Genomic DNA, 47,348 nt, shown 5'->3' with positions numbered 1-47,348 from the left:
TAGTTGCCGACTGGGGGCTGTCGGTGATGGGTCGCCCGTATGGTTGCCCTTGTTGGGGCCCCCCCTCTGTGGGGCGGCACCACGCTTCTTGGCGTTCTCGGCCGCTCCGTCGGGGCGCGGAGTACGGCTCAGGCGTCGGGGAGGGGCGGCAGGGCCCGGCACAGCGCGTCGAGTGCGGGTCGGTAACGGTGCTCGGGGGGCGTGGCGTAGCCGACGACCAGCCCGTCCTGGTGAGGTTCGGGGGCGTCGGGGTGGCGGAAGCCGGCGAGGCCGTCGAGTGCGACGCCCATCCACGTGGCCGCCTTGACGGTGGAGGCCTCGGTGCCCGGCGGCAGGCGCAGGACGGCGTGCAGTCCGGCCGCCACGCCGGTCACCGCGATGTGCGGGGCGTGCTCGGCCAGCGCTGCGACGAGTTGGTTGCGGCGGGCGCGGTAGCGTTGCCGCATACGGCGGATGTGCTTGTCGTACTGTCCGGATTCGATGAACTCCGCGAGGGCGAGCTGGTCGGTGACGCCCGTCCACGCCTCACGCAGCCCCTTGGCCGTGAGTACGTCGTCGACCAGGTGCGGCGGCAGCACCAGCCAGCCGAGCCGGATCGCCGGGGACAGGCTCTTGCTGGCCGAGCCCATGTAGACGACGTGGCCGGGATCGAGTCCCTGCACGGCGCCCACGGGTTCGCGGTCGTAGCGGAACTCGCCGTCGTAGTCGTCCTCCAGCACCACGCCGCCCCGAGCCCGCGCCCAGTCGACGGCCGCGGCACGGCGCGTCGCGTGCAGGGGGCCTCCGGTGGGGAACTGGTGGGCGGCGGTGAGCAGAACGGCACGTGCGCCGTGCCGTGACGAGGTGCCCGGATGCGTCGCCAGCCGGTCGGTCCTGGCACCTTTCGCGTCCAGCCCCATGGGGATGGTGCGCACTCGGGCGTCGGCCAGGATGCCGCGGTGGAACGGCAGCCCGTACGGCTCGACGGCGAGGGGTCCGGACAGCACACCGCCACCGAACAGCAGGCGCAGCCCGTGCGCGAACCCGGCGCAGACGACGATCTGCTCCGGTGAAGCGCACACCCCGCGGGCCCGGGCGAGGTAATCGGCCAGCGCGCGCCGGAGTTCGGGACGGCCCTGGGGGTGTGCGGGGCCGAAGGCGTCGTGCGGTGCGGCGGTCACCGCCCGGCGGACGGCCGCTGCCCACGCGGCGCGGGGGAAGGACGTCGCGTCGGGCTGCCCCTGCCGGAGGTTGTGGGGGGCGCCCGACTCGTCGCCCGGGGCCTTCTTGGGGACGCGCTGGGCCTTGGCGGCGACCCGCTCGGCGACCCGGGTGCCGGAGCCCTGCCGGGCGGTCAGCCACCCTTCGGCGACCAGTTCGGCGTACGCGTCCGCCACCGTGTTGCGGGCCACCCCCAGGTCGACGGCGAGCGAGCGGTACGGCGGCAGCCGGGTGCCCGGCGTGAGCCGCCCGGTCCGCACCGCCTCACGCAGGGCCGCCGCCACCGCCGCGCGGCGGGGTCCTGCGGGCGACAGCTCAAGATGCAGGTCCGAGCCTGCCTCGTGGGCGGAATTGACCCGGGATTCCGGCACCTTACTGCACCCTTCTGTCGGTCTCTCGGGCACCTAGGCTAATCGCATGACGAACGGCACCGCGGTCTCCCGCCCCTTCCGAGTCGACTTCGCGACCTCCGCGCCGCAGGTGTTCAAAGCCCTCGTCGGGTTCGACGCCGCCGCACGCGACGGCCTGGATCCCGCACTGGTCGAACTGGTCCAGATCCGCGCCTCGCAGCTCAACGGCTGCGCGTACTGCCTCCATATGCACACGTCCGACGCGCGCAAGGCGGGCGAGAGCGAAGAACGCCTGCACATGGTGCAGGTGTGGCGGGACGCGGCGCACTTCTTCGCCCCCGAAGAGCGGGCGGCGCTGGCCTTGACCGAAGCCGTCACCCGGATCGCCGACGGCGTGCCCGACGACGTCTACCGCCGTGCCGCCGAGCACTTCGACGACACCGAACTGGCCCGGCTCATCGCCCTGATCCTGACGATCAACACATGGAACCGTATCGCCCTCACGACCGCCAAGGCCCGGGGCACCGACGAACTCCGCTGACCCACCGCCCGGCCGGACGCACATGCGGGGCCGTACTTTCCGGCGCCCTCGGCGCGTTCAGCGACGGTCGTCGAGCCAGTGACCCGGAATCAGGTCTCTGGATGACGGGGGCTTCCAGGAACTCCTCCAGGGTCCCCGGCCGGGGCAACGGCGGCCAGGGCAGCGGCGTCGACTGCCGCCATGCCCCGTACGCGGTAGGCCCGTTCGCCCGCGGGTACGGCAGCCGTGACGGTGACGAGGCCGGAGCGACGGGCGGGCGGCGAGGCCGAGAACGTCCAGGCGGCGATTCCCGAGCGCTCCAGGGCGAGGACACTCGGCGATCCGCGCGTGGAGTCGATCACCGTACGCGGTGCCCGGGCCCTGGCTCTGCGCTGCGCCACGTCGACCGCCGGCCGTCGGCTGCGGCGACCGCAGTGGAGCGGCGTGCGTCGGATCAGGCCGCCCCGTGCCGGGCAGGACGGCCGGATATCGTCACGGGGCGATGGGCAGCCGGCGCTTGTGGTCGGTGAGGCGGTAGCGGTGGAGGATCGTTTCGAAGACACGCTCGTCCACCGGCTTGCCCTCCAGGAAGTCGTCGATGTCGTCGTAGGTGACGCCGAGCGCGTCCTCGTCGGCCTTGCCCGGGTCGAGGGTCTCCAGGTCGGCCGTCGGTGTCTTCCACACCAGCTCCGCGGGCGCGCCGAGGGCGTCCGCGACCGCGCGCACCCGGCGCTTGGTCAGGCCGGTCAGCGGGACCAGGTCGGCGGCGCCGTCACCGAACTTGGTGAAGAAGCCGGAGACCGCCTCGGCGGCGTGGTCGGTGCCGACGACCAGGCCGTCGTGCGCGCCGGCCACCGCGTACTGGGCGATCATGCGCTGCCGGGCCTTGATGTTGCCGTGTACGAAGTCCTGGTGGCGGGCGTCGCGGAAGCTCACGCCGGCGGCCAGCGAGGCCTCGAGCGCGGCGTCGCTCGCGGGCTTGATGTCGACGGTCAGCACGTGGTCGGCCTGGATGAAGGAGAGCGCGAGCTGGGCGTCGTGCTCGTCGGCCTGGACCCCGTAGGGCAGCCGCATCGCGTAGAACCGGGCCTCGTGCCCGGCGGCCCGGGCCCGCTCGACGGCGAGCTGGCACAGCCGGCCGGTGGTGGTGGAGTCGACGCCGCCGCTGATGCCGAGCACGAGGGAGCGCAGACCGGTGGACGTCAGCCGCTCGGCGAGGAAGGCCACCCGGCGCTCGATCTCCCGCTCGGCGTCGAAGGCCTCGGCGACCTCCAGTTCCCGGGCGATCTCCTGCTGCAGGGCTATGGACGCCGGCTCGCTCACGTCTGCTCCTTGTTCCGGTTCACGGTGAGGTGTCGCGCCCAGCCTACCCAGGGGGTGTCCGGTGAGTCCGGGGCGGACGGCCCCGGGCGGCCGGCCCACTCCGTCCGCTCAGCCGAGCACGAGCGGGACCTTCACGGCCAGCCCGCCCAGCGCGGCCTTCTCGGCGGCCGTCGGAGCGCGACGCCCGGTCCCGACCAGCAGGGCGTCCTTGTCGGAGAACGACGCCGGAACCGGTGCCCCGGCGATCTTTTCCAGCGCCGCGCGGGCGGCCGCGAGGGTCTCGGCGGGCGGGTCGGCGGCCGAGGGCAGGTGCGCGATCAGGTCGAGATGGTGCAGCGTCCATTCCATGACGTACGCCGACAGGTAGTCGCCGACCGTCAGGACCTCGTCGCGGGTGCCCACGCGCGCGCCCGGGTCGGCGAGTTCGGCGGCGCGCCCGGCGGCGGAGCCCACGTCGTCGAAGTGGAACTTGAGCCACCTAGGCTCGCCGTACGCCGCGGCCAGCCGGGGAATCAGCGCGTCGAGCGGGTCCTCGCCCGTCGGGGGCTCGACGAGCTCCCAGTAGGTGACCGAGTCCACGGTCGGTTCGGTTTCGGCGGGCGTGACGAGTGTGATCAGGACGTCCTGGGCGTCAATGATCAGGTGGCACACCAGGTCCCTCACGAGCCAGCCGGTACAGCCGGACGGCCGTTCCCAGTCCTGGTCGGACAGTTCGTCGACCGCCGTGCGCAACGCCGTCCAGGAGCGTGAGAAGAGGTCCACTCGGGCACGGTAGTGCCTCACGGGAACGGCGGACAAGCGCATACCGAGGGCGCCGGCCCGCACGCCCGCCCGCTGCTCGTGCCGCCGATCGCCCGGCCGATGCGGGTGCCGCACCGGGCGTGCACCCACGCATGCGTACGCGTTCCTCGGTGCGAACCGCTGCCGGAGGGGGCTGCTGCGTTCCGACGGCCGGACTCAGAGTGTCGCTCCGGCGGTGCGGCGGCCGTACACCGGAACGAGGCCACATCGATCGCACGCTCCCTGCCGGCGGTTCCGACCAGCGTCCTGCACCCCGTGAAGCCGCCGACGGCACCGGTCACTCAGCCGGTCGGCCGAGTCCGGCGAGCGCGGCGGGCTCCGTGCCCCGGCGGCGTCAGTCGCCGCCAGTCACCTTGTCCATGAGGCCGCTGTAGGCGAGTTGCAGCGCGTCGGCCCCGGCCACGGAGGCCGTGACGGCCAGGACGGACCGGGTCGCCCGGGGCCACAGGAAGCGCCCCGCGGTCAAGGTGGTGCTCACCCACATGCTCATGCAGAACGGGCAGGTCAGCAGCTCACCGATGGTGTGCCTCAGCCCGTGGCGCGGTCGTTCGCTGACCTCGGCCGGCCCCTGCGTGCCCTCGTACGTGGTGAAGGGCGTCCGCAGCGGGCTGGTGACCGCACCCTTCGTCAGGAGACGGCTGATCCGGAAGGTGGCGATCGCGGTGAGGGCGATGTCCTGTACGTCATGCCGCTCCGGGGGGGATCCGTAGCGTCGGATCAAGGCGGCCAATCCTCCGGCGTAGGCGGCGTAACCCGCCAACGCCATCGCGTAACCGCTCATCGGCCGCTCGTCGGCTTCATCATCGGTCATCGGTACGTCCTCGTGCTCGCCCACCGGCACCCCTCTCGTCGTTCGGTCGGCGAGTGCCCCCTATGGGAGGCGGTCAATCAGCCACGCTGCCATCCAATGTGCCGGCAGCGCGCACATGGGCTGTCCGGGTGAGCGGCACGCCGTATCCGAGAGGCCTCCGCGCCACTGTGGAAGGCATGGACGCGGGGCGCCGTCATATGCGCCCCGTTTCCGGGCATCGGCCGGCGTCAGCACCCTCACGGGCCATGGTGAAGGAAGCAGTACCGATGCGCATCCCGCCAACGGCTCGTGCAGTGGACGGACCGCGGGGCACCGGCGTACGGCGACCAGCACGGTGAACCGAACCCTGAATGGAACGGAAGGGAGCCCCCAAGATGGGCCACGGAGGAAACGTCATCGAGGAGCTGACAGCGGACCACCGCGAGGTGGACGCCCTGTTCGCGCAGATCGAAGCGCACCCCGCCGACGACCCCGAGCGCCGGGTCCTCGCCGACCGGCTCACCATGGAGCTGATCCGGCACGCGGTCGCCGAGGAGGAGCATCTGTACCCGGTGGTCCGCCGGTACGTGGACGGTGGTGACGACCTGGCGGACAAGGAGATCGCCGACCACAGCGAGGTGGAGCGCCTCCTGAAGGACCTGGAGGGCTGCCGGCCCGGTGATGCGCGGTTCGACACCCTGGTCACCCGGCTGAAGTCGTCGGTCACCGAACACGTCCGGGACGAAGAAGACCGCCTCTTCCATCTGCTGGCCGAGGTGTGCCCGGCCGGGATGCTCGATGAGCTGGGCGAAAAGGTGCGGCGGGCCAAAGAGACCGCGCCGACCCGCCCGCACCCCTCCGCTCCCGACACCCCGCCGCTCAACAAGATCCTGGCGCCGGGAACCGGGATGGTCGACCGGGTCCGCGACATGCTCACCGGGCGCGGCAAGCGGGCCTGAGACGCGGGTCCACCCCTGGGCCCGGGCCGGCCAAGAGGGCCGGCCAAGAGGGGAGCCTGAGCAGCCCCTCGCTCAGATGAGTGATTTTGGGTTTGAGTGGCTGATGTGAGGAAACACGGCCGGTGTGCCGCGGTGCCCGCCTCCGGTCGTGAGGAGCACGGGGAGAGCGCCGCGTCGGCTGGAGACGCCGACCGCGCCATGACGCCGCGGCGCACCATGCCCGACCGCTCGACGCGGTCGGCCCGTCGTACGACGCCCACCGCACCGCCGCACCCGGCACGGTGCGACGGTCGGACGACGCATCGCGCGCTGCGGCGTCGGCCCCGGCCGTCGACTCCTGCAACGCCGTCTCCGTCCGGCACGGCCTGCCCGCCGACGCGCCTTCGCCCCGGACCACGTCACCGGCGACGCGGCATCCGCCCCGCGCACGGCGACGAGCCCTTCACGCCACTCGGCGAACCCGACACCATCGAGAACCCCGGTCCCGGCGAATTCGTCGACGCCGACACCATCGGCGTCCTCATCCGCCACTGGAACCACCGCGACGCACTACCTCACCTTCTCGGTGAGTTCCCTCAGGGCGATGTTCAGCCGCAGGACGTTGACCCGGGGCTCGCCCATGAAGCCCGGGATCCGTCCTTCGACGTGGTCCTCGACCAGTTGCTCCACCGCCCGGACGTCGAGGTGGTTCCGTTCGGCGACGCGATGGACTTGGAGCCTGGCGTACTCGGGGGAGATATGAGGGTCGAGTCCGGAGGCGGACGAGGTGACGGCGTCGGCCGGCACGTCCGAGGGCTTCACCTCGTAGCCCTTGGCCCGGTTGTCCTCGATGACCGCCTTCTTGGCGTCCTCGACCCACTGGAGCAGTTCGTCGTTGTCACCGGACCGGTTGGTCGCGCCGGAGAGGATCAGCGTGTACTGCGTGTTGACGGTGTTGGTGCCGAGGCCGTTGGACGGACGCGGCTGGAACCACCTGAGGTCGGGAGACGGCGTCTCCTCCCCCGCCTTCCGTGGCAGGTCGTAGCGCTGGCCGACGAGTTCGGAGCCGACGACCTCGCCATCGCTCGTGATCTCCGAGCCGTTGGCCTTGTCGTGGAAGAGACCCTGGGCGACTCCCGTCACGGCGAGCGGGTGGATCACACCGCACACGAGCGTCAGCACCAGGAGGGCACGCAGCCCCGCCCCGACCAACCGGGCAGTGTTTCCGATGGAGTTGTTCATGGCAGGTCAGCCGATTCCCGGGAGAGAGGAGAGGATCAGGTCAATGATCTTGATGCCGATGAAAGGGGCGACCAGTCCGCCCAGGCCGAAGACCCCGAGGTTGCGCCGGAGCATCCGGTCGGCGCTCATCGGCCGGTACGTCACCCCCTTCAGGGCGAGCGGTACGAGCGCGATGATGATCAACGCGTTGAAGATCACCGCGGAGAGGATCGCGGACTGCGGAGAGGCCAGACCCATGATGTTGAGCTTGTCCAGGCCGGGATGGGCCACGGCGAACATCGCGGGGATGATCGCGAAGTACTTCGCCACGTCATTGGCGACGGAGAACGTGGTGAGCGCGCCCCGGGTGATGAGAAGTTGCTTGCCGATCTCGACGATCTCGATGAGCTTGGTCGGGTCGGAGTCGAGGTCGACCATGTTCCCGGCCTCCTTGGCGGCCGAGGTGCCGGTGTTCATCGCCACTCCCACGTCGGCCTGGGCCAGGGCGGGGGCGTCGTTCGTACCGTCACCGGTCATCGCGACGAGCTTCCCGCCGGCCTGCTCCCGCTTGATGAGCGCCATCTTGTCCTCGGGCGTCGCCTCGGCGAGGAAGTCGTCGACCCCGGCCTCGTCCGCGATGGCCTTGGCAGTGAGCGGGTTGTCACCCGTGATCATGACGGTCTTGATGCCCATGCGGCGCAGTTCGTCGAACCGCTCACGCATGCCGTCCTTGACGACGTCCTTCAGGTGGATGACGCCCAGGACGCGCGCGCCCTCACCGTCCTCCACAGCCACCAGCAGCGGCGTGCCACCAGCCTGTGAAATCCGGTCCGTGAGCGCCTGCGCGTCCTCGGCGACACGTCCGCCCCGCTCCTTCACCCACGCCGCGACCGAACCGGCCGCTCCCTTGCGTACCTTGCGCCCGTCGACGTCCACGCCCGACATCCGGGTCCGGGCCGTGAACGGCACCCACTCCGCGTGGGTCAATTCCCCCCGGTGGCGCCCGCGCAGGCCGTACTGCTCCTTGGCGAGGACGACGACCGAGCGGCCCTCGGGGGTCTCGTCGGCCAGCGACGACAGCTGGGCGGCGTCGGCGAGCTCGGCCGCAGTGGTGCCCTTGACCGGGACGAACTCGGCGGCCTGCCGGTTGCCGAGGGTAATGGTGCCGGTCTTGTCGAGCAGCAGCGTGGAGACGTCGCCGGCGGCCTCGACCGCCCGCCCCGACATCGCGAGGACGTTGCGCTGGACGAGCCGGTCCATGCCCGCGATGCCGATCGCGGACAGCAGCGCGCCGATGGTGGTCGGGATGAGGCAGACCAGCAGGGCGATCAGCACGATCATCCTCTGCCCGGCGCCCGCGTAGGTCGCGAAGGGTTGCAGGGTGACGACGGCGAGCAGGAAGACGATGGTCAGCGAGGCGAGCAGGATGTTGAGCGCGATCTCGTTCGGCGTCTTCTGCCGGGCCGCGCCCTCCACCAGGTCGATCATGCGGTCGATGAAGGTCTCACCGGGCCTCGTCGTGATCCTCACGACGATCCGGTCCGAGAGCACCTTCGTACCGCCGGTGACCGCGGACCGGTCACCGCCGGACTCGCGGATGACCGGCGCCGACTCGCCCGTGATGGCCGACTCGTCGACCGAGGCGACACCCTCGACGACGTCACCGTCACCCGGAATGATGTCACCGGCCACACAGACCACCAGGTCGCCGAGGCGCAGCTCGGTGCCCGGCACCTGTTCCTCGGCCCCGTCCACCAGTCGGCGGGCGACCGTGTCGGTCTTGGCCCTGCGCAGGGTGTCGGCCTGCGCCTTGCCCCGGCCCTCGGCCACCGCCTCGGCCAGGTTGGCGAAGATCGTGGTCAGCCACAGCCAGCCGGTGATGGCCCAGCCGAACCAGTCGGTCGGGTCGGTGATGGCGAGAGCGGTGGTCAGCACCGAGCCGACCAGTACCACGAACATCACCGGTGAGGTGACCATCACCCGCGGGTCGAGCTTCCGCAGCGCGCCGGGGAAGGACTTCAGCAGGTGTCGTGGGCTGAACGGGCCGTTCCCGATGTGCCTTTGCCGCGGCTGGTGACCGGTGGGCAGGTCGTGGTGCGGCGCGGAGGCCGTGGTGGCCGTGGGCACGGAGTGGTCCTGGTTCTTCACGTCGATGCTCATGACGCCAGTCCTTCGGCCAGCGGGCCCAGCGCGAGCGCCGGGAAGTAGGTCAGCCCGGTGATGATGACGATCGTGCCGACCAGCAGGCCGGTGAACAGCGGCTTCTCGGTACGCAGGGTTCCCGCGGTCCTCGGTACGGGGGTCTGTTCGGCGAGCGAGCCGGCCAGCGCCAGGACGAACACCATGGGGATGAACCGGCCGAGGAGCATCGCGAGGCCGATGGTGGTGTTGAACCACTGGGTGTCGGCGTCCAGGCCGGCGAAGGCGGAGCCGTTGTTGTTGGCGCCCGAGGTGTAGGCGTACAGGATCTCGGAGAAGCCGTGCGCACCGGAGTTGGTCATCGAGTTCACCGGGGTCGGCAGGGCCATGGCCGCGGCGGTGAAGCAGAGCACGAGCGCCGGGGTGACCAGGAGGTAGCAGGCGGCGAAGGTGATTTCGCGAGTGGAGATCTTCTTGCCGAGGTACTCGGGCGTCCGGCCGACCATCAGACCGGCGATGAACACCGCGATGATCGCCATGATCAGCATCCCGTACAGGCCCGATCCCACACCGCCGGGCGCGATCTCGCCCAGCATCATGCCGAGCATGGTGATTCCGCCGCCCAGGCCGGTGAAGGACGAATGGAAGGCGTCCACCGCGCCGGTCGACGTGAGCGTGGTCGACACGGCGAAGATCGACGACGCCCCGATCCCGAAGCGTGTCTCCTTGCCCTCCATCGCACCGCCCGCGGCTTCGAAGGCCGGGCCGTGGCCGTGGAACTCGGTCGCCCACATCAGCAGGACGAAGCCGGCCCAGATGGCGGCCATCGTCGCGAGGATCGCGTACCCCTGCCGGACGCTGCCGACCATCCGGCCGAAGGTGCGCGTCAGCGAGAACGGGATGAGGAGGATCAGAAGGATCTCGAAGAGGTTGGTGAAGGCGTTGGGATTCTCGAAGGGGTGTGCGGAGTTGGCGTTGAAGTAGCCGCCACCGTTCGTACCCAGCTCCTTGATCACTTCCTGCGAGGCGACCGCGCCGCCGTTCCACGCCTGGGTCCCGCCCGTGAACTGGCCGACCTCGTGGATGCCGGCGAAGTTCTGGATGGTCCCGCACGCGACCAGCACGATCGCGCCGGTGACGGAGAGCGGCAGCAGGATGCGGACGACCCCGCGGACGAGGTCGGCCCAGAAGTTGCCCAGCTCGCCGGTGCGGGACCGGGCGAAGCCGCGTACCAGCGCGATAGCGACGGCCATGCCGACGGCGGCCGAGACGAAGTTCTGCACGGCCAGGCCACCGGTCTGCACGACGTGACCCATGGCCTGCTCGCCGTAGTACGACTGCCAGTTGGTGTTCGACACGAACGACGCCGCCGTGTTGAACGCCTGATCCGGATCGATGGACGCGAAGCCCAGGGAACCGGGCAGCGTCCCCTGGAGCCGCTGCAAGCCGTACAGGAACAGGACACCTACCGCCGAGAAGGCGAGGACACCGCGCAGATAGGCGCTCCAGCGCAGCTCCACGGCGGGATCGGCACCGATGGCCCTGTAGATCCATCTCTCGACACGCAGGTGGCGGTCGGAGGAGTAGACGCGAGCCATGTGGTCGCCCAGGGGACGGTAGGCGAGGGCGAGTGCGGCGATCAGGGCGAGCAGTTGGAGGACGGCCGCAAGGAGGGGGTTCATGTTCGTGCTCAGAACCTCTCCGGCTTGATGAGGGCGAGGATCAGATAACCCAGCAGGGAGACGGCCACGATCAGGCCGACGACGTTCTCGGCAGTCACAGTTTCGCCACCCCCTTGGCGACACGGGCCACGAGCGCGAACACCGCGACCGTGGTGACGACGAAGGCCACATCGGCCATCGCGAACTCCTGAGAGGTTTCGGTGGAAACGGACCTCTAGAGGAAAGCGTGGTTCCGAGCGGTCACGACCGCCCTTGACGGTGCCCTTACGGCCATGGGCGGCAGTTTGATGGACTGCTTACGCCGCACCCGCCGACCTGCGAGAACAGCATCTGGGCGACAGCGACGGCGATGCCGCCGCTGTCGCCCTGCTCGGCACCGGGGCCGACTACTGGTCCCGCCGCCGCACGCCGGTGACGGCGACCGCGGCAGAGACGAGCGCCCACACCGCGTAGACGGTCCAGGCTCCGCCGGTCGTCCAGGGGTACGTCGTCGGGGCGTCGTCGACCGCGACCAGCCGGAGCCATGCCTGGTAGGGCAGGGCGTGCCCGGCGACGGCGGACCAGTGGCGGCCGTCGGTGAGCACCATCGGCAGTACGAGGAGGACCACGACGGAGGCGGTCGTGGTGGCCGCGGTGTGCCGGATGACGGTGCCGAGCGCCAGGCCGGCCAGGGCACAGACCGGGGCGAGGAAGGCGGACGCCAGCACCACGCGCCAGGCACCCGGGTGACCGATCGGGACGCCCACGCCCCTGCCGTCGAGGATCGCCTGGGTCCAGGCGAACGAGGCCCCCGCGACCAAGGCGCCGAAGGCGGTGGCGACCGCCGTGACGACGACGGCCTTGGCCGCCATCACGGAGCCTCGGGCCGGAACGGCCGCGAAGGTCGTGCGGATGGTGCCCGTGCTGTATTCGCCGGTGATGGTGAGGGCGCCGATGGCGCCGAGTGCGAGCATCATGACCATGGCGGCGTTCGAGGTGAAGGCCTCCTGGAGCGGGATGCCGTCCGCGAGGAAGCCGGCCCGCTCGTCCGCGGTCCGTTCCCTCCAGTGGTTGTACGTGTCGTGGGCGGTGCCCGCGTTGAACGCGATGACGGCCAGGGCGGTGGTTCCGTAGGCGACCCAGGTCGAGCGCAGGGAGCGGAGTTTGACCCACTCGGCGGCGACCAGGTCGAGGAAGCGGGCGCGGGGGTCGGTGGGGCGTTCGCCGACGGGCACGTAGGGCAGCAGTGGGGTTCTGGTGGCGGTCATCGGGGTTCTCCTGCGGCGTATTGGACGCTGTCGGCGGTGAGTTCCATGAACGCCTCCTCCAGTGAGGCGGACCGGGTGTCGAGGTGGTGCAGCGGGATGCGGTGGTCCAGGGCGAGCTGGCCGATCCGGTGCGCGGTCAGCCCGTTGACGGTGAGCAGGTCGCCCTCCGCGTGGACGGTGGCGCCTTCGGCGGTCAGCAGGTCCCGCAGGACGGGCGCGGCAGGTGTGCCGACCGTGACGCTCCGGCGAGCGCCGCGGGCGGAGAATTGCGCGAGGCTTTCCGCCGCGATCAGTTCGCCTCGCCCGATGACGATCAACTGGTCGGCCGTGTGCTCCATCTCGGACATCAGGTGGCTGGAGACGAACACGGTGCGGCCCTCGGCGGCGAGCCGTGTGAACAGCTCGCGCACCCACTTCACGCCCTCGGGGTCGAGGCCGTTGAGCGGTTCGTCGAAGAGCAGGACCGGGGGGTCACCCAGGAGGGCGGATGCGATGCCGAGCCGCTGTTTCATGCCGAGTGAGTATCCGCCGATACGGCGCCGCGCGACCTCGGCGAGGCCGACCTCCTCCAGCACCTCCCCCACCCGGCGCTGCGGGATGCGGTTGCCGCGGGCCAGGGCGGACAGCTGTGCCGCCGCGCTGCGCCCGCCGTGCGCATCGTGCGCGTCGAGCAGGGCGCCGACATGGCGCAGGCCGCGTGGGCGGGCGGGGAAGGGCCGGCCGTCGACGGTGACCGTACCGCTGGTCGGTTCCTGCAGCCCGAGGATCATCCGCAGCGTGGTGCTCTTGCCCGCGCCGTTCGGCCCGAGGAACCCGGTCACGTGGCCGGGGTGCACGGTGAAGGTCAGGTCCCTGACGGCAGTCGTGCCGCCGTAGCGCTTGGTGAGCTCGTTGACTTCGATCACGGGGACAACGGTGCCGGTCGGCGGCTCCGCCCGTCGTCGGACCGTCGCCGGCAATCGGTGAGCCCGGGTGTCGACCGTGGTCGTACAACCGTGGGCCGATGACCGGCTCCGCGTGGCCGCATACGATCACGGCATGTCCGTCTCGCCGCCTCCGCCCCTGCTCAAGCGCGTACCCCCGGGCCTGTGGACGGGGTCGGTGTGGTTCACGGCGGCCGTGCACCCCATCGTCGAGTACGTCGTGTTTCCGCCGCGGCGGGAGTACTCCCTCAGTTATCCGCGGCACGGCCTGGACGCGTTCGCCGCCCAGGCGTTGCTCGCTCTCGCCTTCGTGCTGGTCGTGGCCGGTTGTGCGTTGCTGCGCGGCCGGACTTCGGTGGCGTACGGACTGGTCGTCGCCGGCACGATCGTCTCGACGGTGGCCTGGCGACAGGACGAGATCCCGCCGACGCAGTTCCTCGGGGTGGACGTCGCCCTCGGTCACGTGGCGGCCACCCGGTCCCGGCGGTGTTCGCTCGTCGCGGCTGCGGGAGCGCTCGGTGTGCTCGCCGGTTACCTCCTCCTCCGGCAGGCCGCCGGGGACGAATCCGGCACCTCCTCCGAGCCGTACGTGGCCCTGACCGTGGTCATCGCCTGGCTCATCGGGAACTCGGCGCATCAGGCGCGTGCCCATACCGAAGAGCTGCGCACCCGGGCCGCCGCACAGGCCGTCACGGCCGAACGGCTGCGCATCGCCCGCGAGATGCACGACACCGTCGCCCACAGCATCGGCATCATCGCCCTGCAGGCCGGAGCCGCGGCCCGGGTGGTCGAGACCCAGCCGGCCAAGGCCCGCGAGGCGATGCTCACCGTGGAGAAGGCGGGCCGCGAGGCGCTGTCCGGACTGCGCCGGATGCTCGGCGCGCTGCGCCGGGCCGACGAGGACCAGGACGCCGCCGACGAGGACGGTGAAGGTGGACGGGCACCCCTGCGGCCGGCGGCGGGCCTCGCGGACGTGGAGCAGCTCGCCGTGGCCACCGCGTCCGCCGGTGTACGTGTGGAGGTGGTGTGGCGGGGACGGCGCCGCCCGCTGCCCGCGGACGTCGACCTCGCGGCGTTCCGGATCATCCAGGAGTCGGTGACCAATGTCGTACGGCACTCGGGCGCCGATTCCTGCCGGGTCGGCGTCCATTACGGCGAGGAGGAGCTCGCCATCGAGGTCTCCGATCGCGGGAGGGGCCATGGGGGCACCGACACGGACACCGGATACGGTCTGGTCGGCATGCGGGAGCGGTCCGCGCTGATGGACGGCCACTTCACCGCCGGACCGCGACCCGGGGGCGGTTTCCTGGTATCGGTCCGGCTGCCGCTGTCCACGACGACTGCGGCCGAGACGACGACGGGAGCCCGATGACGATCCGTGTGGTACTCGCCGACGACCAGCCGCTGGTCCGTGCCGCCCTGCTGATGGTCATCACCGAGACCGCCGACATCGAGGTCGTGGGCGAGGCCGCGAACGGCGCCGAAGCGGTCCGGCTGACCGAGGAACTCGCGCCCGACGTCGTGGTGATGGACCTGCGAATGCCCGGTACGGACGGAATCGAGGCGACCCGGCTGATCACCACGAGCGGCAACTCCACGCGTGTCGTCGTCCTGACGACCTTCGACGACGACGATTACGTCTACGGCGCGCTGGACGCCGGCGCGTCCGGATTCCTGGTCAAGGACATGGCCCTCAACGACATCCTCGCCGCCGTGCGGATCGTCGCCGCCGGAGACGCGCTGATCGCCCCCGGTGTCACCCGCCGTCTGATCAAGGAATTCACCGCCCGCCGTACGTCGGCGCCTCCGCGCCCGGCTGAACTCGGCGGCATCACCGCCCGGGAGCGCGAGGTGCTCACCCTGGTCGGCAAGGGCCTGTCCAACACCGAAATCGCCGCCGCGCTGTGCATCAGCGTCGCCACCGCCAAGACCTACCTGACCCGGCTTCTCGCCAAACTGGACGCCCGCGACCGGGTGCAGCTCGTGATCCTCGCGTACGAGGTGGGGCTCGTGGCGCCGCCCCGTTGAGTGGCGCACCGGAGCAGGGCGTAACCGGAGCAAGGGCGTACCCGCGACGTCCGAGCACTTCAGTGCCTGGCATGCCCGGTGACAGCCCTTGCCCCCGGGCTGGGCCTCAAGACGCCTGGCGGACGGCAGGGATCGTCGCACGCAGGAAGCCGGCCAGCAGGTCCGTCACCTCAGCAGGCCGTTCGAGACTGGGCAGATGACCGGCCCAGGGCAGTTCGACGTGCCGCGCGTCGGTGAGCACATCCGGCAGCCCGGCCGCGGGCTGCCGGAAGTCCGGCAGGTCCCGGCCGCCCGAGACAGCAAGACAGGGCGCCTCGATCGCTGACAGGTCGAACTCCACCTCGATCCGGCCGGCTCCCTCGGGCGCGGCCAGTTGCACCTCGAAGGCGTGCCGCTGCATCTCGCGCACCTGCTCCCGGACCGCCTCACCGGCGTCGGGCCCCAACCAGGTGTTCACGTTCAGCTCCACGGCCCCGGCGACGTCCCCGTCTTCGAGCAGCGCGTCCTCCCGGGCACCGAACGCACGCAGTTCGTCGGTGGGTTCCTGCCCGGGCAGCCCTGCACACAACAAGGCCACGGCGGTCACCCGCTCCGGACGGCGTGCGGCGATCTCCACCGCGACGCGTCCGCCGTACGAGGAGGCGATCAGCGCCGCCCGGTCGATGCCGAGAGCGTCCAGCAGGTCCAGCACGTCTTCCGCGTCGTTGTGACGCCGGCCGGTCAAGGGGGTCCCGCCGAAGCCCCGGAAGTCGCAACGCACCACCCGGTACCCGGCGTCGGCCAGGGCCGACCACTGCGGATCCCACATCCTCCGGTCGCACACGCCGGAGTGCAGCAGTACCACCGCGGGCCCGTCGCCGGTCACCTCATGAGCAAGTGTCATGCAACCAGACTGTATGCGCTGACTGGTGGTCTCCACGTCCCGGGTCGCCCCCGGCACCGTTGGGCGCTCACGCTCGCAGCAGTAACGCTTCCGGGCCGGAGCCGACGCGGGACCCGCCCCGACCAGCGCTCCCGCTCCGTCGGCCGGGTGAGCGCCGGTGCGTAATACGTCAGGAACAGCGACGTCCCACGTCCTTGGAACCGGCGTGCTCCTCGGGGCCACGGCTTCCATCGCATCCGCCGTGCCAGGCCCCACCGCTCTGGTCGACTGTGCCGCCACCTCGGCCAGTGACCTGACCACCCTCGTCGACCCTTCCTCGATCACCGTCCCCTCCAAGGTGCCCGCGGCCTCCTGCCTGGCGGTCTGACTGTCCGAGGCACGGCTTCCGGGCCATGGGCGGCGGCGCGATCACCGGACCGCCGCCTCCCCGCGCATTCTCAGGGCGGGGGGACGGAGAGCAAGGCCCGGTAGGTGCGGGTGTCCGAGCGTTCGCCCACGGGTCGTCCGTCGGCCTCGACCCAGGCGTGCGCCCTGAACGGGGCCGTACGTGCACCACTGCACCAGGTGGGTCAGGTACCCCATTGGCAGGCAGCGGCCATCTGTCTTCGACCCGGTCGTCGCCGGGCGGGTGGTGCTCGGGCAGCCCCGTGAGGAAGGGCGGCCGCCGGGATCACTTTGGCAACCGACCGGCCAGGGCCGCCCGGACGCATGCGCCGTCACCGGCACGCGCAGCGCCGCGTTGCCTCCACGACGGTGGGCGTCGCCTCGCGGTCCGGAAGACCGTGGCAACTTCTCGCCTCCCGGGCCGCCGAGTTCACCTCTGCCCGGCGGAGGCGCCCGCGTGCTGCGGGTGGGGAGGGCAGGGCACGGGAGGGTGCCCGGGCCGTGATCAGGCCGGCTGGTCGGGGTGCAGACGGCCGAGCAGCTCGTAGAGGTCGCGGCGGCCCTCGTCGTCGAGACGGTTGAAGGCCGCCGAGGTCGCCCGCATATCGGCGCGGATCAGCTGGACGGCCTCCAGGCCCTTCTCCGTCGCGACCACGGTCTTGATCCGACGGTCGGCCGGGTTGGGGTGCCTGGAGACCAGACCATGGGCCTCCAGCCGGTCGACGAGCCCGGTGATGTTGGAGGCGTCGCAGGCGAGCAGTCCGGCGAGGGCGCGCATGGGCAGAGGCTGCCGCAGCAGGATGAGCATCTTGGCCTGCGTCATGGTGAGCCCCTGCACCGCGGCCGCCGCGGCGAGGTCCCGGTAGTAACCGGCGGCGGCACGGGCCAGGCGTTCCAGGAGAGCGTCGTGGGTGGGGTCACCCTCCTGCGGATCAGGGGTTGCGGGGGCCTGCTGCTGGGCCGAGGTGCGGGGCATGCCTCCAGTCTAGGCGAACCTCAACGTTTGACATCCTCAATTATTGACTTTACCGTCGTTCACATTGCTTGACTGCCTCAAGCATCTACCTGTCCGAGCCGAGTTCCGTCCCCCGGCGATCCGGCTCCTCGGCTCGTACCGACTCGCCTCGCACCGAAGAGAGCGCCCGTGCCCCACCCCGTTGCCCCGCCGCCCGGCCGACACCGACGTGAGGTCGCAATCGTCCTCGTCCTCGGTCTCGCCGCCATGGTCGTGTCGATGATGCAGACACTGGTGGTCCCGATCCTCGGGCTGATCGGAAGCAGCCTCGGCAGCAGCGCCGCCGAGGTCAGCTGGGTGACGACCGCCACCCTGCTCTCCGCAGCCGTTTTCACGCCCCTGCTCGGGCGCCTGGGCGACCAGCGCGGGAAGAAGCCGACGCTCATCGGCGTGCTGGGTGTGATGATCGCGGGCTCGGTCCTGGCGGCCACCACCGACTCCTTCCTCTGGCTGATCGTCGGCCGCGTTCTCCAGGGCGCTGCCACGGCGATCTTCCCGCTCGCGCTCTCGGTACTCCGCGAGGAGGTCTCCGCCCACCGGCTGCCGGGGGCGATGTCACTGGTCAGCGGCACCCTGGCGTTCGGCAGCGGATTCGCGCTGGTCACCACCGGCCTGCTCACCCGCGGCGAGAACGCCGACTACCACCCCGTCTTCTGGCTGGCCGCCGGGCTCGCTCTGGTGACGCTCCTCGCCGTCGTCCTCGTCGTACCGGCAAGCCGCGCCGGGACCGGAGGACGCACCGACCTCCTCGGCGCGCTCACCCTCGGGCTCTTCCTGGTCCTGCTCCTGCTGCCGGTCTCCCAGGGCCACGAGTGGGGCTGGACGTCCACCGGCACTCTGGGCGCCTTCACCGGAGCGGCCGTCATGGCCGGTGTCTGGGCCTTCACCCAGACCCGCGTGCGCGAACCACTGGTCGACATGAGGATGTTCCTCCACCGCCCGGTGCTCTTCAGCAACCTCGCCGGCCTCTTCGTCGGCTTCGGGATGTTCGCCCAGTTCCTCGGCGTCTCCTCTCTGGCCCAGACACCGCAGGACGTCGCGGGCTACGGCTTCGGCGCGTCCGTTCTCCGCGCCTCTGTCGAGTACCTGCTCCCCAGCACGATCGCCTCCCTCGTCGCCGCCCAGTTCGGCGGCCTGCTGCTCCGCAGGATCGGCCCACGCCTCACCCTCGCGCTCAGCGCGACGATCGGCATGGCCGGCTTCGCGTGGCTGGCCGGCGCACACTCCTCCACCCCCTCGGTGATCGGCGCCGGGATGGCTGTCGGAGTGGCCATCAGCTTCGGCTACGCCTCGATGCCCGCGCTGATCGTCGCCGGAGTACCGCCCCACCAGACCGGCATCGCCAACGGCATCAACTCCATCTCCCGCTCGGTCGGCAGCGCGATCGGCAGCGCGCTGGTCACGACGCTGCTCGCCTCCCGGACCATCGGGAACCTGCCGGCAGGGGTGCCGCCGCTGCCCGCCGAGAGCCAGTTCACCTTGAGCTTCATCATCGCCGGTGTCGCCTTCGCCTTCGTGCTGACCATCGCACTGGTCGGTCTGAAGCCGGGGCGGAAAGCACCCCGTGCGGAACACCTGTCCGTCACCAAGCCGGTCACCGAGTCCACCGCCGCCACCGCAACCGCCTGACCCCCTCGGTCGGCGTCACCACACAGAAGGAGCACCACCATGAAGGCCATCACCTACCGCACCTACGGCGGCCCGGACGTCCTGGAGTACGGCGACGTCCCGAAGCCGAAGCTCGGCCCGGACACCGTGCTGGTGCGCGTCAGGGCCGCCTCCGTCAACCCGGTCGACTGGAAGATCCAGGCCGGTTACCTGGACGGCGTCATGGACACCGTCTTCCCCGTGATCCCCGGCTGGGACGTGGCGGGCGTGGTCGAGGAGGCCGGAGTCGGGGTCACCGAGTTCGCTGCGGGTGACGAGGTGATCGGCTACGTCCGGGAGGACTTCGTCTCCCGGGGCACCTTCGCCGAGTACGTCGCCGCCCCGATCCGGACGCTCGCCCGCAAGCCCGGCAACCTCTCCTTCGAGGAGGCCGCCGGCATCCCGCTGGCGGGTCTCACCGCGTACCAGGCGCTTACCCGCGCCTTGAACGTCGGCCGCGGTGACACCGTGCTGATACACGCCGCGGCGGGTGGTGTCGGCTCGCTGGCGGTCCAGATCGCCCGAGCGCTCGGCGCCCGCGTCATCGGGACGGCGAGTGAACGCAACCACGACTACCTGCGCGGACTCGGCGCCGACCCGGTCGCCTACGGCGAGGGGCTCACCGACCGCGTCAGCGCCCTGGCGCCCCACGGTGTGAACGCCGTGCTCGACCTGATCGGCGGCGAGGCCCTGAAGACCTCCCCCGGGCTGCTCGCCGAGGGCGGCCGGCTGGCCTCCGTCGCGGACGGCGCCGTCCTGGGCCTCGGAGGCCGGTACGTCTTCGTCCGCCCCGACCGCCAGGACCTCGAAGCGCTCACCGTCCTCGCGGAGCGGGGGCAGCTGCGCGTGGAGGTGGCCGCCACGTTCCCGCTCGAGCAGGCCGCCGAGGCACAGCGGCTCAACAGGGAAGGCCACACCCGCGGCAAGGTGATCGTCACCGTCGCCTGAGCCACACCGCGCGCTGGACTCCGGCAAGCCTCTCGCGATGCCGGGCCACGCCCTCCCCCGCGTCCGGCTCGCACCCCCGCGCGAGGAAGCCGGCCGGCCGTTCCCCGGTGACCGCCCGGCCGGCTTCACCCCTGCCGGAGGCGGCCGGCGCAGCACCCCCGCCCACGTACCGCACCCCCGAGGACACCATGAACCACTCCGCACCCGAGCAGCCCGCCGAACTCGTCGCACGGCTGCGCACCACCTTCCGTACCGGCAGGACCAAGCCCGTGGCATGGCGCACCGGGCAGCTGCACCGGATGCGTGACCTGCTCACCGAGCAGGGGGAGACCTTGGCCGCGGCGCTCCACGCCGACCTGGGAAAGAGCTCCACCGAGGCCTACCGCACGGAGATCGACTTCGTCGTACGCGAGATCGACCACACCGTGGAGCACCTGGACGGATGGCTGCGCCCCGAGCCGGCCCCGGTGCCCGCCTTCCTCGGAGAAGCGCATGCCTGGACGCAGTACGACCCGCTGGGCGTCGTGCTGGTCATCGCCCCCTGGAACTACCCGGCCCAGCTGCTGCTGGCTCCGATGGCGGGTGCCCTCGCCTCGGGCAACGCGGTGGTCGCCAAGCCCAGCGAACTGGCCCCGGCCACGTCCGCCGCCCTGACCCGCCTCCTGCCGCAGTACCTCGACACCGACGCGGTCGCCGTGGTGGAAGGCGGCGTACCGGAGACCACCGCCCTGCTCGAGCAGCGCTTCGACCACATCTTCTACACCGGCAACGGCACGGTCGGACGTATCGTGATGGCCGCGGCCGCCCGGCACCTCACTCCCGTCACCCTCGAACTCGGCGGCAAATCACCGGTGTTCGTGGACCGGGGCACCGATCCGGACACCGTCGCCGCCCGCCTCGCGGCCGGGAAGTTCCTCAACGCCGGTCAGACCTGCGTCGCGCCCGACTACGTCCTCACCGACCCCGAGACCGCGCGCTCTCTGGAGGGGGCACTGGCCAAGGCTGTGGAGGGGCTGTACGGGCCGGACCCCTCCGCCTCCCCCGAGTACGGCCGGATCGTCAACGCACGCCATTTCGACCGGCTGACCGCCCTGCTCTCCTCCGGCCGCACGGTCACCGGCGGCGCGCACGACCGCGCGACGAAGTACATCGCCCCCACCGTCCTGGCCGAGGTGCCCCCGGACGCTCCCGTCATGCGGGAAGAGATCTTCGGCCCCATCCTGCCGATCGTCGAGGTGGCCGGGCTCGACGAGGCCATCGCCTTCATCAACGACCGCGACAAGCCGCTGGCCCTGTACGCGTTCACCGACTCCGCCACCACCCGGGAGCGGATCGCCGCCGAAACCTCCTCGGGCGGCCTGGGGTTCGGCCTTCCGCTGGCCCATCTCACCGTCTCCGACCTGCCGTTCGGCGGCGTCGGGGAGAGCGGCATGGGCAGCTATCACGGCCGCTACTCGATCGAGACCTTCAGCCACCGCAAAGCCGTCCTCTCCCCCGGCCCCCTCGGCTGATCCGCCTCGCGTCCCGCTCGGGGGCGGCAGGCCGACGCGCTCATGCGGCAGGGCTCGGACCGGGCCCAGGGACGTCAGAGGGCTTCGTCACTCCATTGGTCGAGGAGGGCGTCGGCAGACCCGCCGGGTTCCGCCACACCGCCGTCGAGGGATTGTTCGGTCCAGATGACCTTGCCCTCGGGGGTGTAGCGAGTGCCCCAGCGTTCGGCGTACTGGGCGACGAGGAACAGTCCACGACCGCCCTCGTCGGTGGCCTTGGCCCGGCGTAGGTGGGGGGAGGTGCTGCTGCCGTCGGAGACCTCGCAGATCAGGTTGCGGCCGCGCAGAAGCCGGACGGTGATCGGATCGCCGCCGTAGCGGACGGCGTTGGTGATCAGCTCGCTGAGGATGAGTTCGGTGGCGAAGGAGATGTCCTCCAGCCCCCAGTCCGCCAGGCGGCGGGCGCATGCGGTGCGGACCGGGGCCACCGCGGCCGGGTCGCGGGGTACGTCCCACTCGGCGAAGTCCGCGGGGTCGAGGCGGCGCGTGCGGGCCACCAGCAGCACGATGTCGTCGCTCGGCTGGGCGGGCAGCATGGCCTCGACCACCGCGGCACACGTGTCCTCCGGTGTGCGGTCGGCCCCGGTCAGGGCAGTACGCAGGGCTTCCAGCCCGTCGTCGAGGTCGCGGCCGCGGTCCTCGAAGAGCCCGTCGGTGTAGAGCACCAGCTTGGAGCCCTCGGGCGGGGTCAGCTCAGCGCTTTCGAGGGGCAACCCGGCGCCCAGGCCCAGTGGCGGGGCGACCGGCATGCGGGGAAAGGTGACGTTCCCGTCGGGGTGGACGACCGCGGGCCCGGGGTGACCGGCGGTGGCGGCGGCCACCCGCCCGGAGACCGGGTCGTAGACGGCGTACAGACACGTGGCGCCGGTGATCCCCTGACCGTCCTGCTCCTCGGCGGCCTCCTCGTTCGTGTCGATGTGGGCCACCAGCTCGTCCAGGTGGCTCAGCAGTTCGTCGGGGGGCAGGTCCAGGGTGGAGAAGTTGTGCACGGCGGTGCGCAGCCGGCCCATGGTGGCCGCGGCGTGCAGTCCGTGGCCGACGACGTCGCCGACCACCAGTGCCACCCGGGCGCCGGACAGCGGGATGACGTCGAACCAGTCACCGCCCACCCCGGCCCGGGCCGGCAGGTAGCGGTAGGCCGCTTCCAGGGCGTTGTGCTCGGGTATCCCCCGGGGCAGGAGGCTGCGTTGCAGGGTGACCGCCATGGTGTGCTCGCGGGTGTAGCGGCGGGCGTTGTCGATCGCGACGGCCGCCCGGGCCGCCAGTTCCTCGGCGAAGGACTTGTCCTCCTCCTCGAACGGTGGTGAGGCGCTCACCCGCCAGAAGTTCGCCACTCCCAGCAGCACGCCCCGCGCCCGCATCGGCACCGCGACGAGGGAGTGGGGGCCCCGGTCCATCACCCGCGGCGCACGCTCGGGGTCCTGGTCGGCCCGCAAGTCGTCGGAGGCCCTCGGACCGGTCTCCAGGACTGCCCCGCCGCTCACCATCGCGGCGGCGACGGGACCGGTGGGCGCGAAGCGGACCAGCTCGCCGACGGGAAGGGAGCGGCCCCCTTCCGGGCCGTGGACGGCGGTACGGCGCAACTCGGTGCTCGTCCCGGGTGGTGGCTCCTCGCCCCGCAGGACGGCGTCCAGCAGTTCCACGGTGACGACGTCGGCGAACTGGGGTACGGACACCTGTGCCAGTTCCTCGGCGGTGCGCGTCACGTCCAGGGTGGCGCCCACCCGCAGGCCCGCGTCGTACAGCAGCTTCAGCCGCTCCCGCGCGACCTCCGCCCGGCCGGTGACCGTCGCCAGCTCCGTGGTGTCCCGCAGCGTCACCACGCTGCCGGGCCGGCCCCCGTACGGAGCCGTGGGCCGTGTGTTCACCGCCAGCAGCCGGCCCCCGGCCAGACACACCGCGTCCGTGACGGGGTCGCCCGAGGACAGCAGCCGCGCCGTCTCGCCGTCCAGGCCCAGCTCCGTCACCGGGCGCCGCTCCGCGTCGGCCGGCAGGTCCAGCAGCCGCCGCGCCTCGTCGTTCGCCAGCAGCACCCGGCCGTCCGCGCCGGTGATCAGCACGCCTTCCCGCACGGCGTGCAGCACCGCGTCGTGGTGCTCGTACATCCGGGTCATTTCCGCCGGGCCCATGCCGTGCGTCTGCCGCCGCAGCCGTCGTGACACCAGTGCGGTCCCGGCCGTGGAGAGCACCAGCGCGGCCGCGCCGGCGCCGAGGATGAGCGGCAGCTGCCGTTCGACCAGGTCGCTCACGTTCTCCACCGTGATCCCGGCGGACACCAGGCCGACGACGGAGCCGTCGGCACCGACCACCGGGACCACCGCCTGCACGGCCGTGCCGGTGCCCGCGGGCAGTGGCGGCCCGCCGGCCCGCTCGACGACGGTGCGGCCTTCGAGCGCCGGCTGAATGGTGCCGACGAATTTCTTCCCGATCTCCTTCGGGTCGGGGTAGGTGAGGCGGATGCCGTCGGTGGTCATGACGAGGAGGAAGTCGACGCCGGCCGTCTTGCGGGCCGCCTCGGCACGAGGTTGCAGGATGGCCGTCGGATTCCGGCTGTTCAGGGCTTCGGCCGTGCCGGGGGCGTTCGCGAACGACTGGGCCGCCGTCACCGACAGGCGCTCGGCCTCCCTCCCGCTCGCACGGTTGGCCTGGATCACCACGGCCGTCACCGCGGCCGCGACCAGCAGGAGCACGATCACGACCTGCAACAGGAACACCTGCCCGGCGGCGGTGCGCAGGCTCAGCAGGGAGCGCAGCCCTGACGTGGAACCACGACGCGAGCCGTCGGACTCGCGTCGTCCGAAGCGGTCTCGTGACCGATGGTTCGGGCGGAAAGGCCCGTTTCCCTTCCTGGCCAATTGCTCCATCGCTTTCCACACCGGAGGAGAGGTGCCGGCAGACCCGTACCACGGGCGTGGTGCGGTGGCTTCCCCCTTTCCGCCGCCCGCACACGGTCCACGGGCTGCCCGGTCCCGTGCGAAGGCCGCTCCCGCGCCGGCCTCGTCGGCCGGCGCCGTGCCGCACTCATCCATTGTCGGTGACTTCCAGAGCCGATGCGCGAGTACCGCGATCAGGGAGTGGCCGGATTCAGGCGGCGGTGACCGGGAAATGATCGGTTGTGGTCATCCCCGTTCATGACGTGAATCCGGCGCGCCGCGTCCCCTGGGTGACGTACGCGCTGATCGTCGCCAACCTCGTGGTCTTCCTGCGTACCCCCGGCGCGGCCGGTTCGGTGACCGGTGAGAGCGGGCTGGTGCAGTTGTGCCGCCTCGAGGCGTTCCTGGACCAGTGGGCGGCCGTGCCCCGAGAGCTGATCCACGACCGCCTGCCGCACCTGGTACCCACGGGCGGGGTGGGCGTGGGCCCGTCGGGCCCGGGCTGTGTGGTCGGCCCGCCCGCCTACGACAAGTCACCGCCGCTGTCCGCCCTGACCGCGATGTTCCTGCACGGCAGCTGGCTGCATCTGCTCGGCAACATGCTGTTCCTGTGGATCTTCGGAGACAACGTCGAGGACCGCCTCGGCCATGTGCGCTACCTGCTGTTCTACGGCGTCTGCGGTTTCGCCGCCACGTACGGTTACGCGCTGGTCAACGCCGACTCGGGAGCTCCGCTGATCGGCGCGTCGGGTGCGGTCGCCGGTGCCCTGGGCGCCTACCTGGTGCTGTTTCCGAGGGCCAGGGTCTGGGTGCTGGTGCCCTTCCTGATCTTCCTGCCGTTGCGCCTGCCCGCCTGGTCGGTGCTGGGACTCTGGTTCGGCCTTCAAGCGGTGTACTCGTACGGGGCGGCTGTCTCCCAGGCGGGCACCGTGGCGTATGTGGCGCATGTGATCGGTTTTGTGGCGGGCATGCTGATCGCCTGGCCGTTGCGCCGGGGCACGCCGCCGCCACCCGAGCCCCAGGGCATGCTGTGGGGCAGACAGGCGCGGCCGGGCACGCCCTGGGGGGCCGGGTGAGGACCGTCCGTCCCATGATCGCCCAGCTCGCGCGGCGTGGCCTGCCCGCGCCCGTCCGGCTCGGCGACTCGGCGTACAAGGCCCCGCGCCCTGCCGGAGGACGAGGACGTCTGGGCCCTTCGCTCTTCGGCGGAGAGGACGACACCGTGGTGCCCGTCGCCCCGTTGACGACCTGGGCCGGCGGCTCGGAACAGTTGCTCGGGCAGCAGCTGTTCCCGGGCTGTCACTTCTTCTTCCAGGGGCCAGGGGCCTCGTTCGTCGCGTCCGCTGCGGGCGCGCGGGACGGGGCAAGCGGCCCGCTCACCCCGCCCCGTCCAGAGGGCCGTGCCAGTCGAGGCATACCACCAGCGCGTCGTCGTCCAGCGGCGTCTCGCCGTGATAGGTGGCGAGTTCGTGAAGTACGGCGCCCGGTACCTGGGGCGCGGGAAGCAGGCGTGTGGCGGTGAGCGAGCGAGCCAGGGCCCGTTCTCCGTACCGCTCCCCCACCGAGGAGGGCACGTCGTACACCCCGTCGCTGGCGAACAGCAGCCGATCACCGGCTCGCACCGTGAAGTGCTGCGGCGTATACACGCTGTCCTCGAACATGCCCAGCGGCAACTGCCCTTCGAACTGGAGCGGCTGTACCTCGCCCGACCGCATTTGCCACGCCCGGGGTGACCCCGCGTCGACGACCTCGACCTGCCCCGTGGCGAGAGTGAAACGGAGCAGGAGGACCGACACATGGCTGCGGCCCTGGTACTGGGCGTAGATGGCTTGGTCGGCCAGGGTGGCCTGGCCCGCGAGGTCGAGGCCGGCACGGCGTGCGTTGCGCAGTGCGTTGACGGCGAGGTTCGTCAGGAGCGCGGCGTCGATTCCTTCCCCCATGCCGTTCATGATGGTGAGGGTCAGGTGATCGGCGGAGACGGACCAGTCGTAGTTGTCGCCGAGGATGGCATAGGCGGGCTCCAGGTGGGCACCGAGGGAGAACTCCGTGCGGGAGCAGGCGCGCCCCGGCAAGAGCTGCCACTGCATCTCGGCGGCCAGGGTGAGACGGGCGGCGCGCCTGGCCAGTGCGTAGAGATCGGTGTCCCGCTCGGCGACCAGGATCTCGTGGCCGAGCGCCTCGCAGATGTGCTGCATTTCGGGCAGCACGGACTCTACGGCCGGCTCCTCCGGCAGGCTTATCGACAGAACGCCCATCCGGTCGCCGCGGATGGTGACGGGCAGGTGCACGTCGACCTTGCCGGTCGAGCCCTCGGACACGATGTACGGCTCTTGCGACCCGAAGGCACGGCCCTGCGGGCTGTCGTAGATGGACACCGGGTCGGTGGCCCATGGCACCCGCTCGACGGCTTGGAGTGACCGCATGCCGTAGTCGGCCAGTCGCAGCTCCACCCGGTCGGCTCCGTACAGCTCGGTCAACGCGACCGTCACGATCTCGAGAAGGGTGTGAGGCGCGCCGGCCCGCAGGGCCAGGTCGACGGCAGCGATTCTGTCCACGGCTTACCGCTTTCCTCAAGCTCCGGAGCGCCGTTCTGGCCGGGTACGCCCTACCTGGGCCGGCTCTCCTTACTGGTGTCAGCACCAGTCTAGATCCACAGGAACGTCGGTTCTCGGCGCGATCGGCCGGGCGGAGCGGAGCGGAGGAGCAGCCCCCTGAACCGGCACCGGTCCCACGAGACGGGTCGGCGTCGGGATGAGGCGCGAGGGTGGTCTGAAAGCGGTGCGGTGACGACGCCACCGCACCGCCGAGTCAGCGTCTCCGAGCCCGGCCGGCCCAGCCGCTGCCGACGCCGGCCACGTGCAAAGCCAGCAGCCCCAGCCCGATCAGCATGATGTTGCTGGAGGAGAAGACGTCGTTGGTCGTGATCTGCCCAGCATTGATCACGAACGCGATGAAGAACAGTACCGCCGCTGCTATGCCCAGCATGGGTGTCCCTTCCGTAGTAGTGACACCCATGTGCCCCGAACCGTCGGCCGCATACGCGGCGGGGCGGGACACGAGGCCGGTCACCCGCCGTCCTCCGAGCAGCCGCCGCGGCGCGGGCTCGGATTCGGGCTCGGCGGACAGGGCGTTGACCCGCGTAGGCACCGGGCGGCCACGGCCACGGTACGGCGTGGCCGCTATGCCTTGCGCCTTGTGCATTACGCCTTGTGGGAGGGGGACCGCATCGCCCCCCGGGAGTGGCCGCCCTCGTGTGTGTGGTCGGTGAGTCGGGCGGCACGGGTGTTCGCCCAGCGCTCGCGGTGGTCGCTCAGCAGACACAGGGAGGCGATGAGGACGGCGAGGACGAGGAAGGCCGTGGCGAGAGCCAGGGTGGGCGCGATACGGGCGATGTCCATTGAGCCTCCGTGGTTGGTGCACTCCTGCCGGCCGAGTGCGCGGATACCCGTGATTGCTTCGTCGACACGGCCCAGCCGCTGAGCGCCCCATGCCGTCCCCGTATCCCCCTGCGACCTGCCCACTTGACCGGCACGACCGCCCGAGAAGGACATTGACGCCGGACAGACGACCCCGTCGGCCCAGCGCCCGATACGACTAGGTCCACCGCAACAGGGAACAGGAGTACGTCTGCGGGCAAAGCGCCATCGTGCACAAGAGACGGGAGAGTGACATGACCACCGGGCCGCTCAGGGACGACCAGAGCGCGTTTCATCCCGAAGTCGCCGAAGGTCTCACCGCTCGTTTCGACGGGGACATCGGCAATGTCACCGACGCACGACTGGCGGCAGGCCTGTTCCTCGACACGCTCGCGCACTCCGATCCGCCCACGGCACCGGAAAGCCGGGACGACGTCCTGCTGGTCGTCACGGAGCTGGCATCCAACACCATCCAGTACGCTCCGGGGCCCTTCATGGTGCGCGTACGTCGTACCTTCGACGGAGTGCACGTGGCTGTCTGGGACAGTAACCCCGATCCGCCCGCGCCCCAGCCCTGCCGGCCGAGCCAGGGGGCAGGCGGGCTCGGCTGGCACATCGTTCACGCTCTCGCCCGGGAAGTCAGCGTGCTGCCGGAGCGGGGCGGCAAAGAGATCCATGCGTTTCTGCCGTGGTAGATCCGAATGGGCAGCGTGGTACGTCCCGGGCACATCTCCTGCTGACGTCTGCGCGTGGACGCGGATGGCGCGTGCGCGCCGCCTTGCGGCCATCCGCTCCCCAGGCCCCCGGAGACAGGTCGGCGTCGCTCTTCCAAGGCCTCGGCGGCGCTGGCGGGCAGAGCGCCGAGATCCCTTTCGGAGTGTGCCTGGGGCGCCGACGAGCACCGACCGGGACTCCTGTCCGCGGTCGCGGTCGCACCGGTCGGCCGGAGAGTGATCGTGCCGGCCAGGCAGTGATCGTTACTGACGGCCGTGCCAGTCGAGGCAGACGACCATGGCGTCGTCCTGGGCGTCGATCGGCCCTCGGTGTCCGGCGAGTTCCTGGAGCACCGCCCGGGGCACCTGCGAGGGGGGAAGCAGGCGGGTGGCGGTCATGGCACGGGTGAGGGCTCTCTCGCTGTAGCGCTCTCCGGCCGGTGAGGCGACGTCGTAGACCCCGTCGCTGATGAAGAACAGGCGGTCGCCGGGCAGTACGGTGAACGGCTGAGCCGTGTAAATGGTGTCTTCGAACATGCCGAGCGGAAGTTGCGCGTCGAGTTCGATCGGTTCGGCCTTGCCCTGTCTCAGGCGCCACATCCGCGGCGATCCGGCGTCCACGATCTCCACCTGCCCGGTCGCGAGGTCGAAGCTCAGGAGGAGGACGGAGAGGTGGGCGGCTCCGTGGTAGTAGCCGTAGATGGCTTGGTCGGCGAGGAAGGCCTGGTCGGTGAGTGACAGTCCGGCCCGGCGGGCGTTGCGCAGTGCGTTGACGGCGAGATTGGTGAGAAGAGCGGCTTCGATGCCTTCTCCCATGCCGTTGGTGACGGTGAGGGTCAGGTGGTCGGCGGAGGTGGACCAGTCGAAGTTGTCACCGTAGATCGCATAGGCGGGCTCGAGCTGGGCGCCGATCTCGTACTCGGGCCGTGTGCAGGAGCGGCCGGGCAGCAGATGCCACTGCATTTCGGCGGCGAGGGTGAGTCGGGTCGCCCGGCGGGCCTGGAGGTACAAGTCGGTGTCGCGTTCGGCCACGACGATCTCGTGGCCCAGGATTTCCGCGATGTCCTGCAGTTCCTGCTGGGTCTGCGGCGTGTAGTGGACCTCGGGGAGGCAGACCGTGAGGACGCCGATTCGGTCCCCGCGGACGCTGACGGGGAAATGCGCGATCACCACCTCGGTGGCGCGCGCGGGTCTCTCCACGTGGGGGCGCTGGGACCCGAAGGCGCGTCCGGGAGCGCTGGCGTGGACGGGTACGGGCTCAGCGGTGTAAGGGAGGGCGTTGACGGGTTGCAGTATGGTCATCGCGTAATCGGCCATGAGCAGGTCGACGGAGGCGGCCGTGTAGTGGGTGACGAGCGCGTCCCGCACCGCTTCGAAGAGGGCGTGGGGAGGAGCTCCGCGCAGCGCGCGTTCCACAGCCGAGAATCTGTCCACCGTTCGATTACCACCTGTTCAGGAAAGAATGAACAAAAGGAGCGGATGGCCTCTTATGTCTCAGAGACTGACAAGGCCGTTGCAAAGTGTCACAGTTGAGGGCATGCATTCCGAGACTTCTCCAGGCGCCGACCGGGATGCTGCCGCACATGCCGCCCGAGAGGTCATCGAGCTGCTTGAGGTGCTGTGGAACAAGGGTCGGGACATGGCATCGCCGGCACCGGTGTCCTCCTCGCAGCTGCGTGTGCTGTTCATCCTGGACCGGGACCAGCCGATCAATCTGCGCACCCTTGGCGAGGTGCTCGGATCGGCGCCGTCCTCGGTGAGCCGGATGTGTGATCGCCTGGCCGCGTTGGGTTTCGTCGAACGGTCTCCGAGCTCGGCCAGTCGGCGGGAGCTCGAGCTGCGCCTGTCGAGCCGCGGGGACAGCTACCTGAAGGACCTGCGCGCCCGCCGCGAAACCGCGCTCCTCGACGTCATCTCCGCCATGCCACCGGCGGAGCGCGCAGCACTCGCGGACGGCCTGAGCAGTTTCCGCCTTGCCGTCGAAAACGCCGCCTCGGAAGCCGCTGGTGACGCAGCGGAGTCTGCCTGACCCTCGGACAGGGTCGGCACGTCGTCCGCTTCACAGGTTCACCTGCCTTTGTTCTCGAGCGTGCGACCGGAGGTCGGGGCCGCAGACGGACCCGCATCACGTAAGGGTGTTTCCTCCGACGTACAGTTGTCAAACGGCAACAGTTTCCATGGTCTAAGTGATTGACGCCCGCAGGAATCGATGCCTGGCGGGTCCGCACCCGTTCCGCGGGTTCCAGGGGCTTCAGCGCTCGATCACCGCCCTGCGCAGTCGCTCACGCGCGATGTCACACGCTTCCTTGACGGCTTTGAGCTGAGCCGCGGACTGCGGGAGGGCAGCGGCGACAGTCCTCGCACAGTGAGCCCGCAGGCCCTCCACCGCTTCCGCGCCCGCCGAGGTGAGCACGAGCCGCGCCCTGCGGCGGTCACCCGCATGGGAGCGCCGGGCCAGCAGCCCCGCGCTCTCCAGGCGCCCGCACAGACGGCTGGCCGAAGCCGGAGCGATGCCCAACGCCCTCCCCAGCTCGGCGAGCCCCAGCGTCGCGGACCTCTCGACCGCCGCCAGAGCGCGCAGCGTCAGGCGAGGAGCGGGGGCGGGAGCATGCACGTCCGCATACTCACACAGAGCGACCAGCGCGGCTGCCGCTTCCGCTACGTCGGCGTCTGGCCGGGCCGTCGCCCTGGCCCCTTGCCCGCCTGTCCCGGGTGTCTCTGCGTCCCTGTCGCTCATTTACCGCTCGGGGTGGGTTCCTGCCTGTTTGCTTCCGTCCTGGTGCCCTGCACCGGCGGCGACATGCCTGCCTCCGCGGGTTTCGGCGGCCCTCAGAGGCGGGGTACATTTGCCGCGCGGCAACTATTGCGAAGGTGGAGGGAAATGAACGCCGGAGAGCCAGAGGCTCGCGTCCATGTCCTCGCGGCCTTGCGGGAGCAGCCCGAGAAGGTGGCCGATCGTTGGGTGCAGCTGCAGTTGGAGCAGGCCGCGCTCGGACACGGGATGACCGAGGCCGAGCTTCGTGAGGAGGCTGACGCACTCGTCGACGCGCTGCGTTCCGGCCTGGAGAGCGACCAGCCGGCGGAACGTCTTGTCCCTACCCAGCGGGTGTTGCACCAAGCGATCATCGAGCTGTCTCTCCGCCGGGCCCGGAACGGGGCCACGCCCACGGCGACGTCCCTCGCCGTGCTGGCTCTGAAGGAGGCACTGCTCGAGGCGGTACAGCACTCCACTCGCGAGGCCGACGCTCTCTACTCAACTGCGCTGCTGGTCAACCGGCTTCTGGACACCGCCGGCGCCCTGTCGTTCGAGACTTATGCGGAGGGGCGCGAGGAGATCATCCGCAGGCAGAACCGCCAGCTGCTCGAGGTGTCCACCCCTGTGGTGCGCCTGTGGGACAGGATCTTGGCGGTACCCCTCATCGGTACGCTCGACACGACGCGCACCCAAGTCGTCATGGAGAACCTCTTGGAGGCGATCCAGCGGGACGAGGCTCAGGTAGCGATCATCGACATCACCGGTGTCCCCACCGTGGACACCGCGGTGGCCCACCACCTGATGCAGACCGTCAATGCGGTACGCCTCATGGGGGCGGACTGCCTGATCAGTGGCATCCGCCCGCCGATCGCCCAGATCATCGCCGAGTTGGGCATCGACCTGTCCACGATTCTCACCCGGGCGACACTCGCTGACGCACTGGCCACCGCGATGGTCCTGACCGAGCAGCCTGCCCGGCAGGCCGGTTCCGCGGCGACCCGGTGAGCGCCCGCGTCGGCGCAGGCGTACCCGTCCTGCGCCTGGGCGATGTCCTGGTGACGGGCCTGCTCAGCGAGCTCGACGACGAGTACGCCATAGCCTGCACCGGTGAACCGACCGAAGGGGTTGCCGATGCTCCCCCATGGTGACCTGGACGAAACGCCGCCCACCACGTCCTCCGCCTCTGCGGAACCGGAACACAGCGACACCGTCACCGCGCAGCCCCTGCGCTCCGAGGAGGACCTGCTGGCCCTACGGCATGCGGTGCGGGCCGCCACGCTGCGCGTCGGCTTCGGCCTGGTGGACCAGACCCGGGTCGTCACCGCCGCCAGTGAACTGGCACGCAACGCCTACGTCCACGGGCGCGGCGGTACCTTCGAGCTCAAGACCGTTCAAAGCGCCGGCCGGATCGGACTGCAGCTGTCGGTGACCGATGAGGGGCCCGGGATCCCGGACCTCGACACGGCCTTCATCGACGGGTACACCACCGGATCCGGTCTCGGCCATGGGCTGGGCGGCGCTCGCCGTCTCATGGACGAATTCCACGTCCGGACCACACCGGGACAGGGAACCACCATCGTCGCGGTGCGCTGGGACTCGCGCCCGTGACCCCTGCCCCGGGATGCCGAGTCTCCAACCGGCCGCCGCCGGAAACGGCATGGTCGTCGTCGGCGTCGACCGGGGGCCGGTCATCGCCGCCATTGGCCTGAGTCTCACCGGCGGACACACCGCCACCCACACGCTGGGCGCCGGCCTGGAGGACCGGACTGGTCCTCGACGGCCTGGGACACGGCCCCGAAGCCGCGACAGCCGTCCAGCGGGCGGTCACCCACGCCCTGCACCCCGACGACACGCTCGCCCAGGCGGTCCGCCTCACCCGGTGACCGGCACGCCGTGCTGGCCATGGGCCCAGGCATAGGGGCGGGGCGCCACCATCCGGTGTCGCCCCGCCCTCACCATCCACCGTCACATGGCCGGAGTGCCGTAATAGCCACCGATCACGCGGTGGTACTCCGGGTCGTCGAGGTGCTTGTCCTGGTCGAAGTCGGGAGCGTTCTTGACCTGCTCCCGCGTGCGGCCGACGAAGACCGTGTGCGTTTCCAGATTGATCTCGGTCACCGTGCCGGCCGGCAGCAGCACGCGCTTGCCGAAGATCCACGGACCGGTGTCGACGACGAGATACGCCGAGCCGACCTCGTCGGAGTGCTTGTCGACCTTGCCGATGTTCCCGTCGGTCGCTTCCACCTCGTAGCCCACGAGCAGGGCTCCGTCCACGTGCCCCGCGGCCGGGTGATACTCCCAGATGTTCTCGCTCATGAGTGCTTTCCTTCGCGTCCCTGAAAGGCCCGGATGAACAGCGTGCGCGTTGTTCGCTCCTGGTGCCCCGGACCCCGGATTCCACATGTCCCCCGAAGGGATGAGGAGGGATGAGGAGTGTCTCGGGCACCCAGTTGAACGGGCGCAGGTGTGGATGTGTGGCGGGACGGGCATACGGGCGGCAGGACCCCGCCGTGTCTCCCCCGTCGCGGCGGGGTCTCTCGCTGCCCTGCCCCGGGGTGACACCTCCCGGCCCGGTGACGGTCCGATCGAATGTCTGAATTCTCACTCTTGTAACTGTTTCCACCTGTTTATTGATAAGTGGGAAGTTTCACAGTCCGGTGCCGTGGCGCCTGGACGACAGATGCTGCCTCCACGGACTGCCCCGCCACACAAGGGGTACTTGCGGCGTCCACCGGTGTCGGGATTCGGCCAGTCACGCGCGCATCATGCCCTGGAGCCCGATTGCCCATGCGATGCCGCGTGGGTTAGCCTTCAGCGTATTTGTCATACGGCAATGGTTAAGTGTCGAAAGAATGGCATGGGGCCGCCCGCTCGGGGTGTGCGTCTGCTCGGTCTTTTCGTCGTGGCATCTGAGTGGAACGAGGTTGGTCATGGCTGAGACGGCGGTCGAGGATTCGCGTTCAGTGCCGCGGTCACGGTCTCCCCGCGGGGGCGCCAAGGTGGGCGAGTCGGAGCTCCGGCAGTTGCTCGCCGGTCTTACGGCGGTACGCGACGGGGACTTCGGCACCCGCCTTCCCGACGAGGGAGACGGGCTGATCGGAGAGATCGCCACCGTCTTCAACGGCATGGTGGACCAGTTGTCCTTGTTCACGTCCGAAGTGACCCGTGTGGCCCGCGAGGTGGGCACTGAGGGCACATTGGGCGGGCAGGCCGTGGTCCCTGGCGTCTCCGGCACATGGGCGGACCTCACCGACTCGGTGAACGCCATGGCGGGCAATCTCACGACCCAGGTCCGGGACATCGCCCAGGTCGCCACCGCAGTGGCCAAGGGGGACCTGTCCCAGAAGGTCGACGTGGACGCGCGCGGCGAGATCCTCGAGCTGAAGGAGACCGTCAACACGATGGTCGACCAGCTCTCCGCCTTCGCCGACGAAGTCACCCGTGTCGCCCGCGAGGTCGGCAGCGAGGGCCGGCTGGGCGGCCAGGCCCAGGTACCGGGCGTCGGTGGCGTCTGGCGGGATCTGACCGACTCGGTCAACTTCATGGCCGGCAACCTCACCGACCAGGTACGCAATATCGCTCAGGTGACGACGGCCGTTGCCCAGGGCGACCTGTCCCAGAAGATCACCGTCAACGCGCGCGGTGAAATCCTGGAGCTCAAGAACACCATCAACACCATGGTCGACCAGCTCTCCTCGTTCGCCGACGAGGTCACCCGCATGGCGCGCGAAGTGGGCACGGAAGGGATCCTGGGCGGCCAGGCCGACGTCAAGGGCGTGTCCGGCACATGGCGGGACCTGACCGACTCGGTGAACTTCATGGCGGGCAACCTCACCGCCCAGGTCCGCTCCATCGCGCAGGTGGCCACAGCCGTGGCCAAGGGTGACTTGTCACAGAAGATCACGGTCACGGCTCGCGGCGAGATCCTGGAGCTGAAGGAGACCATCAACACCATGGTCGACCAGCTCTCCGGCTTCGCCGACGAAGTCACCCGCGTCGCCCGCGAGGTCGGCACCGAGGGCCGGCTCGGCGGGCAGGCCGACGTCAAGGGCGTCTCGGGTACGTGGAAGGACCTCACCGAGTCGGTCAACGTGATGGCCGACAACCTGACGGCCCAGGTACGTTCGATCGCCGAAGTCACCACCGCGGTGGCCCAGGGCGACCTGTCGCAGAAGATCCGGGTCGACGCGCGCGGCGAGATCCTGGAGCTGAAGGAGACCATCAACACGATGGTCGACCAGCTCTCCGCCTTCGCCGACGAAGTCACCCGCGTGGCCCGCGAGGTCGGCACCGAGGGGAATCTCGGTGGGCAGGCCACGGTGCGCGGGGTGTCGGGCACCTGGAAGGACCTGACGGACAACGTCAATGTGATGGCGTCGAACCTCACAGGACAGGTCCGTTCGATCGCGCAGGTGGCCGCGGCAGTGGCGCGGGGCGATCTCTCGCAGAAGATCACCGTCGAGGCGAAGGGTGAAGTGGCCGCTCTGGCGGGGGTCATCAACACCATGGTGGGCACGCTCTCCGCCTTCGCCGACGAGGTCACCCGCGTGGCGCGCGAGGTCGGTACGGAGGGCATCCTCGGCGGGCAGGCCCGGGTCCCCAACGTGGCCGGCACCTGGAAGGACCTGACCGACAACGTCAACTCGATGGCGAACAACCTGACCGGCCAGGTACGCAACATCGCCCTCGTCACCACCGCCGTCGCCAACGGTGATCTGTCGAAGAAGATCGACGTCGACGCCCGGGGCGAGATCCTGGAGCTGAAGACCACGATCAACACGATGGTCGACCAGCTCTCCTCGTTCGCCGCCGAAGTCACCCGCGTCGCCCGCGAAGTGGGCAGCGAGGGCCGGCTGGGCGGCCAGGCCGAGGTCGAGGGTGTCTCCGGGACGTGGAAGCGCCTGACGGAGAACGTCAACGAGCTGGCCGGGAACCTGACCCGGCAGGTACGTGCGATCGCGGAGGTCGCGAGCGCGGTGGCCGAGGGCGATCTGACCCGCTCCATCACGGTCGACGCCTCCGGTGAGGTCTCCGAACTCAAGGACAACATCAACTCCATGGTGGAGTCGCTGCGCGAGACGACCCGGGCGAACCAGGAGCAGGACTGGCTGAAGTCCAACCTGGCACGGATCTCCGAACTGATGCAGGGTCACCGGGACCTCGCTGTGGTGGCGGAGCTGGTGATGGACGAGCTGACTCCGCTGGTGTCGGCCCAGTACGGGGCCTTTTACCTGGCCGAGGAGACCACCGACGGCACCGAGCTCACGTTGGTCGGTTCCTACGGCCGTCCGGCGGGCCTCACGGGGCAGGTCCGCTTCAGACTGGGTGAGTCCTTGGTGGGTCAGGCGGCACGCAGCCGGCGGACCATCATGGCCGAGCGGGTGCCCGCGGATTACGTCACCGTCTCGTCCGGGCTCGGACAGTCCGCGCCGGGCAGCCTGGTCGTGCTGCCGATCGTGGTCGAGGACCAGGTCCTGGGCGTGATCGAGCTGGCGTCGTTCTCGCCCTTCACCGCGGTGCACCGGGCCTTCCTCGAGCAGTTGATGGAGACGCTGGGCGTCAATGTGAACACGATCGTCGCCAATGCCCGCACCGACGAGCTGCTGGAAGAGTCCCAGCGGCTGACCGCCGAACTCCAGGTCCGCTCGGAGGAACTGCAGGTGCAGCAGGACGAGCTGCAGCGTTCCAACGCCGAGCTGGAGGAGAAGGCCGCGCTGCTGGCCGCGCAGAACCGCGACATCGAGACCAAGAACCTCGAGATCGAGCAGGCCCGGCAGGAGCTGGAAGTAAGGGCCCAGCAGCTCGCGCTGGCGTCCAAGTACAAGTCGGAGTTCCTGGCCAACATGAGCCATGAGCTGCGTACACCGCTCAACAGTCTGCTCATCCTGGCGCAGTTGCTGGCACAGAACCCCACGCGCAACCTGACCCCGAAACAGGTGGAGTACGCGGGCATCATCCATTCGGCCGGGTCCGATCTGATGCAGCTGATCAACGACATCCTGGATCTGTCCAAGGTCGAGGCCGGGAAGATGGACATCAACCCTGAGCGGGTTCCGCTGCGGCAGCTGCTCGAGTACGTCGAAGCCACCTTCCGGCCGATGACGACACAGAAGAGTCTTGAGTTCACCATCAGCACTGCCCCGGGCGTCCCGGCCGATTTGCTGACGGACGACTCACGGCTGCGGCAGGTGCTGCGCAACCTGCTGTCCAACGCGGTCAAGTTCACCGAGCACGGCAGCGTCGAACTGCGTATCGAAGTGGCTGCCGAAGAGGAGCTTCCTCCTTCCGTGCACCGCGGTGAGCCGGTGCTGGCGTTCCGTGTCAAGGACACCGGCATCGGTATCGCCGAGCACCAGCTGGAGGCGATCTTCGGTGCCTTCCAGCAGGCTGACGGCACGACCAGCCGCAAGTACGGGGGCACCGGCCTGGGGCTGTCCATCAGCCGGGAGATCGCCCATCTGCTGGGCGGTGCGGTGACCGCCGCAAGCACTCCCGCGAAGGGCAGTACGTTCACTCTCTACCTGCCGGTCGAGGGGGCCGACTGGGAGGCCGGTGCCGTCGCCGGAGGAGCCGCACAGCCGGCAGCGGCTGAAGGTGCCGGCAGGGCCGCGCTCGGCCAGGCGGCGACCCGGCCGATCCCGGCGCCTCGCCAGAAGCGTCGGTTGCTGGTCGTCGAGGAGCGCACTCGCGGTCTGCTCTCCCTGGTCGCCGAGAGCGCCGTCGCCGATCTGTCCGGGAACCAGGACCTTCCCAAGCACATGGCGGACATCGAGGTCATCACCGCCGTAGGTGCGCAGGAGGCGGCCGAGAGCCTGGCCGCCGGGCCCTTCCACTGCGTCGTCCTGGAACTGGACATGCCCAAGGACGAGGCGCTGCGGTTCCTGGACGCCATGGACGGTGACGCCGCGGTGACGACCGTGCCCGTCCTCGCACACAACAGCCGCCGCCTGGAGCCGGCGCAGGAAGAGAGGCTGCAGAGCCGTTCGGCCAGCCGGCCGCTGGAACTGATTTCCAGCCTTGACGAGCTCCGCGAGCGGATCGCCCTGCACCTGTCCGCCGAGGAGCCGGGGGACGTACTGCCGTTGGTACGCCCTGAAGAGACGCGCCAGCAGCCCCCGGAGCCCGTCGACGGGACACTTGCCGGGCACACCGTGCTGGTGGTGGACGACGACGCCCGCAACCTGTACGCCATCAGCGGCATCCTGGAAGTGCACGGCATGAAGGTCCTTCATGCCGAGAACGGCCGCAGAGGCATCGAGACACTGCGCGAGCACCCCGAGATCGACCTGATCCTGATGGACGTGATGATGCCCGAGATGGACGGCTACGCCGCCACGTCCGCGATCAGGGAGGATCCCGCCTACGCGGCGCTGCCCATCATCGCGGTCACGGCCAAGGCCATGCCGGGAGACCGGGAGAAGAGCCTTGCCTCGGGGGCGAGTGACTACGTCACCAAGCCCGTGGACGCCAACGACCTCATCGCCTGCATCGGGCACTGGCTGACCGTCCGATGAGTGGTGCGGGCCGGTCGGTCCAGCAGCCCTCCTACCTCCCCTTGCCCGCAGACCGAGGAGTCAGCAGCACAGTGAGCACTCCTGAGCACGTCGAAGAGTCCGTCGCCGACGACGGGCCGCTGACGCCTGCTCGCCCGGGCCCGGAGCACTCCCCCGCCCCGTCTCCGGCGGAAGGAGCCGCAGACGCCGTGCCGGCCAATGGGCCGTCGGCGCCGGCCACTCCCCCGGCGACCGACGACGGCTCGCCGACCGTGCCGGTGCCCTCACCTCGTCCCGGGGCCCGGCCGGCTGCCGCGAGTGTGCCGAGTGAAGCCGCCACCGAGCAGTTCACCTCGGCGTCCCAGGTACGGGAAGAGGGCACCGGCCTGGGCAGGCTGGCGGCGACGGTGGAGAGGCTGCGCAACGAGATCCGCGCAGCGCAGGCTGCGGCCGACGGTCGCGGTCTGATCGAACTGGCGAAGGGCGTGCTGATCGAACGGCTCCAGTGCGGGCCCGCCATGGCTGCCCAGCAACTGGCAGATCTGGCCGACGAGTCGGGTGTTTCCCAGCTGGAGCTGGCAGCGGACATCGTCAACCAGGCAGCGCGTGACCACGTCACCGAAGTGGCCAACGATTTCGTCCAGCGAACGACCGGTGGGACGAGCGGTGGGACGAGCGCCGCGGAAGACAGCGCATCCGTCGGTGTGCGTCTGCGTACGGCTGAAAGCGGTGCCCTCGCGGCGGGAGACACCCAGGCGGTTGCCGAGTCGCTCCTGGAACACGCCCTGACGCCACTGGGCGCCAGCGCCGTCGCCGTGTGGACGGCGGGTTCGGACGCCTCGTTGACCCTCGCGGGCCATGCCGGGTTTCCCACGGACGAGGCGGGCCGCTGGCGCTATGTACCGCCCGGTGTGTCGACGCTGGCCCGCCAGGCGCTGGCCGAGCGGAAACCCGTGCGAGTCGCCTCCTGGCCCGCGGCGGGACTGCCTTCGATCGGCTGGGCACAGAACCCGCGGGGTGGCCGTGTGGCGCTCCCGGCCGGGACCGGCGGCCGCGTCCACGGCATTCTGGAGATCTGCTGGCCGGGTCCCCTGGAACCTCACCCGCCGCAGATCGTGCGTCAGCTCGAGGCGCTGGCCGAACTGTGCGCTCATACCCTTGAGGGCCGGTCGGGTGCGACCACCTCCCCCGGCGGGAGTGCCTGGATGCCCACGCCGGACCTCAGCGAGCTGGTCGATCTCGCGGAAGGACTGTACGACCCCGCGCTGGTCCTGATTCCGTTCCTCGAACCCGACGGTCGTCTCGCCGACTTCCGGATCCATCACGCGAACAGTCACTTCATCGATCCCGCAGGTCGTCCCCGCAGCGCTGTGAACGGAGCGCTGCTGCTCGAGGCCTACCCCATGGCCGTCGGCGGCAGTGAACTCTTCGAGAAGATAGAGCGGGTCTACGCGACCGGTGAGCCGTTTCGTGCCCAGCGGATGACTCTGACCGCGCTGGTCGACCAGGTGCCTCTCGCCGCCGTCGCCGACATCAGTGTCAGTCGCCACGGCAGCAGCGTGCTTCTCATCTGGCGCGTCGAGGACGAGACGGCTCGTCTGGCGAGCCTCCTCCAGCACGCTCAACGTCTGGGCAGGATCGGCGGCTTCGAGGAGAACGTCGCCACCGGACAGATCACCTGGAACGACCAGCTGTTCGACCTCTACGGCCGGTCCCACAACACCAGCCCCGTGCCCCTGGAGGAGCTGACCGCCCACGCCCACCCGGACGACGCCGTGACCATCGGCCGTTTCCTGCGGGCCGTCCTGCACCACAGACGGCCGGCGTCCGCGGCCTTCCGGCTCCAGCGCCCGGACGGTGTCACCCGGCACATTCGCGTGATCGCCGAGCCGGTCCTCGACGCCGACCACCGCATGCTGGCGGTGCGGGGCGCCTACCAGGACATCTCCGCACAGCACTGGACCGAAGTGGCCCTGGCCGCAACCCGCGACCAGCTGGCGCACACGGAGCAGCAGGCTGTTGAGCGCAACCGCATGACCCTGCAGTTGCAGCACGCCATCATGCCGCCGACGCAGGCTCCGCTGGACAGTCCGGGGCTGCAGATCGCGGTGCGTTACCGCCCGGCCGAGTCGGAGTCCATGGTGGGCGGTGACTGGTACGACGCCGTCGTTCTGCCCTCCAAGAAGATCATGCTGTGCGTGGGAGACGTGGCCGGACACGGCATTGAGGCCGCGACCAGCATGGTGGTGCTGCGAAACGCCATGCGGGGTCTGGCTGTCACCGGCGCCGGGCCGGGTCAGCTGCTGGCCTGGCTCAACACGGTGGCTCACTACCTGACCGAGCACGTGACGGCCACAGCGGTTTGCGGTTTGTACGATCCCGAGCAGCACACCTTGCGCTGGGCCCGGGCAGGACACCTCCCGCCTGTCCTCATCCGGGGCCAGAAGGCAACCACGCTGCGCACGGTCAGCGGGGTACTCCTCGGTGCTCTTTCAGAGACCGCCTACGAGGAGGAGGAGCTGCAGATGGAGCCCGGTGACACCCTGCTCATGTACACCGATGGGCTGGTCGAGCGCAGGGACCAGTCGGTCCAGGACTCCCTGGCCCAGCTGCTGACCAACGCCCGTATACCGACCACGACGCTGGAGCAGCGGCTCGACGGGCTGCTGACGCACAGCAAGTCGGACACCGACGACGACACCTGTCTCATCGGCATCCAGGTGCTGTGACACATGTGCTGCGTGCGCTTCGCCGCGGCATCATGGCGCCGGTGTCCGTGCCCCGTTCAGCACCGACCGAAGAAGGTGATCCGGCACAACGGCCGCTGACGACGACGGCCGATGACGCATGCCTGTTCCTGCTCCCCGCAGCCGGCCCCGGGGCCGGGCGCGGTGCTTCGACCTCGTCGGCGATGCCGTATGCGTACGGCCCGTCCTTCGCCGGCCGTGGGTCCGGCGAGGAGCCTTCGGGTCGCCTCGGCTGGGCCGTGACCGGCCGTGGGCATAGGCTGGGCCGAATGCTTAGGTCAGCGCCGCGGGGGGAATGCCCCGAGCGCGTCATAGCTGCGAGGTTCTTGCCCAGCCGTACGAGGAGGAGTCCCTGTGTCTCAGCGACTGACAAGGCCGTTGCGAAGTGTCACAGTTGAGGGCATGCATTCCGAGACTTCTCCAGACGCGGACCGGGATGCTGCCGCGCGGGCCGCCCGAGAGGTCATCGAGCTGCTCGAAGTGCTCTGGAACAAGGGCCGCGACACCACGTCGCCGGCGCCGGTCTCGACCTCGCAGTTGCGGGTCCTGTACATCCTGGAGCGCGACCAGCCGATGAATCTGCGCGCTCTCGGTGAGGTGCTCGGATCTGCGCCGCCCTCGGTGAGCCGGATGTGCGACCGCCTCGACGCGCTGGGTTTCGTGGAGCGCTCCCCCAGCTCGGCCAGTCGGCGAGAGCTGGAGCTGCGACTGACGAGCCGCGGGGGAAGCTACCTCAAGGACCTGCGTGCCCGCCGCGAAACCGCGCTGCTCGACGTCATCTCGGCCATGCCCCCCGCGGAGCGCACAGCGCTGGCGGCCGGGCTGAGCAGCTTCCGCCTCGCCGTCGGAGCAACCAGTACGCAGGGAGGCGAAGGCGGCAGCGGCACGACGTCGTCTTCCGAATCCGCCTGAGCCGCAGCCGCAGCATGGCTCCGAGCCCACGTTCCCCTCCCCGGGAGAACACTGCTCACGGCCCCGGGCCGGGGTCGGGGTGAATCGGTTCGGTGATGCCGGCGCGGGCCGCTTCCAGCTGGGCGGCGAAGGCGACGCCCAGGAAGAGGGCGATGCCGGTCACGTTCGCCCACAGCAGGAGGGCGACGAAGGCGGTCAGCGGGCCGTACACCGCTCCGAACGATCCGCTGTTGTTGACGTAGAACGCGAGCAGCCATGTCGCGGCCACCCACAGGAGCAGATGGATGCCGGAGCCGAAGATGAGCCAGGTGTAGCCCGGCTGGTCACGGCGAGGAGCCCAACGGAAGATCACAGCCGAGGCGACGGCGGCGAGGAGGATCCCGAGGGGCAGGTGGACGTGATGCCACCAGGTGAGCAGAGACGGCGACCAGTGCAGCGCCTGGACGACAGCCTGCCCGATCCCCCGCCCTGCGACCATCGCGAGGAACCCTCCTCCGAGCGGCAGGCCGGCGCACAGCGCGAGAAGCACGCCTCTGCCGTACTTGACGGGAAAGGGACGGTCACGCTCGATGCCATAGATGCGGTTGCATCCGCGTTCGATCTGCCCCATCGCCGCTGCGAGGTTGACCACGGCGAAGCCGAGGCCCAGCCACATGGCCATGGCGCCGGCGGTGTCCGCGCCCGCGCTGCGCCGGGTGTCGGAGAGCGCCTGCCGCACCAGCCCGGTGCTGGTGCCGGGAATGATCTGGGCCAGGGCCAGTTCAATGGCTTGCCCCGCGTTTTCCGTGTGCATGGTCGTGGCGATCCCCACCAGCGCGATGGTGAACGGCACGATCCCGAGTACGACCTGGTAGCCAAGGGAGCGGGCGAAACTGAACCCGTCGGCGTAGCGAAAACGTGCGAAGGCGTCGACGAGCAGCTTCCGTCCACCGTAGTGCCGCAACGCGGAGAACGCTTCGTCGCCGGAGAGTTCCTCGCCGACCATGTCCCGCGTCTGCGGTACATGCACTACCGTTCCCATCGATCCTCCCCGGGGCTGAGACAGGGCCGGCGAACGGCGGTGTTCGGACTCGTCACGTGGGTGCTCATCGGGCTCAGCCGCCAGGAGTGGCACATGGCGCGGGGCGGTCTGTCGGGTGCGGCACGTCGGTCCGGACGGACGGGTCCGGAACACGGGTCGGTCGGCTCCGTCCCGGTCGCCCGGGGCGGAGCCGGTTGTTCAGGACGGCCCGCTGCGCAGCGGGCCTCGTCCGGGCGCCTCAGTCAGTGGTGAGCATTCCCGCACGCAGCCGCGCCAGGATACGGGTCAGCAGTCGCGACACGTGCATCTGTGACACACCGAGGCGTTCGCCGATTTGCGCCTGGGTGAGCTCTTCGACGAAGCGGAGGTGCAGGATGCGGCGGTCGCGGTCCTCGAGCGTGTCGAGGAGCGGGGCCAGCGTCTGGAAGTTCTCCACGAGCTCCATGGCCGGGTCCTCCGCGCCGATGAAGTCGGCCAAGGCGGCGTCGTCGTCCTCACCGCTGTGGAGCGCCGCGTCAAGGGACGTGGAGTTGTAGCCGTTGGAGGCCAGCCGCGCCTCGATGACCTCATCCTCGGAGAGGCTCATCAGGTCAGCCAGTTCGCCGACCGTCGGGGCACGGCCGAGGCGGGTGCTGAGCTCCTCGGTCGCCTTGGCGAGCTCGACGCGAGCCTCCTGAAGGCGCCGCGGCACGTGCACGGCCCACGATGTGTCACGGAAGAACCGCTTGATCTCGCCGACGATGTAGGGCACGGCGAAGGTGGGGAACTCGACTTCCCGGGAGAGCTCGAACCGGTCGATCGCCTTGATCAGCCCGATCATGCCGACTTGGACGATGTCTTCCATCTGGTCCCCGCGGCTGCGGAACCTTCCGGCGGCATAGCGCACGAGCGACATGTTCATTTCGATGAGGGTGTTCCGGGCGTACTGGTACTCCGGTGTGCCCTCTTCCAGAACGGTCAGCCGGTCGAAGAACATCCTCGACAGGGTGCGGGCGTCCTTCGGCGCAAGCTTCTCGGGGTCCGCGACCACCGGCAGCTCTGCGACACCCGCCTGCGTCATCGCTCTGACAGCCACCGAAGTCGTCATCGTCCTGTCCCCTCCCACGTCACCACAGCCCTCGCCGGTCCCGGCGAGTCAGTGAGGCGCGCCTACCCCGTCCCGGAGGTCTCATGCATATGTCTTTTGCGAGGTGTGCCGGTACCTGCGGGCGGTGCGCTGCGGGCGAAGGCTAGGAGGAGGCTGCCAGGTCCTCGGCCATGCGCTGGAACTGTCCCAGGTCGTAGTTGGCCAGTGTCTTGTCGAGATTGGTCAGGGCGCCAAGGTGTTCGACGAACCCGTCGGGCTCGTATTCCAGCTGGATGGTGACACGGCTGGTGGTGTCACTCAGCCGGTGGAAGGTGACCACACCTGCGTGCTGAGTGCCGGCGATCACCTTCCAGGCGATCCGTTCCTCCGGGATGACCTCGGTCAGTTCAGCGGTGAAGTACTTGTCCACGCCGGGCAGGGTCAGCCACCACGTGAACCGGCGCTCGTCGATCCGGTCGACACGTTTGACGTGCGTGAGGAACTGCGGCCACCTCGTCACATCGCTCCACAGCTTCCAGATCAGTGAAACGGGGGCCTTCACGTCCACTGTTTCGACCAGCGAAGACGACATGGGAGGAGCTCCTTTCCGATGGGGTGACGACGCAGTGCGGCACGACCACTGAGGTGTAGCCCGTCTACCCCCGAGGGGCCGGCCAATGCCCGCGAGGCGGCGTCGGCCGAGCAGTCGGCGGCAACTCGGCCGGGAGCCGGAGCGGGCACCACGAGCGTCCGAGTCCGGCGGGCTTCCATGCCGGGTCCGGTCACAGGAAACGTCGGATGGGGCTGACGGCCCACTCCAGGGCGCGCTGGAAGCCAGGGCGGCGTTTCCACCGGGAGAGCGTGATCGGCCGGCTGTGGGTGAGGTCTTCGTCGAAGTGGCGGTCGAGGGTGGCCGTGAACGCCTCGTCCAGTACGGCGAGCATCACTTCCTCGTCGTGGTCCATGGAGCGGCGGTTGAAGTTGGTGGACCCGATCAGGGACGCGACGTCGTCAACGGTGATGATCTTGGCGTGCATCATGGTGGGCTGGTACTGGCGGATGTCGACGCCGGCTGCGAGGAGGTCGCTGTAATGGCGTTGCCCGGCCAGTTGGCTGGCTCGCTGGTCCGTGTGCCGGCCGGGCAGCAGTATCTCCACGGTGACACCGCGGCGGGCGGTGGCGCAGAGGAGGTCGATGAAGTACTTGTCGGGAGCGAAGTAGGCGGTGGCGAGGCGGAAGCGCTTCTGCGCGGAGGTGAGCATGATGCGGATGAGGGTCTGCATGTCCTGCCAGCCGATACTGGCGGAGCCTCGCACCACCTGGACGATGGCGTCGCCGTGCTGTGTGTGCTCGGTGAACCGGTCGCGGTCGTCGAAGAGTTCGGCGTGGCATTCCGCCCAGTTCTGGGCGAACGCCGCGGCGATTCCGTCCACGGCGGGGCCCCGGACCTGGACATGGGTGTCACGCCACTCGTCCGGGTTGCGGGCGTCGCCACACCATTCCCGGGCTATCCCGACTCCGCCGGTGAATGCGGTGTGCTCGTCGACGACCAGCGCCTTGCGATGGCAGCGGTGGTTCTGCTTGAAGGGCGAGAGCCGCAGGGGCTTGCGGAACCAGGCGATCTGGACACCTGCCGAGTCCATCTCGTCGAGCAGGTCCGTCTCTATCTGCCGGGCGCCGAAGCCGTCGAGCAGCAGCCGTACCCTCACTCCGGCCCGCGCACGGGCGGCGAGGGCCGTGGCGAACTCACGAGCGATCTCTCCGCGCCAGTAGACGAAGGTCATCATGTCGATGGTGTGCTCGGCGTTGCGGATGGATTCCAGCATCGCGGGGAAGATCTCGTCGCCGTTGCGCAGAGGACGGAGCTGGTTGCCTTCGGTGGCGGCAACTCCTATCAGGCGTTCCAGCCGCCGCCGTAGGCGCTGCTTGCGTTCCTGGGCGGTCGTTTTGATCGTCATCGCGGTACGCTCCGCGCCATCAGGTCTGAGGGGATCGATGACGCTCATGCTGACTCTCCGGAGTGGCTTGCGGTCCTGGGCTGCCGCGTGGTGCGGCCTTGGACACGCATTCGGGTGGGGGCTGACCCAGCCCACGTTCCCCTGCCGGCGGGGTTCCACGCCGCCAAGGACGCCCTGAGCGTCGGAAGGCCGCCAGGAGGGCCCCCTGCCCGTCGCAGCCGCGGCGCTGAGCCTCCGCGAGGTCCAGGCCGTGTCCGGACCGCGCTCGCGGTACCGGCCGTGCGTGTCGTCACTCTTGCGCAACCCGGCCACATCCGCCACTGCACCATACGGCCGCGCACCATCTACGGAGACGACGATGCCGAAGGAGGCAACCCTCACAACCGTGCCAGTCACCTTGGAGCCGATTGGGAATTTCCGCCTGGCGGCCGTCCATTCGCCATCCGTCATCTGTGCCATTCCCTTTCGTAGGGGTTCAGCCGGCCGAACATGCTGTTCGGGATCGGCACTTCCACCTCGGGGCCCAGCTCGAAACGGTTGACGACCTTGCCGAGCGGGTTCACGCCTGCCCGTCGGAGGTCCGGACACCGACCGGCTGCCGGAAGAGTTCGGACGTCATGTCGTCGAAGTCGACCCAGCGGGCTCGCGCCTCCCGGACGAGCACTTCGCCGACGTACGCACCGAGCTCTTGGAGGATGGGTGCGACGTCGTCGGGGGCGATCCCGCCCAGCCGGGCCATCAGCAGGGCGACGTCGTCCCTGCGGCCGCCACGGGCGCCCAGCGCCCGGATGATCGCGTCGCAGGC

Annotated in this window: 41 protein-coding genes and 1 pseudogene; 17 read left to right on the top strand and 25 right to left on the bottom strand. The window is 70.0% G+C overall.

What is annotated here, in order from left to right; genetic code table 11:
* Window positions 1-128: 128 nt before the first annotated feature.
* Window positions 129-1,571, bottom strand: coding sequence for a MocR-like pyridoxine biosynthesis transcription factor PdxR (pdxR, locus tag ABT360_RS25120; RefSeq protein ID WP_351820666.1), 1,443 nt, complete (start codon window positions 1,569-1,571; stop codon window positions 129-131).
* A 46-nt stretch (window positions 1,572-1,617) separates the two neighbouring features.
* Here pdxR and ABT360_RS25115 point away from each other — a divergent pair, with 46 nt between their 5' ends.
* Window positions 1,618-2,091 (top strand): carboxymuconolactone decarboxylase family protein, encoded by a 474-nt coding sequence (locus tag ABT360_RS25115; RefSeq protein ID WP_351820663.1) that lies wholly within the window; start codon window positions 1,618-1,620, stop codon window positions 2,089-2,091.
* A gap of 471 nt (window positions 2,092-2,562) precedes the next feature.
* Here ABT360_RS25115 and nadE read toward each other — a convergent pair whose 3' ends face one another.
* The 3 genes from nadE to ABT360_RS25100 form a co-directional block, all read right to left on the bottom strand.
* Window positions 2,563-3,393 (bottom strand): ammonia-dependent NAD(+) synthetase, encoded by an 831-nt coding sequence (gene nadE, locus ABT360_RS25110; RefSeq protein WP_351820660.1) that lies wholly within the window; start codon window positions 3,391-3,393, stop codon window positions 2,563-2,565.
* Between the two features lie 108 nt (window positions 3,394-3,501).
* On the bottom strand, window positions 3,502-4,155 hold the full coding sequence (locus tag ABT360_RS25105) for a maleylpyruvate isomerase N-terminal domain-containing protein (protein WP_351820657.1): 654 nt from the start codon (window positions 4,153-4,155) through the stop codon (window positions 3,502-3,504).
* 373 nt (window positions 4,156-4,528) lie between these two features.
* Entirely contained in the window at window positions 4,529-5,005 is a 477-nt protein-coding gene (locus ABT360_RS25100; RefSeq protein WP_351820654.1) for a DUF1360 domain-containing protein, read from the bottom strand.
* 374 nt (window positions 5,006-5,379) lie between these two features.
* On the opposite strand from ABT360_RS25100, the gene ABT360_RS25095 reads away from it, so the two are divergent.
* The gene (locus ABT360_RS25095; RefSeq protein WP_351820651.1) at window positions 5,380-5,943 is read left to right on the top strand and encodes a hemerythrin domain-containing protein; all 564 of its coding nucleotides are present in this window, start codon (window positions 5,380-5,382) and stop codon (window positions 5,941-5,943) included.
* 549 nt (window positions 5,944-6,492) lie between these two features.
* Here ABT360_RS25095 and ABT360_RS25085 read toward each other — a convergent pair.
* From ABT360_RS25085 to ABT360_RS25060, 6 genes are all read right to left on the bottom strand, one after another.
* A complete protein-coding gene (locus ABT360_RS25085; RefSeq protein WP_351820649.1) occupies window positions 6,493-7,164 on the bottom strand; it encodes a potassium-transporting ATPase subunit C in 672 nt (223 codons plus the stop codon).
* A gap of 6 nt (window positions 7,165-7,170) precedes the next feature.
* On the bottom strand, window positions 7,171-9,303 hold the full coding sequence (kdpB, locus tag ABT360_RS25080) for a potassium-transporting ATPase subunit KdpB (protein ID WP_351820646.1): 2,133 nt from the start codon (window positions 9,301-9,303) through the stop codon (window positions 7,171-7,173).
* Window positions 9,300-10,964: a potassium-transporting ATPase subunit KdpA gene (kdpA, locus tag ABT360_RS25075; RefSeq protein WP_351820643.1), complete on the bottom strand. Its 1,665-nt coding sequence runs from the start codon at window positions 10,962-10,964 to the stop codon at window positions 9,300-9,302. Before kdpA ends, kdpB begins: the two co-directional genes overlap by 4 nt.
* A gap of 8 nt (window positions 10,965-10,972) precedes the next feature.
* The gene (gene kdpF / locus ABT360_RS25070; protein WP_351820640.1) at window positions 10,973-11,062 is read right to left on the bottom strand and encodes a K(+)-transporting ATPase subunit F; all 90 of its coding nucleotides are present in this window, start codon (window positions 11,060-11,062) and stop codon (window positions 10,973-10,975) included.
* A gap of 288 nt (window positions 11,063-11,350) precedes the next feature.
* On the bottom strand, window positions 11,351-12,211 hold the full coding sequence (locus ABT360_RS25065) for an ABC transporter permease subunit (RefSeq protein WP_351820637.1): 861 nt from the start codon (window positions 12,209-12,211) through the stop codon (window positions 11,351-11,353).
* Window positions 12,208-13,116 (bottom strand): ABC transporter ATP-binding protein, encoded by a 909-nt coding sequence (locus ABT360_RS25060; RefSeq protein ID WP_351820634.1) that lies wholly within the window; start codon window positions 13,114-13,116, stop codon window positions 12,208-12,210. Before ABT360_RS25060 ends, ABT360_RS25065 begins: the two co-directional genes overlap by 4 nt.
* Before the next feature lie 133 nt (window positions 13,117-13,249).
* Between ABT360_RS25060 and ABT360_RS25055 the strand changes: the two genes are divergently transcribed.
* Together ABT360_RS25055 and ABT360_RS25050 are read left to right on the top strand one after the other, a co-directional pair.
* Window positions 13,250-14,506 carry a sensor histidine kinase gene (locus ABT360_RS25055; protein WP_351820631.1) on the top strand — a complete coding sequence of 419 codons (1,257 nt, stop codon included), beginning with the start codon at window positions 13,250-13,252 and terminating at the stop codon, window positions 14,504-14,506.
* Window positions 14,503-15,162 (top strand): response regulator transcription factor, encoded by a 660-nt coding sequence (locus ABT360_RS25050; protein ID WP_351820628.1) that lies wholly within the window; start codon window positions 14,503-14,505, stop codon window positions 15,160-15,162. The genes ABT360_RS25055 and ABT360_RS25050 overlap by 4 nt, the downstream gene beginning before the upstream one ends.
* A gap of 106 nt (window positions 15,163-15,268) precedes the next feature.
* On the opposite strand, the gene ABT360_RS25045 is transcribed toward ABT360_RS25050, so the two are convergent.
* Complete coding sequence (locus ABT360_RS25045) at window positions 15,269-16,045, bottom strand: alpha/beta fold hydrolase (protein ID WP_351820625.1); 777 nt, start codon at window positions 16,043-16,045, stop codon at window positions 15,269-15,271.
* A gap of 241 nt (window positions 16,046-16,286) precedes the next feature.
* On the opposite strand from ABT360_RS25045, the gene ABT360_RS25040 reads away from it, so the two are divergent.
* Complete coding sequence (locus ABT360_RS25040) at window positions 16,287-16,412, top strand: hypothetical protein (RefSeq protein WP_351820622.1); 126 nt, start codon at window positions 16,287-16,289, stop codon at window positions 16,410-16,412.
* 70 nt (window positions 16,413-16,482) lie between these two features.
* On the opposite strand, the pseudogene ABT360_RS25035 reads toward ABT360_RS25040, so the two are convergent.
* Together ABT360_RS25035 and ABT360_RS25030 are read right to left on the bottom strand one after the other, a co-directional pair.
* Window positions 16,483-16,602, bottom strand: a pseudogene (locus tag ABT360_RS25035) (lasso peptide biosynthesis B2 protein); the annotation flags it as partial.
* Between the two features lie 332 nt (window positions 16,603-16,934).
* Window positions 16,935-17,405, bottom strand: a complete 471-nt coding sequence (locus ABT360_RS25030) for a MarR family winged helix-turn-helix transcriptional regulator (protein ID WP_351820619.1) — start codon at window positions 17,403-17,405, stop codon at window positions 16,935-16,937.
* A gap of 168 nt (window positions 17,406-17,573) precedes the next feature.
* Here ABT360_RS25030 and ABT360_RS25025 point away from each other — a divergent pair, with 168 nt between their 5' ends.
* From ABT360_RS25025 to ABT360_RS25015, 3 genes are all read left to right on the top strand, one after another.
* Window positions 17,574-19,073, top strand: a complete 1,500-nt coding sequence (locus ABT360_RS25025) for an MFS transporter (RefSeq protein ID WP_351820616.1) — start codon at window positions 17,574-17,576, stop codon at window positions 19,071-19,073.
* A 39-nt stretch (window positions 19,074-19,112) separates the two neighbouring features.
* On the top strand, window positions 19,113-20,039 hold the full coding sequence (locus ABT360_RS25020) for an NADP-dependent oxidoreductase (protein ID WP_351820613.1): 927 nt from the start codon (window positions 19,113-19,115) through the stop codon (window positions 20,037-20,039).
* 188 nt (window positions 20,040-20,227) lie between these two features.
* Window positions 20,228-21,550 (top strand): aldehyde dehydrogenase family protein, encoded by a 1,323-nt coding sequence (locus ABT360_RS25015; RefSeq protein ID WP_351820610.1) that lies wholly within the window; start codon window positions 20,228-20,230, stop codon window positions 21,548-21,550.
* Between the two features lie 74 nt (window positions 21,551-21,624).
* On the opposite strand, the gene ABT360_RS25010 is transcribed toward ABT360_RS25015, so the two are convergent.
* Window positions 21,625-24,453 carry a SpoIIE family protein phosphatase gene (locus tag ABT360_RS25010; RefSeq protein WP_444852322.1) on the bottom strand — a complete coding sequence of 943 codons (2,829 nt, stop codon included), beginning with the start codon at window positions 24,451-24,453 and terminating at the stop codon, window positions 21,625-21,627.
* A gap of 251 nt (window positions 24,454-24,704) precedes the next feature.
* On the opposite strand from ABT360_RS25010, the gene ABT360_RS25005 reads away from it, so the two are divergent.
* Window positions 24,705-25,538: a rhomboid family intramembrane serine protease gene (locus ABT360_RS25005; protein WP_351820607.1), complete on the top strand. Its 834-nt coding sequence runs from the start codon at window positions 24,705-24,707 to the stop codon at window positions 25,536-25,538.
* Window positions 25,539-25,838: 300 nt separating this feature from the next.
* Here ABT360_RS25005 and ABT360_RS25000 read toward each other — a convergent pair whose 3' ends face one another.
* From ABT360_RS25000 to ABT360_RS24990, 3 genes are all read right to left on the bottom strand, one after another.
* Complete coding sequence (locus tag ABT360_RS25000; protein ID WP_351820604.1) at window positions 25,839-27,017, bottom strand: PP2C family protein-serine/threonine phosphatase; 1,179 nt, start codon at window positions 27,015-27,017, stop codon at window positions 25,839-25,841.
* A gap of 253 nt (window positions 27,018-27,270) precedes the next feature.
* Window positions 27,271-27,447 (bottom strand): hypothetical protein, encoded by a 177-nt coding sequence (locus tag ABT360_RS24995; protein WP_351820602.1) that lies wholly within the window; start codon window positions 27,445-27,447, stop codon window positions 27,271-27,273.
* Window positions 27,448-27,662: 215 nt separating this feature from the next.
* Window positions 27,663-27,860, bottom strand: a complete 198-nt coding sequence (locus ABT360_RS24990; RefSeq protein ID WP_351820600.1) for a hypothetical protein — start codon at window positions 27,858-27,860, stop codon at window positions 27,663-27,665.
* A gap of 272 nt (window positions 27,861-28,132) precedes the next feature.
* On the opposite strand from ABT360_RS24990, the gene ABT360_RS24985 reads away from it, so the two are divergent.
* A complete protein-coding gene (locus ABT360_RS24985) occupies window positions 28,133-28,573 on the top strand; it encodes an ATP-binding protein (RefSeq protein ID WP_351820598.1) in 441 nt (146 codons plus the stop codon).
* Window positions 28,574-28,855: 282 nt separating this feature from the next.
* Here ABT360_RS24985 and ABT360_RS24980 read toward each other — a convergent pair whose 3' ends face one another.
* The gene (locus tag ABT360_RS24980; protein ID WP_351820596.1) at window positions 28,856-30,025 is read right to left on the bottom strand and encodes a PP2C family protein-serine/threonine phosphatase; all 1,170 of its coding nucleotides are present in this window, start codon (window positions 30,023-30,025) and stop codon (window positions 28,856-28,858) included.
* Window positions 30,026-30,128: 103 nt separating this feature from the next.
* Between ABT360_RS24980 and ABT360_RS24975 the strand changes: the two genes are divergently transcribed.
* Window positions 30,129-30,620 (top strand): MarR family winged helix-turn-helix transcriptional regulator, encoded by a 492-nt coding sequence (locus tag ABT360_RS24975; RefSeq protein ID WP_351820593.1) that lies wholly within the window; start codon window positions 30,129-30,131, stop codon window positions 30,618-30,620.
* A 222-nt stretch (window positions 30,621-30,842) separates the two neighbouring features.
* On the opposite strand, the gene ABT360_RS24970 is transcribed toward ABT360_RS24975, so the two are convergent.
* Complete coding sequence (locus tag ABT360_RS24970; RefSeq protein ID WP_351820590.1) at window positions 30,843-31,205, bottom strand: MarR family transcriptional regulator; 363 nt, start codon at window positions 31,203-31,205, stop codon at window positions 30,843-30,845.
* Window positions 31,206-31,472: 267 nt separating this feature from the next.
* Between ABT360_RS24970 and ABT360_RS24965 the strand changes: the two genes are divergently transcribed.
* Genes ABT360_RS24965 through ABT360_RS24955 form a run of 3 tightly spaced genes read left to right on the top strand, consistent with a single transcriptional unit; the run spans window position 31,473 to window position 32,954 of the window.
* Window positions 31,473-32,351 (top strand): STAS domain-containing protein, encoded by an 879-nt coding sequence (locus tag ABT360_RS24965; protein ID WP_351820587.1) that lies wholly within the window; start codon window positions 31,473-31,475, stop codon window positions 32,349-32,351.
* The gene (locus ABT360_RS24960; RefSeq protein ID WP_444852321.1) at window positions 32,348-32,494 is read left to right on the top strand and encodes a hypothetical protein; all 147 of its coding nucleotides are present in this window, start codon (window positions 32,348-32,350) and stop codon (window positions 32,492-32,494) included. The genes ABT360_RS24965 and ABT360_RS24960 overlap by 4 nt, the downstream gene beginning before the upstream one ends.
* Window positions 32,478-32,954, top strand: a complete 477-nt coding sequence (locus ABT360_RS24955; RefSeq protein WP_351820584.1) for an anti-sigma regulatory factor — start codon at window positions 32,478-32,480, stop codon at window positions 32,952-32,954. The genes ABT360_RS24960 and ABT360_RS24955 overlap by 17 nt, the downstream gene beginning before the upstream one ends.
* Window positions 32,955-33,311: 357 nt before the next feature.
* Here the strand turns inward: ABT360_RS24955 and ABT360_RS24950 are convergent, their stop codons facing one another.
* Complete coding sequence (locus ABT360_RS24950) at window positions 33,312-33,662, bottom strand: PRC-barrel domain containing protein (protein ID WP_351820581.1); 351 nt, start codon at window positions 33,660-33,662, stop codon at window positions 33,312-33,314.
* Window positions 33,663-34,345: 683 nt separating this feature from the next.
* Here ABT360_RS24950 and ABT360_RS24945 point away from each other — a divergent pair.
* From ABT360_RS24945 to ABT360_RS24935, 3 genes are all read left to right on the top strand, one after another.
* Window positions 34,346-38,860, top strand: coding sequence for a HAMP domain-containing protein (locus ABT360_RS24945; RefSeq protein WP_351820578.1), 4,515 nt, complete (start codon window positions 34,346-34,348; stop codon window positions 38,858-38,860).
* A 71-nt stretch (window positions 38,861-38,931) separates the two neighbouring features.
* The gene (locus ABT360_RS24940; RefSeq protein ID WP_444852320.1) at window positions 38,932-41,568 is read left to right on the top strand and encodes a SpoIIE family protein phosphatase; all 2,637 of its coding nucleotides are present in this window, start codon (window positions 38,932-38,934) and stop codon (window positions 41,566-41,568) included.
* 420 nt (window positions 41,569-41,988) lie between these two features.
* Entirely contained in the window at window positions 41,989-42,498 is a 510-nt protein-coding gene (locus tag ABT360_RS24935) for a MarR family winged helix-turn-helix transcriptional regulator (protein WP_351820575.1), read from the top strand.
* A gap of 55 nt (window positions 42,499-42,553) precedes the next feature.
* On the opposite strand, the gene ABT360_RS24930 is transcribed toward ABT360_RS24935, so the two are convergent.
* From ABT360_RS24930 to ABT360_RS24910, 5 genes are all read right to left on the bottom strand, one after another.
* Window positions 42,554-43,519, bottom strand: a complete 966-nt coding sequence (locus ABT360_RS24930; RefSeq protein ID WP_351820669.1) for a YihY/virulence factor BrkB family protein — start codon at window positions 43,517-43,519, stop codon at window positions 42,554-42,556.
* Between the two features lie 238 nt (window positions 43,520-43,757).
* On the bottom strand, window positions 43,758-44,606 hold the full coding sequence (locus ABT360_RS24925; protein WP_351820572.1) for an RNA polymerase sigma factor SigF: 849 nt from the start codon (window positions 44,604-44,606) through the stop codon (window positions 43,758-43,760).
* Window positions 44,607-44,748: 142 nt separating this feature from the next.
* Window positions 44,749-45,177, bottom strand: a complete 429-nt coding sequence (locus tag ABT360_RS24920) for an SRPBCC family protein (RefSeq protein ID WP_351820570.1) — start codon at window positions 45,175-45,177, stop codon at window positions 44,749-44,751.
* 190 nt (window positions 45,178-45,367) lie between these two features.
* On the bottom strand, window positions 45,368-46,543 hold the full coding sequence (locus tag ABT360_RS24915; protein ID WP_351820568.1) for a phospholipase D-like domain-containing protein: 1,176 nt from the start codon (window positions 46,541-46,543) through the stop codon (window positions 45,368-45,370).
* A 559-nt stretch (window positions 46,544-47,102) separates the two neighbouring features.
* Window positions 47,103-47,348 (bottom strand): hypothetical protein (locus tag ABT360_RS24910; RefSeq protein WP_351820565.1); only part of this gene is annotated, 246 nt, incomplete at its 5' end.

It is taken from the genome of Streptomyces sp. NPDC000229 (genome assembly GCF_040300825.1).
Lineage (GTDB): Bacteria > Actinomycetota > Actinomycetes > Streptomycetales > Streptomycetaceae > Streptomyces.
Note: the sequence above shows the minus strand (reverse complement) of the source record. Positions and strands in the feature narration are given on the sequence as shown.

Excerpts from the sequence above, each read along its gene's own strand:
- ABT360_RS25055 (WP_351820631.1), top strand. The coding sequence starts at position 13,250 with ATGTCCGTCTCGCCGCCTCCGCCCCTGCTCAAGCGCGTACCCCCGGGC.
- ABT360_RS24985 (WP_351820598.1), top strand. The coding sequence starts at position 28,133 with ATGACCACCGGGCCGCTCAGGGACGACCAGAGCGCGTTTCATCCCGAA.
- ABT360_RS25115 (WP_351820663.1), top strand. The coding sequence starts at position 1,618 with ATGACGAACGGCACCGCGGTCTCCCGCCCCTTCCGAGTCGACTTCGCG.
- ABT360_RS24965 (WP_351820587.1), top strand. The coding sequence starts at position 31,473 with ATGAACGCCGGAGAGCCAGAGGCTCGCGTCCATGTCCTCGCGGCCTTG.
- ABT360_RS25100 (WP_351820654.1), bottom strand. The coding sequence starts at position 5,005 with ATGACCGATGATGAAGCCGACGAGCGGCCGATGAGCGGTTACGCGATG.
- ABT360_RS24935 (WP_351820575.1), top strand. The coding sequence starts at position 41,989 with ATGCATTCCGAGACTTCTCCAGACGCGGACCGGGATGCTGCCGCGCGG.
- ABT360_RS24990 (WP_351820600.1), bottom strand. The coding sequence starts at position 27,860 with ATGGACATCGCCCGTATCGCGCCCACCCTGGCTCTCGCCACGGCCTTC.
- ABT360_RS24925 (WP_351820572.1), bottom strand. The coding sequence starts at position 44,606 with ATGACGACTTCGGTGGCTGTCAGAGCGATGACGCAGGCGGGTGTCGCA.
- ABT360_RS25050 (WP_351820628.1), top strand. The coding sequence starts at position 14,503 with ATGACGATCCGTGTGGTACTCGCCGACGACCAGCCGCTGGTCCGTGCC.
- ABT360_RS24930 (WP_351820669.1), bottom strand. The coding sequence starts at position 43,519 with ATGGGAACGGTAGTGCATGTACCGCAGACGCGGGACATGGTCGGCGAG.
- ABT360_RS25065 (WP_351820637.1), bottom strand. The coding sequence starts at position 12,211 with ATGACCGCCACCAGAACCCCACTGCTGCCCTACGTGCCCGTCGGCGAA.
- ABT360_RS25020 (WP_351820613.1), top strand. The coding sequence starts at position 19,113 with ATGAAGGCCATCACCTACCGCACCTACGGCGGCCCGGACGTCCTGGAG.
- kdpB (WP_351820646.1), bottom strand. The coding sequence starts at position 9,303 with ATGAGCATCGACGTGAAGAACCAGGACCACTCCGTGCCCACGGCCACC.
- ABT360_RS25095 (WP_351820651.1), top strand. The coding sequence starts at position 5,380 with ATGGGCCACGGAGGAAACGTCATCGAGGAGCTGACAGCGGACCACCGC.
- ABT360_RS25010 (WP_444852322.1), bottom strand. The coding sequence starts at position 24,453 with ATGGAGCAATTGGCCAGGAAGGGAAACGGGCCTTTCCGCCCGAACCAT.
- ABT360_RS25030 (WP_351820619.1), bottom strand. The coding sequence starts at position 17,405 with ATGCCCCGCACCTCGGCCCAGCAGCAGGCCCCCGCAACCCCTGATCCG.
- kdpA (WP_351820643.1), bottom strand. The coding sequence starts at position 10,964 with ATGAACCCCCTCCTTGCGGCCGTCCTCCAACTGCTCGCCCTGATCGCC.
- ABT360_RS25045 (WP_351820625.1), bottom strand. The coding sequence starts at position 16,045 with ATGACACTTGCTCATGAGGTGACCGGCGACGGGCCCGCGGTGGTACTG.
- ABT360_RS24995 (WP_351820602.1), bottom strand. The coding sequence starts at position 27,447 with ATGCTGGGCATAGCAGCGGCGGTACTGTTCTTCATCGCGTTCGTGATC.
- ABT360_RS24955 (WP_351820584.1), top strand. The coding sequence starts at position 32,478 with ATGCTCCCCCATGGTGACCTGGACGAAACGCCGCCCACCACGTCCTCC.
- ABT360_RS25015 (WP_351820610.1), top strand. The coding sequence starts at position 20,228 with ATGAACCACTCCGCACCCGAGCAGCCCGCCGAACTCGTCGCACGGCTG.
- ABT360_RS25085 (WP_351820649.1), bottom strand. The coding sequence starts at position 7,164 with ATGAACAACTCCATCGGAAACACTGCCCGGTTGGTCGGGGCGGGGCTG.
- ABT360_RS24950 (WP_351820581.1), bottom strand. The coding sequence starts at position 33,662 with ATGAGCGAGAACATCTGGGAGTATCACCCGGCCGCGGGGCACGTGGAC.
- ABT360_RS24975 (WP_351820593.1), top strand. The coding sequence starts at position 30,129 with ATGCATTCCGAGACTTCTCCAGGCGCCGACCGGGATGCTGCCGCACAT.
- ABT360_RS24915 (WP_351820568.1), bottom strand. The coding sequence starts at position 46,543 with ATGACGATCAAAACGACCGCCCAGGAACGCAAGCAGCGCCTACGGCGG.
- ABT360_RS24920 (WP_351820570.1), bottom strand. The coding sequence starts at position 45,177 with ATGTCGTCTTCGCTGGTCGAAACAGTGGACGTGAAGGCCCCCGTTTCA.